This is a genomic window from Rossellomorea vietnamensis (genome assembly GCF_008180615.1).
Lineage (GTDB): Bacteria > Bacillota > Bacilli > Bacillales > Bacillaceae_B > Rossellomorea > Rossellomorea vietnamensis_D.
The window spans coordinates 288358-346028 of the sequence record NZ_VTEH01000002.1; the positions used below are offsets into that span (position 1 = coordinate 288358).

The 57671-nt window shown below is 42.9% G+C and carries 48 protein-coding genes and 1 other annotated feature (1 of these 49 running past the window's edge); of the genes, 13 read left to right on the forward strand and 35 right to left on the reverse strand.

Translation table 11 applies throughout. The features are described 5' to 3' along the window. Both megL and FZC79_RS04675 read right to left on the reverse strand, forming a co-directional pair. Positions 1-871, reverse strand: partial view of a methionine gamma-lyase gene (megL, locus tag FZC79_RS04670; RefSeq protein ID WP_148945678.1) — the 5' portion only. 317 nt of this gene lie to the left of the window's left edge; the window shows 871 of its 1188 coding nt (coding positions 1-871); its start codon is at positions 869-871; the stop codon falls past the left edge of the window. Between the two features lie 241 nt (positions 872-1112). After that, the gene (locus FZC79_RS04675; protein ID WP_148945679.1) at positions 1113-3020 is read right to left on the reverse strand and encodes a sensor domain-containing diguanylate cyclase; all 1908 of its coding nucleotides are present in this window, start codon (positions 3018-3020) and stop codon (positions 1113-1115) included. A gap of 661 nt (positions 3021-3681) precedes the next feature. Between FZC79_RS04675 and rpsD the strand changes: the two genes are divergently transcribed. Then, positions 3682-4284 carry a 30S ribosomal protein S4 gene (gene rpsD, locus FZC79_RS04680; RefSeq protein WP_148937966.1) on the forward strand — a complete coding sequence of 201 codons (603 nt, stop codon included), beginning with the start codon at positions 3682-3684 and terminating at the stop codon, positions 4282-4284. A gap of 171 nt (positions 4285-4455) precedes the next feature. Here rpsD and FZC79_RS04685 read toward each other — a convergent pair whose 3' ends face one another. From FZC79_RS04685 to tyrS, 4 genes are all read right to left on the reverse strand, one after another. Beyond that, positions 4456-4722: a hypothetical protein gene (locus FZC79_RS04685; RefSeq protein ID WP_148945680.1), complete on the reverse strand. Its 267-nt coding sequence runs from the start codon at positions 4720-4722 to the stop codon at positions 4456-4458. A gap of 861 nt (positions 4723-5583) precedes the next feature. Further along, on the reverse strand, positions 5584-6234 hold the full coding sequence (locus tag FZC79_RS04690) for a permease prefix domain 1-containing protein (protein WP_148945681.1): 651 nt from the start codon (positions 6232-6234) through the stop codon (positions 5584-5586). Continuing rightward, positions 6231-6557, reverse strand: coding sequence for a PadR family transcriptional regulator (locus FZC79_RS04695; RefSeq protein WP_148945682.1), 327 nt, complete (start codon positions 6555-6557; stop codon positions 6231-6233). The genes FZC79_RS04690 and FZC79_RS04695 overlap by 4 nt, the downstream gene beginning before the upstream one ends. A 479-nt stretch (positions 6558-7036) precedes the next feature. Next, positions 7037-8299: a tyrosine--tRNA ligase gene (tyrS, locus tag FZC79_RS04700; RefSeq protein ID WP_148945683.1), complete on the reverse strand. Its 1263-nt coding sequence runs from the start codon at positions 8297-8299 to the stop codon at positions 7037-7039. A 66-nt stretch (positions 8300-8365) separates the two neighbouring features. After that, positions 8366-8586, reverse strand: a binding site (T-box leader). A gap of 268 nt (positions 8587-8854) precedes the next feature. Between tyrS and FZC79_RS04705 the strand changes: the two genes are divergently transcribed. Continuing rightward, complete coding sequence (locus tag FZC79_RS04705; RefSeq protein WP_148945684.1) at positions 8855-11818, forward strand: transglycosylase domain-containing protein; 2964 nt, start codon at positions 8855-8857, stop codon at positions 11816-11818. A 724-nt stretch (positions 11819-12542) separates the two neighbouring features. Here FZC79_RS04705 and acsA read toward each other — a convergent pair. Beyond that, on the reverse strand, positions 12543-14261 hold the full coding sequence (acsA, locus tag FZC79_RS04710) for an acetate--CoA ligase (protein WP_148945685.1): 1719 nt from the start codon (positions 14259-14261) through the stop codon (positions 12543-12545). Positions 14262-14495: 234 nt separating this feature from the next. Between acsA and FZC79_RS04715 the strand changes: the two genes are divergently transcribed. From FZC79_RS04715 to FZC79_RS04725, 3 genes are read left to right on the forward strand one after another with little or no spacing between them, the layout of a single operon-like run. Further along, complete coding sequence (locus FZC79_RS04715; RefSeq protein ID WP_148937972.1) at positions 14496-15128, forward strand: GNAT family N-acetyltransferase; 633 nt, start codon at positions 14496-14498, stop codon at positions 15126-15128. Between the two features lie 27 nt (positions 15129-15155). Beyond that, positions 15156-15803, forward strand: a complete 648-nt coding sequence (locus tag FZC79_RS04720; RefSeq protein ID WP_148945686.1) for an acetoin utilization AcuB family protein — start codon at positions 15156-15158, stop codon at positions 15801-15803. Then, entirely contained in the window at positions 15800-16981 is a 1182-nt protein-coding gene (locus tag FZC79_RS04725; RefSeq protein WP_148945687.1) for an acetoin utilization protein AcuC, read from the forward strand. Before FZC79_RS04720 ends, FZC79_RS04725 begins: the two co-directional genes overlap by 4 nt. A 1092-nt stretch (positions 16982-18073) precedes the next feature. On the opposite strand, the gene ccpA is transcribed toward FZC79_RS04725, so the two are convergent. Then, positions 18074-19072 (reverse strand): catabolite control protein A, encoded by a 999-nt coding sequence (gene ccpA / locus FZC79_RS04735; RefSeq protein ID WP_148945689.1) that lies wholly within the window; start codon positions 19070-19072, stop codon positions 18074-18076. Between the two features lie 333 nt (positions 19073-19405). Further along, positions 19406-20470 carry a bifunctional 3-deoxy-7-phosphoheptulonate synthase/chorismate mutase gene (locus tag FZC79_RS04740; protein ID WP_148945690.1) on the reverse strand — a complete coding sequence of 355 codons (1065 nt, stop codon included), beginning with the start codon at positions 20468-20470 and terminating at the stop codon, positions 19406-19408. Between the two features lie 424 nt (positions 20471-20894). Between FZC79_RS04740 and FZC79_RS04745 the strand changes: the two genes are divergently transcribed. Further along, positions 20895-23045, forward strand: a complete 2151-nt coding sequence (locus FZC79_RS04745) for a cell division protein FtsA (RefSeq protein ID WP_148945691.1) — start codon at positions 20895-20897, stop codon at positions 23043-23045. A 43-nt stretch (positions 23046-23088) separates the two neighbouring features. Here the strand turns inward: FZC79_RS04745 and ytxJ are convergent, their stop codons facing one another. The 3 genes from ytxJ to FZC79_RS04760 are packed head-to-tail and all read right to left on the reverse strand — an operon-like array spanning position 23089 to position 24508. Beyond that, on the reverse strand, positions 23089-23403 hold the full coding sequence (gene ytxJ / locus FZC79_RS04750) for a bacillithiol system redox-active protein YtxJ (protein ID WP_252183244.1): 315 nt from the start codon (positions 23401-23403) through the stop codon (positions 23089-23091). Between the two features lie 59 nt (positions 23404-23462). Next, entirely contained in the window at positions 23463-23969 is a 507-nt protein-coding gene (locus FZC79_RS04755; RefSeq protein ID WP_148945693.1) for a YtxH domain-containing protein, read from the reverse strand. A gap of 26 nt (positions 23970-23995) precedes the next feature. Then, positions 23996-24508, reverse strand: coding sequence for a DUF948 domain-containing protein (locus FZC79_RS04760; protein WP_148937980.1), 513 nt, complete (start codon positions 24506-24508; stop codon positions 23996-23998). A gap of 281 nt (positions 24509-24789) precedes the next feature. Here FZC79_RS04760 and FZC79_RS04765 point away from each other — a divergent pair, with 281 nt between their 5' ends. Further along, entirely contained in the window at positions 24790-25905 is a 1116-nt protein-coding gene (locus FZC79_RS04765) for an aminopeptidase (RefSeq protein ID WP_148945694.1), read from the forward strand. Between the two features lie 78 nt (positions 25906-25983). Here the strand turns inward: FZC79_RS04765 and FZC79_RS04770 are convergent, their stop codons facing one another. The 12 genes from FZC79_RS04770 to FZC79_RS04825 form a co-directional block, all read right to left on the reverse strand. Beyond that, a complete protein-coding gene (locus FZC79_RS04770) occupies positions 25984-26499 on the reverse strand; it encodes a YobA family protein (protein ID WP_148945695.1) in 516 nt (171 codons plus the stop codon). Between the two features lie 152 nt (positions 26500-26651). Continuing rightward, positions 26652-27665, reverse strand: a complete 1014-nt coding sequence (locus tag FZC79_RS04775) for a hypothetical protein (protein WP_148945696.1) — start codon at positions 27663-27665, stop codon at positions 26652-26654. After that, positions 27658-28209, reverse strand: a complete 552-nt coding sequence (locus FZC79_RS04780) for a sigma-70 family RNA polymerase sigma factor (protein WP_252183245.1) — start codon at positions 28207-28209, stop codon at positions 27658-27660. The genes FZC79_RS04775 and FZC79_RS04780 overlap by 8 nt, the downstream gene beginning before the upstream one ends. Positions 28210-28403: 194 nt before the next feature. Continuing rightward, positions 28404-29714 (reverse strand): UDP-N-acetylmuramate--L-alanine ligase, encoded by a 1311-nt coding sequence (murC, locus tag FZC79_RS04785; protein ID WP_148945697.1) that lies wholly within the window; start codon positions 29712-29714, stop codon positions 28404-28406. Between the two features lie 194 nt (positions 29715-29908). Then, positions 29909-30574: a hypothetical protein gene (locus FZC79_RS04790; RefSeq protein ID WP_148945698.1), complete on the reverse strand. Its 666-nt coding sequence runs from the start codon at positions 30572-30574 to the stop codon at positions 29909-29911. 12 nt (positions 30575-30586) lie between these two features. After that, on the reverse strand, positions 30587-31690 hold the full coding sequence (locus tag FZC79_RS04795) for a nicotinate phosphoribosyltransferase (protein ID WP_148945699.1): 1104 nt from the start codon (positions 31688-31690) through the stop codon (positions 30587-30589). 204 nt (positions 31691-31894) lie between these two features. After that, positions 31895-35200: a DNA translocase FtsK gene (locus FZC79_RS23540; protein WP_252183246.1), complete on the reverse strand. Its 3306-nt coding sequence runs from the start codon at positions 35198-35200 to the stop codon at positions 31895-31897. Between the two features lie 261 nt (positions 35201-35461). After that, a complete protein-coding gene (ytpR, locus tag FZC79_RS04805; protein ID WP_148945700.1) occupies positions 35462-36067 on the reverse strand; it encodes a YtpR family tRNA-binding protein in 606 nt (201 codons plus the stop codon). A gap of 2 nt (positions 36068-36069) precedes the next feature. Next, entirely contained in the window at positions 36070-36876 is an 807-nt protein-coding gene (locus tag FZC79_RS04810; protein ID WP_148945701.1) for a DUF1444 domain-containing protein, read from the reverse strand. A gap of 431 nt (positions 36877-37307) precedes the next feature. Beyond that, a complete protein-coding gene (locus FZC79_RS04815; protein WP_148937989.1) occupies positions 37308-37619 on the reverse strand; it encodes a thioredoxin family protein in 312 nt (103 codons plus the stop codon). A gap of 1 nt (position 37620) precedes the next feature. Beyond that, positions 37621-38637, reverse strand: coding sequence for a PTS transporter subunit IIC (locus FZC79_RS04820; protein ID WP_148945702.1), 1017 nt, complete (start codon positions 38635-38637; stop codon positions 37621-37623). A gap of 226 nt (positions 38638-38863) precedes the next feature. Further along, positions 38864-39376 (reverse strand): hypothetical protein, encoded by a 513-nt coding sequence (locus FZC79_RS04825; protein WP_148945703.1) that lies wholly within the window; start codon positions 39374-39376, stop codon positions 38864-38866. Between the two features lie 178 nt (positions 39377-39554). Between FZC79_RS04825 and FZC79_RS04830 the strand changes: the two genes are divergently transcribed. Then, the gene (locus tag FZC79_RS04830) at positions 39555-40001 is read left to right on the forward strand and encodes a YtoQ family protein (RefSeq protein ID WP_148945704.1); all 447 of its coding nucleotides are present in this window, start codon (positions 39555-39557) and stop codon (positions 39999-40001) included. Between the two features lie 965 nt (positions 40002-40966). On the opposite strand, the gene FZC79_RS04835 is transcribed toward FZC79_RS04830, so the two are convergent. Further along, complete coding sequence (locus tag FZC79_RS04835) at positions 40967-41500, reverse strand: DUF84 family protein (RefSeq protein WP_148945705.1); 534 nt, start codon at positions 41498-41500, stop codon at positions 40967-40969. Between the two features lie 72 nt (positions 41501-41572). Continuing rightward, the gene (locus tag FZC79_RS04840) at positions 41573-42646 is read right to left on the reverse strand and encodes a M42 family metallopeptidase (RefSeq protein WP_148945706.1); all 1074 of its coding nucleotides are present in this window, start codon (positions 42644-42646) and stop codon (positions 41573-41575) included. Between the two features lie 170 nt (positions 42647-42816). On the opposite strand from FZC79_RS04840, the gene FZC79_RS04845 reads away from it, so the two are divergent. Further along, positions 42817-43131: a hypothetical protein gene (locus FZC79_RS04845; protein ID WP_148945707.1), complete on the forward strand. Its 315-nt coding sequence runs from the start codon at positions 42817-42819 to the stop codon at positions 43129-43131. 39 nt (positions 43132-43170) lie between these two features. Here FZC79_RS04845 and FZC79_RS04850 read toward each other — a convergent pair whose 3' ends face one another. Next, complete coding sequence (locus FZC79_RS04850; RefSeq protein WP_148945708.1) at positions 43171-44013, reverse strand: YtnP family quorum-quenching lactonase; 843 nt, start codon at positions 44011-44013, stop codon at positions 43171-43173. A 212-nt stretch (positions 44014-44225) separates the two neighbouring features. Continuing rightward, on the reverse strand, positions 44226-44870 hold the full coding sequence (gene trmB / locus FZC79_RS04855) for a tRNA (guanosine(46)-N7)-methyltransferase TrmB (RefSeq protein WP_148945709.1): 645 nt from the start codon (positions 44868-44870) through the stop codon (positions 44226-44228). Between the two features lie 596 nt (positions 44871-45466). Here trmB and FZC79_RS23785 point away from each other — a divergent pair. Both FZC79_RS23785 and FZC79_RS04860 read left to right on the forward strand, forming a co-directional pair. Continuing rightward, positions 45467-45592 carry a hypothetical protein gene (locus tag FZC79_RS23785; protein ID WP_262371021.1) on the forward strand — a complete coding sequence of 42 codons (126 nt, stop codon included), beginning with the start codon at positions 45467-45469 and terminating at the stop codon, positions 45590-45592. A gap of 218 nt (positions 45593-45810) precedes the next feature. Beyond that, positions 45811-46089, forward strand: coding sequence for a YtzH-like family protein (locus tag FZC79_RS04860; protein WP_148945710.1), 279 nt, complete (start codon positions 45811-45813; stop codon positions 46087-46089). Between the two features lie 3 nt (positions 46090-46092). On the opposite strand, the gene FZC79_RS04865 is transcribed toward FZC79_RS04860, so the two are convergent. The 5 genes from FZC79_RS04865 to thpR form a co-directional block, all read right to left on the reverse strand. Beyond that, on the reverse strand, positions 46093-46866 hold the full coding sequence (locus FZC79_RS04865) for a phosphotransferase family protein (RefSeq protein ID WP_148945711.1): 774 nt from the start codon (positions 46864-46866) through the stop codon (positions 46093-46095). Between the two features lie 333 nt (positions 46867-47199). Next, the gene (gene pulA, locus FZC79_RS04870; protein WP_148945712.1) at positions 47200-49347 is read right to left on the reverse strand and encodes a type I pullulanase; all 2148 of its coding nucleotides are present in this window, start codon (positions 49345-49347) and stop codon (positions 47200-47202) included. 23 nt (positions 49348-49370) lie between these two features. Beyond that, positions 49371-50318: a diacylglycerol/lipid kinase family protein gene (locus FZC79_RS04875; protein WP_148945713.1), complete on the reverse strand. Its 948-nt coding sequence runs from the start codon at positions 50316-50318 to the stop codon at positions 49371-49373. After that, positions 50315-51298, reverse strand: a complete 984-nt coding sequence (locus tag FZC79_RS04880) for an NERD domain-containing protein (RefSeq protein WP_148945714.1) — start codon at positions 51296-51298, stop codon at positions 50315-50317. The genes FZC79_RS04875 and FZC79_RS04880 overlap by 4 nt, the downstream gene beginning before the upstream one ends. Positions 51299-51359: 61 nt before the next feature. Continuing rightward, positions 51360-51920, reverse strand: a complete 561-nt coding sequence (gene thpR, locus FZC79_RS04885) for an RNA 2',3'-cyclic phosphodiesterase (protein WP_148945715.1) — start codon at positions 51918-51920, stop codon at positions 51360-51362. 292 nt (positions 51921-52212) lie between these two features. On the opposite strand from thpR, the gene cysK reads away from it, so the two are divergent. Beyond that, complete coding sequence (gene cysK / locus FZC79_RS04890) at positions 52213-53142, forward strand: cysteine synthase A (RefSeq protein ID WP_148945716.1); 930 nt, start codon at positions 52213-52215, stop codon at positions 53140-53142. 204 nt (positions 53143-53346) lie between these two features. Here the strand turns inward: cysK and FZC79_RS04895 are convergent, their stop codons facing one another. Together FZC79_RS04895 and FZC79_RS04900 are read right to left on the reverse strand one after the other, a co-directional pair. Beyond that, a complete protein-coding gene (locus FZC79_RS04895; protein ID WP_148945717.1) occupies positions 53347-54087 on the reverse strand; it encodes an ABC transporter permease in 741 nt (246 codons plus the stop codon). Next, positions 54084-54998 (reverse strand): ABC transporter ATP-binding protein, encoded by a 915-nt coding sequence (locus FZC79_RS04900; protein ID WP_148945718.1) that lies wholly within the window; start codon positions 54996-54998, stop codon positions 54084-54086. The genes FZC79_RS04895 and FZC79_RS04900 overlap by 4 nt, the downstream gene beginning before the upstream one ends. Positions 54999-56213: 1215 nt before the next feature. Here FZC79_RS04900 and FZC79_RS04905 point away from each other — a divergent pair. Then, positions 56214-57191, forward strand: coding sequence for a glycoside hydrolase family 43 protein (locus tag FZC79_RS04905; RefSeq protein WP_148945719.1), 978 nt, complete (start codon positions 56214-56216; stop codon positions 57189-57191). Positions 57192-57671 lie beyond the last annotated feature (480 nt).

Here is a 57671-nt window from a genome sequence, read left to right on the forward strand (position 1 = left end):
CTCCCGGGTAATAAAGTTTATCCACTCCAGGCTGCTCTTTTAAGAAAGCGGCAATCTTTTCAGCATTCTCACAATGACGGTCCATCCTTACCGGCAGGGTTTTCAATCCTCTAAGCAGCAGCCAGGCATCGAACGGGGAGATGACTCCTCCGATATCTTTTTGGGTAGTCATTCGGATGTGGTCCATTAAATCCTTCTTTCCTGCCACAATTCCAGCTATGACGTCGCCATGGCCGCAAATGTATTTGGTGGCACTGTGAATGATAATGTCACAGCCTAAATCAAGAGGCTTTTGCAGATAAGGCGATGAGAAAGTATTATCCACTATGACTGGTATTCCCTTTTCTTTTGCAATGGCAGCGACCATTTCTAGGTCAATCAACTTCATTGTTGGGTTGATTGGTGTTTCGACATAAATACAAACCGTTTCAGGCTTAATACTGTTTCTGATTTCTTCCGCGCTCTCCATTGCAGAGAAATCATGTGTAATATTATATTTCTCTTCCATCAAATTCAACAAACCAAATGTACAGCCATAAACCCCTTGAGAGCAGAGGATATGGTCATTTGCTTTTGTTAGTGATAATAAAACAGCTGATACTGCAGCCATACCGGATCCGAATGCCAGAGCACCTTCTGCATTTTCCAGTGCAGCCATCCTCTCTTCTAGTATAGAAACGGTAGGATTTCCAAGGCGGGAATAAATATATCCGGCCTCTTCCCCGGCAAACCTTCTTTCCCCCTGCTGAGCATCCTTAAATGTGAAAGTGGAAGTTTGATAGAGCGGCGGTGCCAAACTATCTTGATAGTCAACTGAATTGTACCCTTCATGTATCACTTTTGTTTCAAATCTATCATAATTCTTTGCCAATTTTACTCCCCCTGATCTGTAGTTCGTGTTCTTGATCTGTGTATGCTTTCTCTATCCCTTTGTACAGGGTCTATCCGGCGGAAATGAACCGTCCGGCCTATTAATCTCATACGAATTCATTAATAGCATATGACATTTCTTTGGAAAAAGAAAGCGTTTACAACAATGTTTTTTATGCTTCCTTATAAAAATTTCATAAAAAAAAGACCAGAAAACTTACCTGTTTTCAAGGTCTTCACTTCTATTTTATAATGTTGGCCACTTGATTTTTTCCATTATTCTTGGCGTAGTACATGGAAGCGTCCGCTCTTTTGACCAGGTCCTTCACGTGATCCTCCTGCCCCCTCTTCCACGAGGAGACCCCGCAGGATACTGTCACTGAAGGCTTGGTACCTCTGGGAATCTGTTCCACAATCCGGGAACCTATGCTAATACCTGATTTCAAATCTATGTGCGGAAGATAAACAGCGAGTTCTTCCCCGCCCCATCTTGCCGCAAAGCCTGCTCCTTTTGATTCTTCCATCAGGACCTTGGCAACCTGGATAAGGACTTCATCGCCGATTTGGTGGCCATATGTATCATTGATTTTCTTAAAATTATCTATATCTAAAAGCAGAAGTGCTCCCTGTTCATCCCTCTTCATCGCCCTGTCCATTTCTTCATCCAGGTAGTTCCTTGAATAAAGCTGGGTCAAATGATCCGTTATGACCAGCTCTTCCAATTTTTCACGAAGCATCGAGTTGGTCAGGGCAAGCGTGGAATGATGGATAAACGACTGCAGGAGCTTATACATATCAAATGAAAAAGAGTAAGGTTCCTTATGAAGCACGATACAAAAGCCGATAATAGAGCCATTCTGAACCATAGGAACGGCCATCAGAGAAAGATAAGATAATTCCTTGCCGAACTTGCCGCTGAGATCGCCAATAAATATTGCTTCTTTATCAGTAAAGATCTTGCGTTTCACATAGTTGATACATGTAGTTCCTTCAATACCATGAAAAAAGGAAGAACTTTCTGTTAGAACCTTGTATTCACCCCTTTTATCAATAAAAACAAATCCGATGGAAGAAGCCTGGAAGGAACGCTTTATTTGTTTTTTTAAGAATGCGAGAGTTTCCGCCATCCTTAAATTTGAATTTAACCTGTGCGATGTCTCGTTGATTAACTGCAGATCTGAAATCAACCTTCTTGACTGCTGGTAAAGTTTGGCGTTTTCAAGAGCGCTGCCCGCTGTATAGGCGAGGAGGCGTACGAACTCTCTTTGATTTTCTGGAAACTTGAATGGAAGGCCTGTTACAACTTCCAGTACACCATAAACACCCTGCTTTCCTTTCAACGGGGCGTATAACGTCAGCTTCTGCTCTGTATGATGATGTTCTGTTTCGATTGTTCCATTGACAAACGCCTCCATGGCAGCAGTGTTGGCACTGTCATAATCAAAATCTTTGATAGGGAGATCTCCATGATTTTTATCATTATCATTAGAAAGAAGGAGATGAAAATGATAGTCCGGAAACACCCTGGTCAATGTACTGATGATCTGCCCCAGCAATATGTTAATATCCATAGAAGAATGGAAAGCTTCATTCACCTTGAAAAGTTCCCGGTAACGATGTTCGTCTTCTATAACTTGAAGAAACAGATTCATTTTCTTCAAAAAAGCGCAGCTGGAAACAGAGAACTTTTCCAGGACATCTTTAGACAGGGTGAGAACATCATGGGACACAATCCCGGAAGCTAAGAGAACACCACAAGAACCATGCTGATCATCCATCATCCGAAAGGCATAATCAAAGGAAGCAAAGTCAGTATGACTGTCTGCCCCTTTAACGCAAACCTCATGGCTGTCCTTGAAAATAGCTTCCAGGACATCAGGAAAAACAGATACTGGGTGATTTTCCGTTGTTATTGCCTCTGTAAGCTGATAGCAGTTCTCCATCCGCTGGTAAAAAAGGACTGTTTCAGCCTGCAGTGTTTCGCGTACTGCTTTCATCCAGCTGAAAAGACACTGACTGGCATTATCGTCTTCTTCATTGAATTCTTCATTCACTAAGTCAAACAATTGGGCTTTATAGCCATTCAGGAAGGTTTCATCCTTACGTCCCATCCCGATCACCTGCATGTCCACACAATCATTCTTTTCCATAGCATGTCCCTCATATCCTAGCTTTCCTGTTATTTATCCTTTGGCCTGCCTGCTTACCAATAAATCAATACCATCTATCACTATGTATAACCCATTTAAGGACTTTCATCATTATCGGTAAGCCCAAGAGTCTTGGATGCACCGATAATCATGAAAAACACCATATTGACTATGAATCTAATCAACAAAATTATATCATAAAGATTTAGATGATTCCTATGTAATATTCTAAATTAACTACTTTTCATCAGGTCAAATTTTTCTTCTTTCTTAAGGGACGTACTTCTACACTTCATTAATATTAGCATCCTGTACTGCTATTTAATAAGTAGTTAATTTTTACTGCAAGTGCACCACTCCGGAGGGCATGAAAGTCCAGGAAATAAAACCGCCATTTAGCAGGAAAAATAAATAGACAACAAATCAAAACGAGAATTCCCCCTTGACTTCCTCTGTTTAAAATTATATAATATTCTTTGTGTAAAATAAATGCAGCCTTTGTGATGTCCTTTATGCTGTATTTTGTTCCTCGTGAATGAGGTGTATCTTGTAACTCTCTGCTGCTGGAGCGAAGGTACATGAAAACATAATACTCATGATTGTTAATTCACACACGGTTTTTATTTTACAACTAAATAAAAACACGAAGGAGGAGTCTTCAATGGCTCGTTATACTGGCCCTAGCTGGAAATTATCCCGCCGTCTTGGAATCTCTCTAAGCGGAACAGGTAAAGAATTAGAAAAGCGTCCTTACGCTCCTGGACAACATGGTCCTAACCAACGCAAGAAAATCTCTGAATATGGTTTACAATTACAAGAGAAGCAAAAGCTTCGTCATATGTATGGAGTGACTGAGCGTCAATTCCGTAATCTATTCGACAGAGCAGGAAAAATGCAAGGTAAACACGGTGAAAACTTCATGGCACTTCTTGAAGCACGCCTTGATAACGTTGTTTATCGTCTTGGTTTGGCTCGTACTCGCCGCCAAGCACGCCAGCTTGTTAACCACGGACACGTTACAGTTGATGGATCTCGCGTAGATATCCCATCTTACCGTCTGTCTGCTGGACAAACAATCTCAGTTCGTGAAAAATCACGCAACCTTAACATCGTTAAAGAAGCTCTTGAAGTGAACAGCTTTGTTCCTGACTTCTTGACTTTCGATGCTGACAAGCTTGAAGGATCTTTCACTCGCTTACCAGAGCGTTCTGAACTTCCTGCTGAAATTAACGAAGCTCTTATCGTTGAGTTCTACTCTCGTTAATCTTTGTAATCTGTATGATCAAAAAACCCTTGATATTTCACAATATCAAGGGTTTTTTATTTTTCCATAATAGCATGTGAAAACAGATGAAAGAAACCCGAGTGGGGCCATCTCTAAATAAACGGCGGTTTACGGATATCCCCTGTTCCCCCGGGTCCTTTCCCTGCTTTCTTACGCATCAAAAAATAAACCAACAAAAAGAATGATTATACCGTTTACAAACGTTATTCCTCCAAAAGTAAAACCAGCAACACTCGCTCCTATTCCAGCTCCTGCAGCTGAAGCAATAGATATCATCGTTATAACTAATACAAGAGGGGTACAAAGGAACATTACCAATAGGGCGGATATAATAATTCGTTTCTTGTCATACTTTGATACCAATGCAACCACGGTATTCAACAAAATTATAAGAACAAAAAATAAGAAGAATGACATACTCCCACTCCTTGCTATTTTTCAGTTTTAAAGCTGCGTCCACCATTGGGGAATCAGACAACTTAAAGGCAATACCTGTTTTTTCTGTTACAAAACTCCGGTCATCCAAATATATTCAACGTAAACTTAATCAGATAATGGTCCTTAATGAGTCCTGATTTCTATGCTTATTTAAACAACCATCTCCCTCACAAATCATAAAAACTCCCTTTTTATACAGGAAGAAGGTTATCAATTTACTACTCCTCAATTTATTAATGGTCCTCAAAAAGATTATTAATATAATGGAAATCAATACTACTTTCTTCATCATGGTAAAAGAAGCCATTAAATCTAATCCATTGATCATTATTTATAATGAGTTCTTTATATTCATTTCCCTTACTATCATAAAAGGCTACTCTGAATTTAACCAGAGTAGCCAATCCCCGGCTTTTCTTTATTAAAGGCTGTTTTCGCATAGATTGTGGCTGTTTAAAAGGAACGGATTTCCGCTCCAATCCTTCTACATAAAAATGGGGAGGAGGATAAAATAGCATTAAATAGCAATAATCTCTTAAAAAAGAGCCTTATTAAAAGTGATTTTGTTGAGATTGCTAATAATATGGTCCTTTTGATTTAAATTAGTTACAGTCAATCCTTCCCCCCTGTTTCCATCAAAAATTTTACTCTTGGAAACTATTTGGAGGTTTATATGCTGCAACGTATATCCCTAAAAAAATGGTAACCATCATGCCATCCCAGGCATAATTTTGCAGGCCTTCATGTTTTCCATAATTGAACTTTGCATGAAATAGATTTGAAGGGCAGCAGCAGGTAGAATAGTATCTGTTATCCCTGGAGAAGAAAAATTTAGTCTCTTCAATTGACCGTGTTTCTCTTATGATTATTATTTTTATTTTTCAGAAAAATCACATTGAACAGCTGCCTGGAAATAATATATGCAGCTGCACCAATCGGGAAGGCATACAAGTCCAGCCATAAGCTGTCTTGATACTGCTCTGGATGCTGATATAGCAGCACCGTTTGAATTGCTCCATATAACAAAGTTGGAACTAAGAAGAACAGCCAAGGATTTAACAGCCATTTCGAATTATACTGACTAATAAGAGCCTCATATATACCCTCAGCAGTTCCCGCTATAAGGGTTATGAGGAACATTCCCGCTACCACGCTGTAGAGCGGCAGACCATTATCGAATTCCGGGTGATAATATTCCATGGCAGAATAAGAGACGAGACCTGCAAAAGCAGTTACAAAAAGGACACTCCACACAAACCTGATTGGTTTATAAAACGGGAAAAAGGTCCTTTTTAAATCCCGATTCAGCTTATCCTGATTTCCAAATGAACCAATCGCAAGATGAATTGCTTCTTCTTCAGAATGTCCTTTGATTAATAGCTCATTAATATGGTCCTGAAGGTGTCCAAAAATTTCTTCCCTTAATTCCTCTTTTTCATCTTCAGGCAGATCCATCGTTATCTCATGCACATACCGTTCGAGCTTTTTCATGATAATCCCTCCTCTGTATTTTTGAATAACATATTGATCCTCTTCCAATCCTTAGGTTTTTTTGCCAATACAGTCTGACCTGTGCGGGTAATTGAATAATACTTCCTCCGCCCTCCCACTGATTCCTGACTCCAATAAGACGACACACATTCCTTTTTTTCAAGTCTTAACAATGAAGGGTACAGTGTTCCTTCGTTCATATGGAAGGCATTATGGTTTAAAGTCCGTAATTTTCGTATCATTTCATAACCAGAGCAGTCTCCTTCCGCTAATAATGAAAGCAATAAGATATCAATACCGCCCTTTAGAAGCTCTCTGTCCATAGAAGTCGCCTCCTAATATTTGTATTTCCATTGTAAATCTATTTACATCGTATAGCAAGGTACCTTTTAAAATTTTGACTGTTCAAGCAAAAATTATGACTATTTTAATAGCAGCTGAATTAGCTCCAATCCTCCAGCCTTAAGGGGAGGGGAGAGGATAGTAAAATAGCATTCAAAAGCACCAATCCATTAGAAAAAAGCCTGAAAATTTCACAATTGATTAAGATGTGCCCTCTTTCAACGCTGCAGAAGGATTTATGCTGATTGAAGCCATAGCAAAAAAACTGATCCCATTTTTAACAAGGAATCAGGATAATAATCTTTCATGTAGGGGATAGTTAGGTTGCTGGAAATAGGATCTTCTATACAATAAAAAAGGAGTGCCAAAATCAAAGCGATTTAGCACTCCTTTTTCTGCTATTTAGCGTTTTTTACTCTATATTCCTCCAAGTCAGCTGTCTCTCCTGCCTTAGAAAATTTTAAGAGTATTGAATCATAAAATATTTTTTCTTCCCTCTTCTAATGATGGTGAACTGGTCATCAATTCGGTCTGATTCAGACATGACGTGCTGAAGATCGGTTGTACGGTCGCCGTTGATATAAATAGCTCCGTTTCCGATATCTTCTCTTGCCTGTCTTTTGGATGAAGCAATTTTTGTATTAACAAGAAGGTCCACGAGGTTGATTTCCTCGTCCTTGGCCTGTGTGAATGATGGAACATCCTTGAAGCCCTGCTTGATTTCTGCAGAAGAGAGTTCTTTGATGTTCCCGCTGAACAATGCTTCTGTAATTTTGATGGCCTGGGCCAAAGCTTCTTCTCCGTGAATCAGCTTTGTCATTTCTTCTGCCAGCGTCTTCTGAGCCTTGCGCAGATGAGGTTCTGTTTCGACTGCTTGTGCCAATCCTTCGATTTCTTCATGTGTCAGGAACGTGAAATACTTAAGATATTTGATGACATCCGCATCTGCTGTATTAATCCAGAACTGATAGAATTCGTAAGGAGAGGTTTTTTCTGGATCCAGCCAGATAGCGCCGCTTTCTGTTTTCCCAAACTTGGTTCCGTCAGCTTTGGTTACAAGAGGAATGGTGAATCCGAATGCTTTGGATTCTTCTTCTCTCGTACGTCTGATCAGTTCCAACCCTGTAGTGATATTCCCCCACTGATCGCTGCCGCCGATTTGCAGCTTGCAGTTATAGTTTTCATACAAGTGGTTGAAGTCCATCGCCTGCAGGATGGTGTACGTGAATTCTGTGTAGGAAATACCCGTTTCCAGACGGGATGAAATCGTGTCTTTTGCAAGCATATAATTGACACCGATATGCTTTCCGAAATCGCGAAGGAATGTCACCATGTCCATCGGTCCGATCCAGTCGAAGTTGTTGACCATTACCGCGCCATTTTCACCTTGGAAATCAAAAATGCTTTTCAGCTGTTCCTTAATACTTTCCACATTGTGCTGAATCGATTCCACTGTCTGCAGTTTTCTCTCTTCACTTTTACCGCTCGGATCTCCAATCAGTCCAGTTGCTCCTCCGACAAGCACAAGTGGACGATGGCCATGATTTTGAAAACGTCTCAATGTTAAAAATGGAAGCAGATGGCCAATGTGCATGCTGTCTGCTGTAGGATCGATTCCACAGTAGATAGAGATTTTTTCTTTGTCTAAAAGGGTTTTTAATCCTTTTTCATCTGTCTGCTGATAAGTTATTCCGCGCCACTCTAAATCTTTTAATAAATCCAATTCAATCTTCCTCCTGTATTTACTTATTTTTCGTAAATTTCGCCACAAAAAAAACGCCTCTGCCAATGCAGGGACGTTTATCACGCGGTGCCACCCAACTTAAGGACACAAGTATCCTTCACTCAACAAAATAACGGTTATCCCGTTTGCCGCTAATGGACTTCTTTCGTCTTTCACAGCAAAAGCTCGAGGAGGTAATTCATCACGTTATATATGTCAGTTTCCACCTGCCACTGACTCTCTGAGATAGGGATAACGGGACTACTTGTTCCTGTCTAAGCCATTTCATTATGAAACTTTTTCAGATACCCCTTTTTTATCATAGTTATATCCTCTTTGTCAATTTCGCTGTTGAAATTCCTTTTGGGAGCCTTCAATTTTATTACTCAAAGCTGATTGAATTATTCCTGTTTATTTATACAGGGAAAATATACCACGTTTACTGCTCCATTGATTTTTCATGGTTCGCGGCCAGCCTCCCTATAAATTCCTAATTAAGGTCTTCACACGGTCGAAATATGCTATAATATAGTTGATTTTAGGAGGAGTGAATATATGAAGGAAAAATTTCAATCTTTACTGCAGCGATCTCAACCTGTCATCAAGTTTTTTACTAACAATAGATTTTTAAAACGCGCCAGAATTACATACGGTGTACTTTGGAATTTATTATTGATTTTTATTATTTTCGCTGTTCTTGGTACAGCATTCGCAGGCGGTGTCGGTGCTGGATATTTTGCCTCTCTGGTAAAAGAAGAGCCCATCAGGCCATACGACAACATGAAGAAGGATATCTACAACTACGAAGAAACGTCCCAGCTCTATTTTTCCAATGATGTATATCTCGGGAAAATGAGAACCGACCTGGAACGGGAAGAAGTCAGCATAGATGAAGTTTCCGATCACTTGGTGAATGCCCTGATCGCAACCGAGGATGAATACTTTAAAGAGCATAATGGAGTAGTTCCGAAAGCGATCCTTCGGGCAATTGTACAGGAGTTCACGAATTCTGCCTCTCAAACTGGCGGAAGCACCCTGACACAACAGCTGATCAAGAACCAGATTCTTACGAATGAGGTGTCTTTTGACCGAAAAGCAAAAGAAATCCTTTTGGCAATGAGGCTGGAGCGTTTTTTTGAAAAAGAAGAAATCCTTGAAGCTTATTTAAATGTCGCAACACTGGGCCGGAACTCTTCCGGAAGAAATATTGCAGGAGTTAAATCTGCTGCAAAAGGGATATTCGGTGTCGAACCTAAGGATCTTTCTCTAGCTCAGGCGGCGTTCATCGCAGGCCTTCCTCAGGCTCCTTTCTCCTATACTCCTTTTACCAATGGAGGAGAGGTTAAAGAAAACCTGGAGCCAGGAATTGCAAGGATGCAGACGGTGCTGTACAGGATGTTTGAAGAAGGCTATATTACGGAGGAAGAATACGATACAGCCGCCAATCACGATATCACCAAAGACTTCATCGGTCCTCTGCCTTCTGTGAATGATAACTATCCATGGCTGACTGTAGAACTTGAAAGCCGTGCACAGGACATCATTTCAGTCATTCTGGCTGAACAAGATGGCTATTCAAAGGACGACCTGGATAATAACGATGAATTATTTGAAAAGTACACAACCCTTGCTGACCGCGAAATGAGGCAGCGCGGCTATCAAATACACTCTACGATCAATAAAGAAATCTATGACAGCATGCAAAAAACTAAAGATGCTTATGAAATGTATGGACAAGAACTTACCAGGACGAAAATTGATCCTGAAACTGGGGAAGAAGTAGAACTGCCAAATCCTGTACAGGTCGGCGCCATCATGATTGAAAACAAAACAGGAAAAATCATCAGTTTTGTGGGCGGAAGGGATTTTGAACTCGAGCAGTCCAACCATGCTACCTATACCATCCGCCAGAATGGTTCAACCATGAAGCCGCTGCTTGTATATGCACCTGCATTGGAATTCGGAGAAATCGGAGCGGGATCCCCCCTTCCGGACGTTGATATGACAATCATGGGTGGAAACGGAGTTCCTTGGAATCCGCAGAACTATTCATTTGATTACAATGGGCTAATCCCGGCAAGATATGCGTTGGCTGAATCTTTGAATATTCCTGCAGCACGTCTGTATACAAGAATTTTCAATAAACAGCCGATACAATTTCTTGAAAAAATGGGCTTCTCCACTTTGACCAGCGACGAAAAAGAGAACTATTCACTTTCACTTGGCGGTATGGAACAAGGAGTTACCCTTGAAGAAAATACAAATGCCTATACGACGTTTGCTAATGGCGGAAAATTCGTTGATGCCTACATGATTGATAAAATCGTAGACAAAGACGGTAACACGATCTTTCAACATGAAGGTGAATCTGTGGATGTTTTCAGTCCTGAGACAGCTTACATGACCATCGATATGATGCGTGATACCTTTGATCACTACGCCGGAACGGGACGGTATGCCAAGACCTTCCTTAACTTCTCATCCGACTGGGCAGGAAAATCAGGAACGACACAGGATTACAAGGATCACTGGTTCATTGCTTCCAATCCAAACATCACGTTCGGAACATGGCTTGGATATGATGATCCGCAATCGATGTACAGAGCCATGGAAACTTACGGACACTACGGGCTGAGGAACATCCGATTATGGTCTTACCTGCTGAATGATGCACGTGATTTTGCACCGGAATTGATTGATCCTGAAGGGTCCTTCCAAGCACCAAATGGAGTCATAACCAGATCCTTCTGCGGCATCTCCGGGCTCGCTCCATCCGAAGCATGCAGCCAGGCCGGACTTGTCAGAAGCGACTTGTTCAATGCTCAATATGCACCGAGCAAGACAGATGACAGCCTTCTGAAAAGCCGCTACGTTATGGCTAATGGCAAGAAATATCTCGCGCTTGAGTCCACTCCGGAAGAGTTTTCACAACCAGGGGTTATCTTGAATCCTGACTTTGTGGAAAGCATCCTGAATGGCATTAACGCGGATCCGCGTCAATTGATTCCAGCGGACGATGAAAAATACAAGAACATTCTCGTAGCAGAAAACAAGATCGAAGATGACGGAGCTGCACCGGGAACAGTTAACGCCACTGCTTCCGGAAACAAGATTACCTGGACGGCTTCAGCAAGCAATGATGTTGTCGGGTATAGAGTCTTCACCGTCAGCGGACAAAAAGTAGCAAGTGTTAAATCTGATTCCGACCTGGTTACATCTGTGGGCAACGGAGAGTATTACGTTGTAGCAGTAGATGTTGCCGGAAAGCAATCAGGAAAATCAAACACCGTAAGAATCGGTCAAGAAAAAGAAGAACCAAAGCCTCCTAAAGAGGAAAAGCCAAAGCCTGAAAAACCTGAAGAGCCTAAACCAGAACCTGGCAATACTGGCGGTAATTCAGGAGATGAAGACGGCGGCTCAGACTCTGGCAATGAGGGCGGAGGCAGCGATTCCGGATCAGATTCCGGTGATAGCTCAGGCTCTGACTCAGGAGAAAACGAAAGCAGCACCCAAGGATAAAAAATAACAAGAAACCGGATCCGCAATTACTGCGGATCCGGTTTTTTTACTGTAATAGCGTTTTACCGGGACGAATAGGGATTCGTGCATTCACCTGTTAAATGCCTTAGTAACACCGTGAGGGTTTCGCTACAATGCTGCTAGGTCTGGATACACATTTCCTCTTAAAACCCTCTACTCATGTTTCCACTCGCCTCGCTGGCTACATGTCTTTGTCTTTGTGAGCCTACTCATGTACCCATCTTCCTCTTCTGGGTACATATCTCCTCTCCAAACCCTTCACTTATGTATCCACCTTTCCCTTCTGGATACATATCTCTGCCTCTAACCTCTCACTCATGTACCCACACGACACCTCTGGATACATGTCTTTGCCTTTTTGACCCAACTCATGTACCCACTCTCGATCTCTGGATACATGTCTTTGTCTTTTTGACCCAACTCATGTACCCACCTTCCTCTGCTGGGTACCTATCTCCTCTCCAAACCCTTCACTCATGTATCCACCTTTCTCTTCTGGATACATATCTGCGCACAAATCCCTTCATTCATGTATCTACCTTGACCTTCTGGATACATATCTCTGCTTCAAACCTTTTACCCAAGTACCGGCAGTTACCCTTCTTTATTTCCAACACAAAGCAGCTCTATATGGAGGCCTCCTGGTCATTTTAAAAAATATAAAACCGCCCAGATTAAAACTCTGAGCGGTTTCCTTATAAGTCTACTCTTCCATTGTGGAAAGATCTCCTGTCGGCAGATCCAATTCCCATGCTTTAAGTACGCGTCTCATGATTTTTCCGCTGCGTGTTTTTGGCAGTTTGTCTTTGAACTCGATTTCTCTTGGAGCGGCATGAGCAGCCAGCCCTCTTTTTACAAACTGTCGGATATCTTCTTTCAGTTCGTCTGTCACTTCATATCCTTCACGCAATGCCACGAAGGCTTTGATGATTTCACCCCGAACCGGGTCAGGTTTACCGATGACACCCGCTTCAGCGACGGCAGGATGTTCAACCAGTTTGCTTTCGACTTCAAACGGTCCTACCCTTTCACCTGAAGTCATGATGACATCGTCAATCCGGCCCTGGAACCAGAAGTAGCCGTCTTCATCCATGTACGCCGAATCCCCGGATACATACCAGTCTCCAGGCATGAAGTAGGAATCATACTTTTGCTCATTTTTCCAGATGGCATTCATCATGGACGGCCAGCCGCGTTTGATAGCAAGGTTCCCCATACGATAAGGCGGCAGTTCATTTCCTTGATCGTCCACAATGGCTGCTTTGATGCCCGGGATCGGTTTCCCCATCGACCCTGGCTTGATTTCCATGCAAGGGTAATTACAGATGACCTGTCCGCCAGTTTCTGTCATCCACCATGTATCATGGATGCGGAGATGAAAGACCTTCATTCCCCAGCGGATTACTTCAGGATTTAATGGTTCGCCGACGCTCAGGATATGCCTTAGGCTGCTTAAGTCGAAGCGTTTCACAACCTCATCTCCTGCTCCCATCAGCATTCTGAAAGCTGTAGGAGCGCTGTACCACACAGTGACTCCGTATTTTTGTATCGTATTGTACCATTTTTCCGGTTTGAACCTTCCGCCGGCAATAATGTTGGAAGCTCCAGTCAGCCATGGACCAAAGATCCCATAGGAAGTTCCTGTTACCCAGCCTGGATCAGCTGTACACCAGTAAACATCGTCTTCCTGCAGATCCAGGACCCACTTGGCCGTCTGGTAATGCTGAAGCATCGCATTATGGACATGAAGGACTCCCTTCGGCTTTCCGGTGGAACCGGACGTATAGTGCAGGATCATTCCATCCGTCAAGTCGACCCATTCGATATCCAGCTTATCGCTGGCTTCATCAAATCGTGTAAAGAAGTCCGTATACTTCCCTTTCTCCTCAACACCTTCTCCAACGAGGATTACATGCTCTAAGGCAGGCAGTTCATCCACCGGAACCCTCTCGAGCAATTCAGGGGTAGTCACAAGGACTTTCGCTTCACTGTCTTCAAGACGGTCCCTGACAGCACCCTCCATGAATGCTTCAAACAGCGGCCCGACAATCGCTCCCAATTTTATTGCACCCAGGACGGTAAAGTACAATTCCGGTGACCTTGGCATAAAGATGAACACTCTATCGCCTTTTTCCACATCACCATAAGTCTTCAGGACATTTCCTGCTTTATTGGTCAGATTTTTCATTTCTCTGTAGGTATACTTTTCATCTCTCGTGTCGTCGTTGTAGTAAAGAGCCACTTTATTTTTCCTGAATGACTCTGCATGCCGGTCGATCGCTTCATATGCAATATTCACACGGCCTGTTTCATTCCAGGAAAAATTCTTTTTCGTTTCGTTCCAATCAAAGTCCTTGTACGTATCTTCATAACTAGAAAGATTGTAGTTTCCTTGAGTTACTGGCAGCGCTTCCAACTTCATTGTAGCGATTCCTCCTTATGTAAGAAATTACTATATTATTATAGTACAAAAATCTATTTTTCTCAATTTTAAAAATTGTTCGATTTTTATTTTTTGTTATACTATTGGTATGTAAGGTTCTCCTCTTATATGAAATTTTCATTAAAAAGACTATTCTAGAGCCTTATGGCTGCTATGTAGTCTGCCTGATTTATGTAATAATAATTATATATATTATTTTGAGGCGGTGACAAAATGAACCACCAAAAAACGTATAACGCAATGGAACTGAAAACTCCAAAAGGCAACTTGATCATTGAAGGACCTGTTCCTGTCAGTGAATTGATAGATTTGGAGTTTCATGAAGACCTGACAGCTTTCCGCACCCCGGAAAAACAGCACAAGGCAATCGTTGAAATAGCGGGGCTGCCGGAGGGAAGAATCATTATAGCCAGGGAAGACAACATCATTGTCGGTTATGTTACATACCTGTATCCGGACCCTTTGGAACGCTGGTCGCAAGGGAAAATGGAAGAACTGATTGAACTTGGTGCTATTGAAGTCATTCCGAAATTCAGGGGAGCTTCGGTAGGAAAGAATCTCCTCAGGGTTTCAATGATGGATGATGCAATGGAAGATTACATCATCATCACAACTGAATATTACTGGCACTGGGATCTGAAAGGCACTGGCCTCAATGTTTGGGAATACCGGAAGATCATGGAGAAAATGATGAATGCGGGTGGATTGGAATATTACGCTACGGATGATCCGGAAATCAGCTCGCATCCTGCCAACTGCCTTATGGCCAGAATCGGAAAAAGAATTGAAAGCGAATCGGTCCAGAGTTTTGACAGATTGAGATTCATGAACCGCTATATGTATTAACGACTCTCTCAAAGGGGATGGAAAACCATGATAGTAGAAGAAATCATGATAACAACAGTAGAGACGCTAAGAGCAGATGATACAATAGAGCAGGCCATCAAGACCATGCGCGAGAAAAAAATCAGGCATATTCCCATTGTCGATGACAAAATGGCGGTAATCGGCATTGTCAGTGACAGGGACGTGAAAGACGGAACCCCCTCAATTTTCCAAAAAGACAAAGCAGCAGAAGAGCTTAAAAACCCATTGAGGCTGATTATGAAAACAAATGTTATTACTGGACACCCTCTCGACTTTGTTGAAGAAGCTGCTGCCCTCTTTTACGAACACCAAATCGGGTGCCTTCCGATCGTGAAAGAAAATAAGCTGGCCGGCATCATAACCGAGACTGACCTCCTTTATACCCTGATTCAATTGACGGGAGCCCACCAGCCCGGATCACAAATTGAAGTTAAAGTGGAAAACCGGTCCGGCGTGTTATACGAAGTGGCAGGCATCATTCGCAAACATAATGCCAACATCCACAGTGTCCTGGTCTACCCGGACCGCCACGACGAAAAGTACAAGATTCTGGTATTCAGAGTACGGACAATCAATCCTATGGCTGTCATTGATGATTTAAAGAAAGAAGGGTATGAGGTTCCCTGGCCGAACATGCCCGGTATGCCATCATGACAAAGGAGGCTTTGTTTGTCTATTCTGATAAGCTTTTAGAATACCGTTTTTCCGAAAATCACCCGTTTAATCAATTCAGGCTGAAACTGACCATCGATTTGCTCCAAGAAGCGGGAGCCCTGAATCACGATGACATTATAGAGCCGAGAATGGCCACAGATGAAGAGCTCCATCTGGTTCATGACCCTTCTTTCGTAAGCGCTGTCAAAGCTGCTGGCAATGGTACCCTTTCTCCTGAAAAAGCAGAGAGCTATGGAATCGGTACAGAGGATACGCCCATCTTCAAAGGCATGCATGAAGCCAGTGCGCTCTTAGTCGGTGGCACGCTGACAGCCGTCGATTGTGTTCTTGGCGGGGTTTCTAAGCATGCTGCTCACTTAGGCGGCGGGCTGCATCACGGATTCAAAGGAAAGGCTTCGGGATTCTGCATTTATAACGACAGTTCGGTTGCAATCAAGTATATGCAGGAAAAGTATAATGCCAGGGTCTTATATGTAGATACAGATGCTCACCACGGGGATGGTGTTCAATGGTCCTTTTATGATGACCCGGATGTCTGCACCCTGTCCATCCATGAAACAGGCAGATATCTGTTCCCCGGTACAGGAAATATTAATGAACGCGGCCACGGTAAGGGTTATGGCTATTCTTTCAACATTCCGCTTGATGCTTTTACTGAAGATGAATCCTGGCTTCAGGCTTACGAAACTTCTTTTAAAGAGGTCATTAAGTTTTTCAAGCCTGATGTCATTCTGACTCAGAACGGAGCGGATGCCCATTATTACGATCCGCTGACTCACTTGTCTTCTACTATGAATATTTATCAGAAGATTCCTCAAATTGCCCACGAACTCGCCCATCAGTATTGCGATGGCCGATGGATAGCAGTCGGAGGCGGCGGGTATGACATTTGGCGTGTCGTCCCCCGGGCATGGAGCCTTGTGTGGATGGAAATGGCGCAGCGAAAGGAAGGCATGAAGCAGTTTCCGGAGCAGTGGACGAAACGCTGGCAGGAGGAAGCACCCGTTCCGTTGCCAGTAAGCTGGGAGGATCCTCCTGGGATTTACCCTAGTATTCCGAGGAAGCCCGAAATTACAGAAAAGAACTTTCAAACAGTTGAAAAAGCTCTATATCAATTGAGACAGCAGCAGGGCTCTAATAAGACTTCTGCTCAGTGATTTATAATTCGCTCCCTTGTTGGATGCTGCCCCTCAATTTACTTAACTTTCTCGGACTTCATGCATTCAGGCGATTGCTTATCTGACTGCATGGAGTTTTTTTTGGGGGGATTGGTGCCCTCATTGGCGCTTCTGATGGCATCGTTTTTTTGGATGTTCCTTGCAGTTTGGGAGGGTTTCTGGCTGTAACGATTTCTAATTTTAGGGGTTCGATGCCGTTAAGACCCGTTTTCTACATCATTATCTTTAGGTTTTGAAACTTTCTTGCCGTATAAACTCATCTTTTACATCATCAGCTTTGGATTTTAAGATTTACAATCTGTTTAAACCCTTCTTTTACATCATCATCTTTGAGTTTTGAGATTTACATGCCTTATAAACCCTTCTTTTACATCATCATCTTTGGATTTTAAGATTTACATGCTGTTTAAACCTTTCTTTTACATCATCATCTTTGAGTTTTGAGATTTACATGCCTTATAAACCCTTCTTTTACATCATCATCTTTGATTTTTGAGATTTACATGCTGAATAAACTCATCTTTTACATCATCTTCTTTGAACTTTTAAGTTTACATGCTGTATAATCCCATCTTTACATCATTATCTTCGGGTTTTGAGATTTACATGCTGTATAAACCCATCTTTTACATCATCATCTTTTGGTTTTGAGATTTACATGCCGTATAAACCCATCTTTTACATCATCATCTTTTGGTTTTGAGATTTACATGCCGTATAAACCCTTCTTTTACATCATCATCTTTGATTTTTGAGATGTACATGCTGTATAAACCCATCTTTTACATCATCATCTTTAAGTTTTGAGATTTACATGCCGTATAAACCCTTCTTTTACATCATCTTCTTTGGGGTTTAAGATTTACATGCTGTTTAAATCCATCTTTTACATCATCATTTTTGGATTTTAAGATTTACATGCCGTATAAATACATTTTCAGAAACACCGCTTTCTCAATCTTACGCTTACCATCTGCCCCGCCAAGCACAATCCCCATCAAACTAGCCCCCATTAACAAACCAAACAAAAAACGCACCTTCCCAAAAGGAAAGGCACGTTTTACAGCATTTTTATTTAGTAGAATCTCTCTCTTCAATTCTATGCGGAAGAACAACAATATTCTCATCGACTTTTTCTTTATTCATATACTTTGTCAGAAGGCGCATGGATACTGCACCGATATCATATAGGGGCTGGACAATTGATGTCAGCTGCGGGCGGACCATCAACGCCAGCCTGGTGTTATCGAAGCTGATGACTTCTGCTTCTTCCGGAATGTTGACGCCTTCATCCTGTGCTCCGTGGACCACACCAAGTGCCATCTCGTCATTCCCGACAAACACAGCTGTCGGTTTGTCAGTCAATTCACGCAGCTTCTGCCATGCTTCAAGTCCGGAATCATAGGTGTAGTCACCTTCCACAACAAGTTCTTCATTGAACTCGATTCCTGCTTCTTCCAAAGCTTTTTTATAACCAGGGAGCTTTGCCTCATTATTGACTTTGTCATGGAATGGACCGCTGACATAGGCAACTCGCTTGTGCCCTTTAGCAATCAATTCTTTGACAGCGTCATATGCTGCCTCCTGATAATCAATATTGACAGAAGGAATTTTGCCGGAGTCCTCAACTGTTCCTGCCAATACGATCGGCACTGGTGAAAGTTCAAATTCCCTGACATGTTCTTCAGTGATATTTCCACCCATGAATACAATTCCATCCACCTGTTTGCCGAGCATGGTGTTCAACAGATGCAGTTCTTTCTCTGTATTTTGGTCGGAATTGCTCAGAATGATGTTGTATTTGTACATCGTCGCGATATCTTCAATTCCTCTTGCAAGTTCAGCAAAGAAAATATTGGAGATATCCGGGATGACTACACCCACAGTCGTGGTTTTTTTGCTGGCCAGGCCCCTTGCGACAGCGTTCGGCCTGTAGCCCAGCCTGTCGATTACCTCTACCACTTTTTTTCTTGTTGCGGGTTTTACATTCGGATTCCCATTAACTACGCGGGAAACCGTCGCCATGGATACATTTGCTTCCCTGGCTACATCATATATCGTTACATTCATGGATTCCACTCCTTCAATTTCGTTTTAGCTTATCCCTTATCTTACACTAATTTACCATCTTTAATAAATCCGGTGAAAAATTCAACTCGTCCCCATTATTATATAGCTATATCATACTTGACTGCGGGCGTATCTGCAATCAATCCACACTTAATCCCTACCCGAATAGACGTTCTTTAAAAATATTTTCCGTTATCAAAGCAGCCATTTAAAAAGAATTCTAAGAAACACTCTGGATAACTGCCATGGCGTCCCACTTACACGAATGCTTCCAATGTGTCCAACAAACTTATACTAAAAAATGGCCATCATATAGATGACCACTTTGCCTGGCTATTTAACCGCCGTTAACTCTCTATAGAAATGATCAAACTGCTCCAGGTTCATTTGCTGTGCAGCATCCGACAGTGCAACAGCCGGATCTGGATGAACCTCTGCCATCACACCGTCAGCTCCTATTGCAAGTGCAGCTTTGGCCGCAGGCAGCAATAAATCACGCCGGCCGGTTGAATGGGTGACATCGACAAAAACAGGAAGATGCGTTTCCTGTTTTAAAATAGGCACCGCGGAGATATCAAGGGTGTTCCTTGTAGCCCGTTCATACGTCCGGATTCCTCGTTCGCAAAGAATGATATCTCCGTTTCCTTGGGAAATGATATATTCTGCTGCATTCATGAATTCCTCAAGAGTTGCCGATAGTCCCCTTTTCAAAAGAACAGGCTTCCTTGCAGATCCAGCAGCTTTCAGTAATTCAAAGTTTTGCATATTGCGGGCACCGATTTGAATGATATCCACGTATTCACATGCCGCCTCAATATCGGCTGGATTGACAATTTCACTGACCACTGCAAGATTGTACTCGTCAGCCGCTTTTCTCAAAATTTTCAATCCTTCCATACCCAGCCCTTGGAAATCATAAGGAGAAGTACGTGGTTTAAAGGCTCCTCCGCGGATAAGGTTCAGCCCTTTCCCCTTGATCGCGCTTGCAACCTCAGCGACCTGGTCATACGATTCAACTGCACAAGGCCCGAAAATGAAATGTGGATTTCCATCACCAATTTCCTCACCCTTAACTTTGACAATCGTGTCTGAAGGCTTTTTCTTCCTGGAAACCAACAGTTCTTTTCGATGGTTGTCCTGAAGCAGGTCAAGTCCGGCTTTGAAAACCTCTTTAAAAATATGTTCGATCGTCGTGTTGTCAAAAGGTCCTTGATTTTGGTCAATGATATAGTTGAGCATATCCCTTTCACGAACAGGGTCAAAACGGTTCATACCCTGTCTTTCTTTTACCCTTCCAATCTCCTGGACAAGGCGGGCGCGTTCATTGATATTTTCCAACAGTTTTAAGTTTATATCATCAACCTGGCTTCTCAGCTGATCGAGTTCTTTATTACTCACAACCCAACATCCTCTCTGCACTGGCTTCCTATTTATTTCAATTTGCCGTTTTCGTTTAGATTGTTGCTTTCGGGATAACCCTTGGGTTCTCTTTTCCCTTCTTAAATGCAATTCATTCTTGCTTAAATATTTGAAGCTAATGATGGTGGCATGTTGCTTCCGAATGAAGAAGCAGAAAAGTTTAAGAAAAGAATTTTAAATTCCCACACTTCGTACTTTTTTCTTAAAAGTATGATACATTTTTTATAATAGGATTTATTATAATGGAATGTAAAGTAAAAGTCACGGAAAACACTTTATCCTTTCAACGCATTCACGCGTTAAAGTGTTATTTAGTGTTTTTTTGATAGTGTAAAATACATCAGCCAAGAAGCTGAGAGCAAAATAGGAACTCATTGAAATAGATTAAAGTGGGTGTTGTAATATGCCGGATGAAAAGAAAATATTCGCATTGGATATCGGTACAAGGTCCGTAGTGGGCATCATCCTGATTGAAAATGAAAACAAACAATTTGAGGTCATTGATATTCTTTCACAAGAACATAAAGAGCGTGCGATGCTCGATGGGCAGATTCATGATGTACCTGCTGTTGCTTCTGTCATTTCTTCTATAAAAGCAGAAATGGAGAAAAAGCACGGCCCTCTTCAGAAAGTGTGTGTAGCTGCAGCGGGGCGGGCTTTAAAAACCGAGACTGCCAGTGCTTCCATCACTATATCAGGAAAACCTCTCTTGACGCAGGAAGACGTACTTCATTTAGAGCTTAGCGCTGTACAGCAGGCCCAGGCAATAGCCGCGCACGACGAAGACCAGACATATCATTACTATTGTGTTGGCTACTCTGTTCTCTATTATAAGCTCGATGGTGAGGAAATTGGCAGCCTTGTCGATCAGCAAGGTGATCAAGCCTCAGTGGAAATCATTTCTACCTTCCTGCCTAAAGTAGTGGTTGAATCCCTCCTGGCCGCATTGAACAGGGCCGGATTGGAAATGGAAGCTTTGACGCTCGAGCCCATTGCTGCCATTAATGTCCTCATTCCCCCATCCATGCGAAGGTTGAATGTCGCACTTGTCGATATCGGGGCGGGGACATCAGACATCGCTTTGACGGATATGGGAACGATTATCGCATTTGGAATGGTTCCAACTGCCGGAGATGAAATCACAGAAGCAATCAGTGATGCCCTTCTCCTGGACTTTCCTCTTGCCGAAGAGGCAAAGAGAGAACTAATTAGCCAGAAATCCATAACAGTCTCTGATATTCTTGGGTTTGAAACAGAGATTTCCCGTGAAGAAGTCGTTTCTCAGATTTCCCCAGCCATCGATCATCTGGCTCAGCAAATCAAAACGGAAATTCTTAGACTTAATAATGGAAAACCGCCTAAAGCAGTTATGCTGGTCGGCGGCGGAAGCTTGACACCCCAACTTCCTGAGAGGTTGGCTTCTGCCCTTGAGCTTCCCCTTAACCGGGTGGCAGTGCGTGGAACTGACGCTATTCAGGACTTGCAAATCATCGACAAAGTGTCAAACGGCCCTGAACTTGTCACCCCTATTGGAATTGCGATAGCTGCCAAAAAAGCTCCTGTCCAATACGTGACCGCCTATGTGAATGAACAGCCGATACGATTGTTCGAAGTAAAAGAACTGACCATCGGAGACTGCCTGCTTGCAGCTGGTTTAAAAATAAATAAATTGTACGGAAAGCCGGGAATGGCCATGATTGTCTCTGTAAACGGACAGTCCATTACACTTCCGGGAAAACACGGAAAAGCCCCTGCCCTATTGAAAAACGGAAAAAAAAGCAGCATTGACTCCCCTATTCAAAACGGAGACAGAATTACCGTGATTAAGGGCGAAAATGGAGAAGAGCCAGCCATTAAAATCAATGATTTAATAGAGACACAGCCTGAAATTACTGTAACCATTAATCAAAAGGTTTTCTCATTCCCAATGAATCTGATGGTCAATGGTAAGCCATCTTCGTTGGATAATTTAGTTCAGGACAGAGACACAATTGATGTAGAACCGCTTCCTTCAGCAGAGTCGGTTTTGAAACGGACTGGACACGAAGAGCTTACCAGGCATCTTAGGACATTCCATGTTACCATCAATGAGAAAGAAACCTTCATTCCCGCTTATTCCGGCAGGCTGACAGTTAACGGAAGGGATGCACGACTATCGGCAATCATCAAAAACGGGGATGTCATTGAAGTATCAAAACCTGAATTACCAACTTTAAAAATGATCACAGAGAAAAAACAATTGAACCTTAGTCATAGGATTACCGTATTCTTTAATGATAAAGAACTGGAACTTTCCAAAGAAGCTGCCGAAGTGTTCCGTAATGGAGAAAAGCTTGAAGAGGAAACTTTGATTTACACAGGGGACAAACTGACGTCCATTATAAAAGAAACAGGATCATTTATCTTTCAGGATCTCTTCAGACATATTGAAATCGAGATGCCTTCCAACGCTGGAGGAAAATTTCTTCTAATAAAAAACGGAGAAGAAACCACTTTTTATGAAAGCATACAGACCGGTGATAAACTTGAAATCCGCTGGCCGTTATCTGTTTAATAACAAAAAAGACTGAAGGTTATGTCCTTCAGTCTTTTTTGGATTATACACTTGCCAATTCCTTGCTGGTAATTTTCCAATGCGATTCGTTCCAAACCGGCTTACCGTTTTTAAACAGGAAAGCCTGCGGAGATTCATGTTTAATAGCAAATGTCTCAGCAATATGGTTAGATAAATCCCTTGATTCCTGAACAGCTAAATAATAGGCTTCCTGTTCACCTGTTTCTTTTGCAAACTTTTGGTATTCATCAAATGCACTGCCGCTGATCGGACAGGTTAAGCTGTGTTTCAGAAAAAAGAACTTATCTTTCTCTTCTAGAAGCTGGTTGAATTCTTCAATGGTTTCAATCTTTTTCACTATTCCCGCTCCTTTCAAAAGAAGGCGGTGAGGCTGTTTCGCCTGCACCGCCATCCATCTTATTGTTTGATTGTCTGCTCTGTATCATCAAATGCTTTTTTCGTTTCTTCCAGCTTTTGATTAAGCTCTTGGGCATCATTTTGCTCAGTTTCAACAGGAAGCTGTTCTTCACCTGTCACTTCGCTGCTATCTTCATTCTTACCTGATTTCACTTTATTAACCAGGTTAGTGGACTGTTCTTGTACAGTCTTTGTAATTCCTGAAGTTTTTTCTTTTGCTGCTGAAGCAAGTTCATTGCCCCGCTCCATAGCTGTCTCTCTCCACTGGCCGCTTTTTTCTTTTAACGTGCCGGCATGTGTGTTTAGATCATCACGAAGTTCTTTTCCGGATTTCGGAGCAAGGAATAGAGCTGTTGCTGCTCCTACAATTCCGCCAATCAAGGAACCAATCAAGAAATCCTTGGCATTGATGCTCCCTTCGTGAGTAGCGTTATTATTATTATTTGTTCCGCCGTTTGGGTGGCCATGGCTCACCTGGTTTTTGTAAACATCATTTTGTTGAGTCATCTTAACATCCTCCCCTGAATTAAATATTAGTTCTGTCTTGCTCTGCGAATCATTTGTTCGCGTCTGTCAACCTCTGCAGATGCTCTCGCTTCTTCAGCTGCATAAGCATTCCTGGTGCCTTGATAAGGTTTTTCCTTCGTCTTCCACTTATCGCGAAGCTCCATTGCTGCTTTTCCCCATTGAACAACCTGGGAGATTCTTTCTTGATTCTTCTCTAAATTTGTGGAAATTGAAGTGGTAACCTTTTTAACAGATGAATTTAACCCTTGAATCGAACTTCCAACATCTTTCACAGCATATACAACTGTGTTCAATTCTTCTGACTTCTGCTGGATGTCCTCTGCAAGCCTGTTGGTCTTATGTAGAAGATCAGCAGATTCCTTTGTTACTCCCTGCAGCTGTGTTTCCAAACCATCGAGGGTATGGGAGACACTATCTAAAGTCGTTTGTACCGACTTAAGGGTTTTTGTCAAACTAATGACTAATACTAAGAATGCAATGGCAATCACTGCGACACTCAAATATAAAATAATCTCCATTTCATCAGCACCTCCTGTTTATAGAAATTCTTTACCCGGCACTGAGCGTCCTTAAACACTAGTTTCTCCACGGGAACATGAATATCCTGCTAATTTCACAGATTATTATTTCCCGTTTTAGTTTTTCTAGTTATTTTGTTTCGGGAATATGTCCGGATATTTGATACCGGCACAGAATAATTTTTAAAAAATATATACTTTATCGGTTACAATATGAATAGGCTTTACACATCCTTAGCCTAACAAGGCATAAGGAATATTTATTTAGGAGGAATACATATATGAAAGACCCTAGAATTGAAAAGCTGGCCAAAAATTTGATTCAGTACTCTGTCCAGTTACAAATAGGTGAAAAAGTATTAATTGAAAATTTCGGCCTGCAGCGTGAACTGGTAACCGCTTTAGTAAAGGAAGCTTATGCCGCAGGAGGATATCCTTTCGTGTCGCTGAAAGATCATGCAGTCGACCGCTCTCTATTGATGGGCGCCCAAGAGGAACAGTATGAGATGATGGCTGAGTTTGAGGCCGGCGTAATGGATAAGATGGATGCCTATATCGGGCTTCGTTCTGGAGACAATATCAATGAACATGCCGATGTTCCGGATGAAAAGATGAAAATCCAGGGAAGCACTGTCGGTAAGAAGGTTCACCGCGAAATTCGTGTTCCCAAGAAAAAGTGGGTGGTGCTGAGATACCCGAATGCATCAATGGCCCAGCTGGCGAAAATGAGCACAGAAGCATTTGAGGACTTCTACTTTGATGTGTGCAACCTTGATTATGCGAAAATGGACAAAGCGATGGACGGCCTGGTTGAATTGATGAACAAGACAGATAAAGTCCGTATTACAGGTGAAGGAACTGAACTTACTTTTTCTATCAAAGACATTCCAGCTGTTAAGTGTGCGGGCCGATTGAACATCCCGGACGGAGAAGTATACACTGCTCCTGTAAAAGATTCAGTGAACGGTACCATTACTTATAACACACCGTCTCCTTATCACGGCTTCACTTACGAAAACGTGAAACTGACTTTCGAAAACGGAAAGATTGTATCCGCTGAAGCCAATGATACGGAAAGAATCAATAAAATCTTTGATACGGACGAAGGCGCACGTTTCATAGGTGAATTTGCCATCGGGGTCAACCCTTATATCCTTCATCCAATGCAGGACATCCTGTTTGATGAAAAAATTGACGGCAGCTTCCACTTCACACCAGGAGAGTGCTATGAGCAGGCTTATAACGGCAACCACTCTAATATCCATTGGGATATGGTCATGATCCAAAGACCTGAGTACGGCGGAGGAGAAATCTATTTCGATGATGTGCTGATCCGCAAAGATGGCCGCTTCACTCTTCCTGAGCTGGAGCAGCTAAATCCGGAAAACCTGAAATAGGAGAGTAAAAACTAAGAGGGACTGCAAACAATAGTGCAGTCCCTCTTAGTTTTTCATCAAAGCCTTTACAAGATTATTTCACTTATCCTCCACGTTAACCGTATATTCCTTATAACTGTCAGTGTTCTTCAAAATAATAGACCATTGATCTTCATCGGAATTATAAGAAATGGACTGTGCAGTTAAAATTTCATTTTCAAGAACAGTCTTAGATAATGCTCTATTTAAGGCCTCAGCTTCGGAAAGCGTGGCACCTTCTGGAGAATAGCTTCGCATCACTTCTACCTTCCCAGCAGCCGCTTGACCTGGATAGGAGGTGTCCATTCCGCCATCAAACCATATCTTCACTTGTTCTCCTACTTTAACCTCTGCAGGTGCTTCACTTGCCCATACAGCATCATAGAATTCTTCTATACCGCCATTTTCACTGTAGTCTTTAGCTTCTGTACTGACAACTAAAATCTGTTGTCCTTCCTTATCCATTACATATCCAGTTATCCCTGGTTCTCCGCCATCAGTATTACCAGTTTCATTACTGCATCCACCTAATATAAAAAGCATAAACACCGTTGAATAAACGAATATCTTTCCCATTTGCAGCCCTCTCCTCCCATGTGACGTATTGAGCTGCTAGTAGTTTCAATAACGGTTAGCGGCTCAACACCCTGTCTTTACTAGATTACCAGCGTCAGTTCTTATCTGAAATATCTATTTAATAAACCCTGAAAGTAAGAGATATATTCGGTTTATTCCTCAATCTCATACACCAGTACATCAAACAGCTCATCTCCATCGTACAACAGGAAAGCCCATTTGCCTGGTTTTGGTATGGTGACTGCGCAAGGTACATGGGCATCAGCTCCATTTACCGCACTGCCTAGCTGCATGGTCCATTTCCACCCATTATCCAAGATAGGGTAAGCAGTTTGTGAACTTTCATGAAACCCCACCACCGTTAAATCTGAAGTTTTATTTCCCCAAAGATGCCAAATCCATTTTTGCGGTGTCAAACTCGGCATATCGATACCTATGACACCTGATTTATTCTCATTTCCAATAATTCCCCCGTTAAAGTTGACCGCTTTCCTATTCCAGTCAATTTCTTCAAAGTCCTGCTGCTCTACAAAACCTGGGATATTTTCCGGCAGCTTTATTCCTTGTGGTTCATTAACAGACAAAATGACATCTCCATAAAATTTCCCATCTAGCAGGACCTCGTATTTCCATAGGCCCCCATAAGGGATTTCAAAACTGGCTGTATAACGCTGCAGTGAACTGTAACCAGGGGACGGTTTCCTTATTTTTTCTGAAGCTGCTGCAATAATTTTTTCCCCGGTCTCTTTGTTGTGAGCATTAATTGTTAACTCCTTTCCTTGATAGGTCTCGAAGGGCTCCTGGAAGCTGAAGAGATATCCGGAAGGTTTTCCAGCTGTCAGCCCCGGTTCGGAAATGATGCTGAATTTTTCATTATCGTTTTGACCATATTCATCGCGAATTGCCCAGTCTTCCACCGCTTCAAGGTGAGAACTCTGATTACCTTCTGAATTCGGCATTGAGTGAGTGGATAATAGAACTAGCATAATTGCCACAGTTGCTGCTGATAAGGAGAATATCATAAAACGGTTAGGCTTCTTTTCAATGGTTCTTGTCTCTGAATGGATGGCTGCTTTCACCCTTTGTTTGTGGGTTTCTGTAAAATGGGACCCCTTATGGGTTGTGGCGTCCATCGCTTTCTTAAGGTTTTCAAGTTTGTCATTCATGTCTTTTCCCCCTCTCCAATACATTTTTGAGCTGGGTTCTTCCTCTTTTCAATCTTGTTTTTACCGTGTTGGAGTTCATGTTTAAAATATCGCCGATTTTGGCAATTGACAGCTCTTCATAATAATAAAGAATAATGACTTCACGGTATTTTACCGGCAGCTCCAATACACTCTTGGAAAGTGTCTCTTCCTCGCTGCGTTCAATTAACAACATATCAGGCGGAGGATCGTTGGATTTAAAGATGGTGAGAAGACTTGACTGAACAACTGTTTTTCGATAAGAAGCGCTTTTTAACATGTCCTTAGATTTATTAATGGTGATTCTGTATATCCATGGTTTAAAGTCAAGGATTTCATAGAGCTTGTCGTACTGATGGCAGCAGACGACAAATACATCCTGAACAATATCTTCTGCTAATTTCCAGTCTTTAACGTAGTTATAAGCCATCTTTGTCAAATTTTCACCGTACCTATCCATAATAGCCTCAAGCCAAGCATCTTTTCTGGCAGGAAAATCAGACTCATTTTCTGTGAGACTGGTCAAAAGGTTCTCACCCCATTTTCTTCTTTACTGCTAAGACGATTCAGTTGCCAGAAGGTTTCATAATTTCATAAGAATTTTCTTTATCGCTTTACAGCACGAAGAGGGACTGTCCCTATTTACGCTTTAAAGCGTAAAAGCACTAACACTAAAAAAGCCGCCAGCCCTTATGCAGGGCTGGCAGCTTAAAAAGATCTCTATTCTACGTGGTTTCTAAGTGTTTCTTCATAGGCTTCCTGGAATTTTTGGACATCCCCGGCCCCCATGAATATTAGGACACCATTTTCGTGAGCCATTAATGGCTTGGTATTATGTTCATCGATCATTTTAGCATTCTCGATTTTGCCCCTAAGGTCATCGATGGAAAGTTTTCCATGATTCTCACGTGCAGAACCAAAGATTTCGCATAGATACACCTGGTCGGCTTCCGATAAGCTGTCGGCAAATTCATTCAGGAATGTCTGAGTCCTTGTGAATGTATGAGGCTGGAAGACAGCTATGATTTCTCTGTCTGGATACTTCTGCCTTGCCGCTTCAATCGTCACCTTGATTTCAGTTGGGTGATGAGCATAATCATCAATCAGAATCTGTTCGCCGATTTTCTTCTCGGAGAATCTTCTTTTTACCCCTTGGAAGGAAGCTAATCTTTCCTGCACAATCTCTGTATCAAGATCCTCGTAATGACAAAGGGCGATGACAGACAGGGCATTCAGGATGCTGTGGTCTCCATATCCAGGAATTGAGAACGAAGCGAAAAATTCATTTCTCACAAAGACATCGAAAGTTGTTCCATCCGGATTCTTATTGACATTTCTTGCCTGGAAGTCATTTTCTTCGGCAAATCCATAGAAAAGGACAGGAACCTTTGCTTGTATCTTTTGCAGGTGTTCATCATCCCCGCAGGCAATGATCCCTTTCTTAACTTGCATCGCCATCTCCTGGAATGCCTGGAAGACGTCATCGACATTCGCAAAATAATCAGGGTGGTCAAAATCGATGTTCGTCATGATGGCATAGTCTGGATGGTACGACAAAAAGTGCCTTCTGTATTCACATGCTTCGAACACAAAGTACTCCGCATCTTTTTCACCTTTGCCCGTTCCATCTCCGATCAGATAGGAAGTAGGCTTTGCGCCTCTGATGACATGTGCGAGAAGACCGGTAGTTGATGTCTTTCCATGTGCACCTGTAACGGCAACAGAAGTGAACTCCTGCATGAAATCACCCAGGAAACTGTGGTATCTCGTCACCGGGAGGCCTTGTTCCACTGCCTCTTCAATTTCTTCATGTGTATCTGGGAATGCATTACCCGCTATAACACTCATGTCCGGCCCTATATTTTCCTTTTGAAAAGGCAGGATTTTTATTTGAGAATCTTCAAGAGACTTCTGTGTGAAAAAATACTTTTCGACATCTGAGCCCTGTACTTCATACTCCATATCGTGAAGCACCTGGGCAAGCGCGCTCATTCCAGATCCCTTAATTCCAACGAAATGGTATATAGTCATATTAGAACCTCCAACAATCATCTATCTGTAAGCAGTATATGACATTAATCCATTTTTGCCAGCAGGCAAATCTTGACCAGCATGCAAAAATGTAATTGCTTAATGAACAACAACCCGCTTCAGTATCGACCGTATTATAATGAAAAGATTATATCATCTTTTTATGCCAGTGGCTATGAACGACAAGTATGACTTTATAGTGACATAGCAATGAACCGGGCAGCATTTTCCTTCAAAAAGCCCCGCCACGCAATGCCCCTATCCATGCTTCTATTTTCATAATGGTCCAATAGGCCTCTGAATATTTCTCCATCCTTTACCCTGAAAGCAGGCCCGATTAACATTCCTTTTGAAAGTAAAGGGATTTTTCTTATAAAAGCCAAATCCCCGGATTTCAGTGTCCCTTCATGAGTAAAAGGGCTTACAACCACTTCTTTGTGCTTATGTAGGATATTCTGTACAATTGTTGAATTTTCATAGCAATCAATTTCCAGCACTTCCACGGGTTCCCATGCGACGGTCAAAAACAGGGCGCCGAGCATCCTGTCTGTTTCCGTCATCCCATCTGCTTTTACCTGGAGAAACTGATGAAATACAGTCTTGTTTGCTGCTGTCTTATAATCAAATAGAAGCCATTGCCTGAAGAGCGTATCCAAAGCAGAACCTGATTCAGCTGGTTCAAGAGATAAGGAGAATTTTTTGGAGAAAATGAATTTTGCTCTTACCTTCTCACGAATATTGGTCTCTCTTTCCAAGTACAGCAGGCTCTGGGTATACAACTCTTCTGTATGCCTTTCAGCCTGCTGCTGCTTTTTGTCCTTATAAGATGCTAAATTGATCAGTGGTTCTTTTTCCTTCACATTAAATCACACCTATTGCCATTCGACTTTCTCTAAACGTTCATTCCACCTGAATTTTCTTCCGGTTTTTGCCTGCGGTTTCCCGTCCAGGATGACATTATCGCCGGTGAAGCCGATATGGACCTTTAAAAGACTGCCCCCGACACCATACATATCCACCGGTATCTCATTTTCCTCAAAAGAGCGGATACGTTCTTCTGTAAAACCGCCTGATACGACAATTTTGACATGGTTGAAGCCTTCCGCATCCAATTCCTCACGCAGGGCAAGTATCAATTCCGCATTGACGCCTCTTGGATCGAACGTCCCAAGCAAGTGCTGATTTCTTACGAAGTATTTGTCAATCATCGTGCGTGAGGTATCAACGCGAACGCCTTTCAATTCAGAACCAAAAGCCCTCGCCACTTTAAGCGCATCATCGATGACATCATTATTATAATCCACAAGCGCAATCAATTCGTCCTCCGGAAACGTTTCCTTGTATGCCTGCGCAGCAGCTACAATGTCTCCATTGAAGAGCTGTATGAGGGCATGCGGCATCGTACCCATCCCCTGCTTGCCCCACCATTCATTCATGGCGTGGGTCGCCTGGGCGGTAGATCCGCCGATAAAGGCTGCGTAACCATCCCCAGCCTGCTGGGTATAATGGTCATCACGGTCTCCCATGAAAATGACCGGTTTTTTCTTTCCTGACAGAGACGCCGCTTTCATCAATTTGTAGACATTTGTTGCGACCGATGTTCTCCGCCCAAGGATACCATCGATGATTCCTTCGAGATAACCAAAGTCCTGATAACGTCCGGTAATGGTCAGTACTGTTTCGAATGGAGCAATCTTGTCTCCATCCTTCAGTGAATGAATTTCGAGGTCTTCCGGATTATCAGCGAAAGTATGCAGTAGAGCAATGACCTCATCTGTACCGCAGAGAACAGCATGTTCCTTTTGGAAGAATTGCATTGTGACTGTGCTCTCTGATTTATATTTCCTTGCTATTTCTCTTGTTTTTAAAAAATAAACAGCCGAGAACCAGCCTTCCTTGACCCTCTCATCAAACTTGAAAGTGTCGTTGGTCAATCTATTCAGTTTCCCTTGAAGTTTCAATTGAATTTCCTTCATCCTAAAAGCTCCTTACCATCAACTGTACACATCTATTGATTGTCATTGACTGAGTAATAAAGGAACACCAACCACAAAAATAGTTCCTTAAAAGTTAACGAAACAAAAAAGCGAAGAACGAACTGGGTACATCCTTCACTTTTTTGCTATTAGGTTACTTGTATTCATTTTATTATAGTTTCATTCTTTTAAGAATACCACTTCTTAGATCATTGTACTAGTGTCTTGAAGCTCTTCAAGTTCCCTAGAAGAAATTAACACATCTCTCGGTTTGCTTCCTTTTGCTTCTGACACAATGCCGTGGCTTTCCATCATGTCCACAAGCCTCGCCGCACGGTTATATCCAACACGGAAATGCCTCTGGATGAGCGAAGTGGAAGCTCCGCCCTGGTTGACTACAAACTCACACGCTTCTAGGAACAACTCATCTTCCTGTTCATCCACCTGAGCCTTTTTCAGCAACTCATCCTGCTGGAACAAGTAATTCGGCTCTCCCTGTTCTCTGACATGATGGACGATTTCATCAATTTCATCGTCAGAGACGAAAGTACCCTGAAGCCTAACCGGCTTGGACGATCCGTTTTCAAGGAACAGCATATCACCCTTCCCAAGCAGCTTTTCCGCTCCACTTCCATCAATAATGGTCCTGGAATCCACTCCTGAAGAGACGGAGAAAGCAATCCGTGTCGGAACATTCGCCTTGATCAAGCCTGTGATGACATCCACAGATGGACGCTGAGTAGCAATGATCAGGTGAATTCCACATGCCCTTGCTTTTTGAGCGATTCGGCAGATGGCTTCTTCTACATCAGCAGGAGACATCATCATCAGGTCTGCCAGCTCATCGATGACAATTACCAGATACGGCAGCTTTTGGCTCTTCTCGCCGTTTCTTTCTGCTTTAAGGTTGTAGCGGGTGATATCCCTGACTCCTGTATGAGCAAACAATTCGTAACGTCTTTCCATCTCCTCTACTGCCCATTTAAGAGCGGCGGTCGCAGCTTTAACATCTGTGATTACCGGGCTCACCAGATGAGGCATGCGGTTATAAGGAGCCAGCTCTACCATTTTTGGGTCAATTAGCAATAACTTCAGATCCTGCGGAGATGCTTTGTACAACAGGCTCACCAGAATGGAATTGATGCAGACACTTTTTCCTGATCCCGTTGCACCCGCAATCAGTCCATGGGGCATCTTGTTCAGGTCCGTGACAATTGGCTCTCCTGATATATCAAGGCCCAATGCCGCTGTCAGAGGTGAAGAGCTGTCCTGGAATGGGCTGCTAGAAATGATCTCACTTAGTGAAACCGGACGGCTCTGCTGATTCGGGACCTCGATTCCGATGGTGTGCTTGCCGGGAATAGGAGCTTCAATCCGGATATCTCTTGCAGCTAAACTCAATTTGATATCATCAGCCAAATTCGTGATTTTGTTCACTTTCACGCCAGGTTCAGGCTGAACTTCAAATCTCGTTACGGCAGGTCCTTCTGTTACATTCACGACACGCGCCCTGACATTGAAGTTCACCAGCGTATCATTCAGCAGCTCTCTTTGAGCTTCAAGCCACTCACCACTCGATTCCTTCACAATCGGCGGAGCAAGAAAGTTCAGCTGAGGAAATTCATAGCCTTCTTCCTCTGTGGGCTCGTCCGCCAACTCTTCATATTTTTTCAAGGTAGTATCATCCTGAATTTTCTCTTCAGCAGCCGGCTTAGTCACGGAGGCTGGTTCTGACTTTGGCGGATGAACCATCTTCCTTTTATCCTGCTTCAGCATTAATACATTGAAGGGCAGGTGTGACCGTTTAGAAGGACTTTCTGATGGTTCTGGCTGGCTGCTTGATTTCTCTTCCGCAGCAGCAGGCTCAATACGTTTCTCCTCTTCACTTTGAGAAAGAACAGGTTCCGGGTCATTTTCTGAAGACTCTAGTTCCTCATCGAAAGCAGATTCCTCAGGATTTTCTTCTGGATATTCTTTAGCCTCTACCGCAACAGGGCTTTCGTATTGCAAATCATCTTGTTCCGGTTGATCTTCTTCATTATGACTTTGCAATGGAGCCTCATCTGGCGCCGCCTCCGCTGCCTTGACCACTGCTTGGTCAACTTCAGCCTCATTTACTGGTGTTTCCATTTCATGGTCTTCGGGCTGTTCAGCATTCACGGCGTTATCTGCCTTCATCTCTTCGAATCGTTTTTTTCGATCCATCATCCGCTTATCCTGCTTCAGCATCAAAACATTGAAAGGCAGATGCGAGCGCTTGGAAGCCGGCTGAGGTGATTGTTCGGGTTGATCCTGCGTGACTTCCTGGTCTTCCACTGATTCTGCACCGTCTATAAACGGCTCTGCTTCCATTGCTTCACTCTTTAAGGCCACGTCTTCAAAAGCTTCACTAGGCTCTTCAGCCGTTTCGGTCAAAGATTCCTCCACATCCGGCAATCCAGGTAAGGAGTCTGGAACTTCCTCCGTTTCAACAGGCTTGGTGATCTCAAAATCCTGCTGTTCTTCTGTTTCAATAGCTGTGTCTACTGCAAAATTCTCTTTAACTGGAGGCTCTTCAGGGGTTTCAACTGTCACTTCGGTTTCATCTGGCTGAAAATCAGAAGATTCTTCAACGTGTACGTCATTCGCCTCTACAGGCTCTTCAGCCGTTTCAGTTAAAGCTCTCTCATTTTCAGGCAGGAAAGGGAATGAGTCTGAACCAGTCTCCGTTTTAACAGGTTTGGTATCCTCAAGAACTTGCTGAGCTTTAGTTTCAATAACGGCTTCAACTTCAGAGTCACCTTTAACTAAATGAGCTTCAAGGAGTTCCTCCGGTATTTCTGCTTCAGCAGACACAAGTTTAGATGATTCTTCAGCAGGTACGTCACTATGTAATCTCTCTGGCTTGGTTTCTTCCATGAATTGCAATGGCTCGAATTCATCTATTAAAACTTTTTCTTCCTTACCCATATTATTAAGATCTTTGTTTTCGTTAGAAGGACCTGTATAGTCTTCTGAGCGTAAATCCTCTGAAATCCGACTCTGTGGTTGAGACGGATCAACAGCCTTTTCGGATTCTCTCCACAATCTTGGTTCATGGCTTTTCAGCTCAAATTGAATCGGATCCTTTTGTGCCGGTTTACTGAAGCCGTAAATAGGCGAGGGAATTTCCGTTGGACGGAAAGGACGTTTAAAGGGATCTCCCTTTTTTTCAGAAGCCTTCTCTTTCTTCGGGCTGCCTTTTTGGATCTTGGCTTCTTCCTCAGATTGTTTCTCTTTCTCTTGAGAAGGGCTGCGCCTCTGCCTTCTCTGCTCTGATCGATTCTCTCTCTCTTCTCTTCGTGCTCTCCCTTGATCCGGGATGACCGGAAACCTGAATTCTCCTTTAGGATATTGATAGGAGATCCTCGCTTCAATGTCTTTGTTTTTTTCATTAGGTGCATCTATATTTCGCTCTTCTTTATAAGAGGCTTCATCTGATTGAATAGGTTCATCTTTTAATCTGTTAAAAACTTTTTTAAGCCAACTCAAATGTTATCACTCTCTCTACTGTAATCATCTCTTTATTGTAACAGTTAAAAGAAAAAATTCGAGTAAAATCACCAGAATGGGAGATTTTGTCCATAATTGGTTTCCCAAGCCATCTATTTTTGTGTGACATGCTGCTCAGGTTGTCCGTACCTCTGCACTATACTTTCCTACAAAAAAATTGACCCTCCGGAATGAACTTCCCTCTGAGTCAATTTTTTGTTGAATTATTATCAAATAGCAGCAAAGTTTACGAAAAGCCTTTTAAACAGAAAACGGCTTTCCGACTTGTGCATCATCTTCAAGAACCAGTATGCCCTTTTCTTGAGGGGCATCCGGAAGATCCAGCTCCTTCGCAGAACAGATCATGCCTGATGAAGCAACGCCTCTCAACTCGGCATCCTTTATAAGCATCCCGCTAGGCATAACAGCTCCTACTTTCGCAACAACCACTTTCTGTCCACTGTCGATATTCGGGGCACCGCAGACAATCTGCAGCGTTTCTTCCCCAACATCCACTTTGCAGACACTCAATTTGTCTGCATTCGGATGCTTTTCTTTTTCCTGCACATACCCTACAACAAACTTAGGAGAGAAGTCAGCCTGAAGCTCTTCTTCAAAACCATTCTTTTGGATGGCTTCATTGATTTCCTTCAGCTTGTCCTGATTCATTTCCACTTGCCCATTGCTGTCAATCTTCATATAAGAAGAAGCATTGAACAAATTAAATCCGATCGTTTCGCCGGAGTTTTCATCAAAGATTCTTACCGCGTCACCTTTTTTGTCAAAGGACTTCTCACCTTGAAAGCCAGGAACCATTGAAATGATTAAAGTGTCCCCAATGCCTTCCAAATTATAAAATACGTTCATTCTTATTTCTCCCTTCCAGATTTACGGTCTTGAGCCAATATAAAAATCGGTTCCAATTCGTTATCTTCATAAAGAAAAGATAAAGAAGTAATCGGAACTTTTCCGTTTGTAAAAAAGCTCATAGTCAATTCAGCAAGAATATCATACCCTGTTTCATTTCTGATGTCACCAATAATCAGGACATCCTGATGAGGAACGGAGATCGTCATTTCTCCTTCAGTTTTCTCCTTCATTTCCTTAAGGAATGAAGCATTTAGAATCCGGCTCGCATCATAGCCGTCATTCGTGTTCAAGAAATGAAATACATTACCGGCAAGAGTATCCTGCTTCAGCTTAACTGGAAGTGAACGGAGGTTGAATCGTGCGGCTTCCTTCACTTTCTCCGCTGTCCATTTCTCTGCCTGCAGCAACTTCTCGTCAATCATGCGGTATGTAGAACCAAGATCCACCGCATAATAAATCCGTGTTTCCGCCGTATGATCTTCCGTTATAAAAGGCACATCCTCGTGTGTATCGGCCGGAAATGAGGTTGAGCGGATAACCGGAAAGATCTTCTTCTCTTTATCCGTCAGCGTATGTTCGTACCCCATCACATCCAGGGCCTCTTCCACATAGTAAACTACCTCATCGACGGCTTTCTCTTCCGAAACTTCCCACTTTGCAACAATCGGTGCCAGCGTGACACTGATTCCTTTTCCAGTATTGATATTTTCTATTCGCAAGACCTCTTTCTCTCTGTCAAAAAGAAACTTGCGGTCAGGTGAAGAAAGCCTCTCTTCAAGCTTCTTCCTCATTTTCTTAGCATCCATTCAATTTGTCCTCCTTTTCGTCAGGAGCATACTTTAATCGTTCTTATTGTACAATAAACAGCCTGTTATACAAAATGAAAGGGATAGATATGCAGGGCTTCATTGTTAGTGGTGTATGGGATGGGGATTTTCTCTTTAATTTAGCCGGGGCTTAATCACCATGCTTGAATCCTCAATTCCTTCTGAAGCAGGGTGTTTTCCGCCTAATCACCATGCTAGAACTTCAAATCCCTCCTGAAGCAAAGTGTTTAACGTTTTAATCACTTTTTAAAACTCGGGATTCCTACAGTGGAGCAGTGTTTAAGATTCTATCGCCAAACGAACATCATTCTAATCCATCGACAAATTTCGGGGCGTGACTGTCACGCACGCATGCATACTTCCATGCATAAAAAAACAGAGGAACACGGGTGCTCCTCTGTTCAAGACTATTACAGCCCTTGAATGAACTCTTCGATCTGCTCTTTCGTTTTTCTGTCTTTGCTGACGTACCGTCCTAGTTCTTTGCCGTTATCGAATGCAACGAAGCTTGGGATTCCGAATACGCCCAGGTCGGCACACAGATCGATGAATTCATCTCTGTCAACGTATACGAATGTGTACTGAGAGTTATTCTCCTCGATTTCCGGAAGAACCGGATCGATCACACGGCAGTCAGGGCACCAGTCTGCTGAAAACATGAATATGTGCTTTCCTTCGCTTTTCATAGAGTTGAATTCTTCCATGCTGGATAGTTTTTTCATCTTATTTCCCTCCTGTACTGATGTACAGCTGGTCTGATTTGATCCAGCCGATTTTTCTCATATAAAAAGATATTACCAGCGTAAGCAAGGCAGGTCCAACAATATGCAGCACCAAAATCTGTATCCAAACCTGACCGGAGAAGCCCATCGTTTTCAGCGTCATGATTTGCCCAACAAAACCACTCGTTCCCATGCCGGCACCTGCTGCATTGTTCTCCATGACCCATATCGTCGTCCCGATTGGAGCAAGGATCATTCCGGCTAACGTCGGTGGAATAAGAATCCGCGGATTCCGGACGATATTCGGCACCTGAAGCATGGACGTCCCGATCCCTTGTGCAAGCAGGCCGCCGAATTTATTTTCACGGTAACTCATGACCGCAAAGCCGACCATCTGGGCACTGCACCCTATCGTTGCTGCCCCTGCAGCCACTCCGCTGAGGTCAAGCATCAGGGCGATGGCTGCTGATGAAATCGGTGCTGTCAGTGCCAACCCCATCAGAGCCGCTACCAGAATTCCCATAATAATTGGCCTCTGTTCTGTTCCCCATTCAATCCAGCTGCCGAAAAGAACCATAAATTCTCCAATCCACGGTCCTATCAAAGCTGCCGCCGTATAACCCGCCGTAATGGTTACAAGGGGAGTGACAATGATGTCCACCTTCGTCGTTTTACTGACTATCTTTCCAATTTCCGTTGAAAGCACAGCCGCTACATAAGCACCAGCCGGACCTCCCAGCGCTGCTCCTGCTGCTCCCGTAACGACGGCTGCAAAAAGAACAAGCGGAGGTGCGCCAAGTCCATAGGCAATCGCTGCCCCAATTGCTGGCCCCATAAGGCTGATGGCCAGGTCCCCCATCTCGATAAGAAAATTGAAATTCAATTGTTGTCCAATCGTTTTTATAATGAGTCCTATAATCAAGGATGAGAACAAACCGAGAGCCATAAAGGACAAAGCATCAATAAAGTATACCTTTGCTGAAGGCTTGACTCCTTGTCTTTCCAAAAATTCTTTCATGTTGGCCTCCTTTTACGCGTTATCAAACAGAATCATTTACTAGTGTAAAGACACATGTCACAAAAGTCCACTATATTATTTCCTCTTAGCCTTTGTTTTCCCTTAAATCTACAGAGTATGAGTTATTTTCTCGCTATCACAACTTACTTATCGCCAAGAGAGCAATAGGAAAAAGAGCAAAACAAAAACGCCTGATTGACTAACCAGGCGTAATAGATAATAAGCTTTATTTATTTTTAACAGAAGAGACGACTTCCATCATGAACTCACTATCGTTCACCAAATCATCTTTAACAGATTGGGTTGTCATTTTAGTACCGCCGATTCCAGCAGTCAATTCAAATTGTTCCTCTTCCACTTCCCGAATCAAAAAATAACCGAATCGGTCATCGTCCCTGAAAGTCTCCTGTTTTACTATGCTGGCTTCATCCTGTACTGAAAGTTCATAAAGCTGCTCACTATCAGAAGAAACATTCTGATTATAAAATAAAATATAAGTATGATTTCCATTCTCTATAATAACGTTATTAGCATTTTTCTCTTTGATGGTTGATCCAGATGGGAGATTAAAATGAAAGTTCTCTGTTTCCTCAGATGCTTCTTCAATAGGGCTTTCAAACGTTTCTTTTACAGCTTCCACCGCTTCTTCCTGACTTTCCTCCAGTGTTGCACTACTGCAGCCTGCTGTCAGCATAAGCAAAAAAATGACAGAAAACTTGAATATGATTGATTTTGACACCCATATCACTCCTTATCCAGCACTCGTTCTTTTCTATCATACCCCTCAAAAAGGCCTATTGACAACCCTCTTTTTATTAAGATTCCCCATCTTTCGACAATTTATGAGAACCTTTACATTCGTTTCCCTTTTTCATTCATGGTAAAATAAAACAAAATCATCATAAGGAGGCTTTTTTATGGAACTGACAGTCTATTTAGCAGGAGAAATACATAGTGATTGGAGAAGCGAAATCAAAGAAAAAGCTAAAGCACTACAGCTTCCCCTTTCATTCGTGGGACCCATGGAAAACCATGAACGCTCAGATAATATCGGGGAGGAAATACAGGGAGCACAACCAGGAGCTGTCTTTAAAGATGACGCGGCATCAGATCTCAACAATTTACGCACAGAAATTCTAATGTCTAAAGCAGATTTGGTCATTGCCTTATTCGGAGAAAAGTATAAACAATGGAACACGGCTATGGACGCAAGCGCCGCCATCGCTAAAGGCAAACCCCTGATCCTCGTCCGTCCGCAAGAACTGCATCACCCGCTTAAAGAACTGTCCAATAAAGCAAATGTGACGGTTGAAACAGTCAACCAAGCCATCAAAGCTCTTTCTTATATTTTCGAGACAGAGTAAACAGGACGGATCAATTTTTTTGAAGAGGCTGGGACAAAACCATAATAAAAAGCTCTCTTCGCAAAGATTGTGGCTGAGTAAAAAGAATGGATTTCCGCTCCAGGTGCACGACTCCGCGGGGCGGGCGGTGAGCCTCCTCGGCTTTGCCTGTGGGGTCTCACCTGTCCCGCTAGTCCCGCAGGAGGTCGCACACCTTCCGCTCCAATCCGTCTACGTTCAGGAAAAATCGATAAATAACCTTAAAAGCAACATCTTTCAAATAGAGCCAATTAAAATGAAAGAACCGCATGAAATCAAGTATATTATTATGCAGCCCGCTCAGCTTTCGAGGGACATCATCTTGAGAAATTCCTCTTTTGATGTACCTCGCTCCGCCAGCGAAGTACATTATCTTGTGAATTTCCCCTTTTGATGTGCCTCGCTCCGCCAGCGAAGTACATTATCTTAAGAAATTCCTCTTTTGATGTACCTCGCTCTGCCAGCGAAGTACATCACCTTGAGAATTTCCTCTTTTGATGTACCTCGCTTCGCCAGCGAGGGACATTATCTTGAGAATTTCCCCTTTTGATGTACCTCGCTCCGCCAGCTAAGTACATTATCTTGAGAAATTCCTCTTTTGATGTCCCTCGCTCCCCCAGCGAAGTACATTATCTTAAGAAATTTCTCTTTTGATGTACCTCGCTCCGCCAGCGAAGTACATTATCTTGTGAATTTCCCCTTGTGATGTACCCCGCTTCGCCAGGGAAGTACATCATTTTGAGAAATTCCTCTTTTGATGTACCTCGCTCCACCAGCGAAGTACATTATCTTAAGAAATTCCCCTTGTGATGTACCTCGCTCCGCCAGCAAAGTACATTATCTTGAGAAATTTCTCTTTTGATGTACCTCGCTCTGCCAGCGAGGGACATCGTATCGAAAAATCCTTAAATGATGTACCCTGCGCACTCTCAAAGAAAGACCTCAGATTACCCCAGCTCTGAATCCGCTCTCCTGAAATTCCACTGCCCAACAAGGAGCTTTACCGTATGCTTAAACATCTCATCCCTGTTCACGGCTCCCTTTGTGAAGATACCCATGGCTCCTTCATGCTGGCGGATTCCTTCACTCTGACAGTAATCATCCATGACCGGTCCCAGTTCTTCACCGCTCAGCACTCTTTTTGCAATGATTTCCGGCAGCAGGATTCTGGCACCGCCTGCGATGATGGGTTCCTCTCCCCTTTCAGCCAGCGCTCCCCAGTTACATAGAAACAAACCGTACTCAGTTTCCACCACGCCTCCCTCCAATCCGATTCCGAGATCTCCTCCGGACATTTCAAGGACAGCTGCTCCACGGTTAATTGCTCCCCGAATGGTTTCTTCATCAGAGAAAGGCTGTTCCCTGACACCCGATTCTGTTATAAAACTTTCAAAATGCAGCTCTTCGGTGAGAATCTCAGCAAACCCTCCTTTGACTGCCTCGATCTTGGCTTTATTTTTCGTACCGATGCCTATAATCATCGTGTTTCCTCCTATTTTTATAAATTTTCCCAAAAAGAAAGAGAGGTTAGCCCTCTCTCCCTTGATAGCCTATTAAGAATTTTGGCGGATGCTTTCGATTGTTGAGCGGTCGCACTCTTTAACAAGCTTTGTGATCAATTCTTTTGCCGCAGCATAGTCGTCCACATGAATCATGGATGCCGCTGTGTGGATGTAGCGGGAACAGATTCCGATTACTGCACTTGGAACACCCTCATTTGAGATATGGACGCGTCCTGCATCCGTTCCGCCTTGAGAAACAAAGTATTGATACGGAATGTCATTTGATTCCGCTGTATCGAGGATGAACTCCCTCATGCCTCTGTGAGTGACCATTGAACGGTCAAGAATGCGGAGAAGAGCACCTTTTCCAAGATGGCCGAACTCTTTCTTGCTGCCTGACATGTCATTCGCCGGACTTGCATCAAGCGCAAAGAAAATATCCGGATTGATCATGTTCGCAGCTGTCTGGGCACCACGAAGGCCTACTTCTTCCTGCACAGTAGCACCGGAATAAAGTGTATTGGGAAGGTCGACACCTTTCAATTCTTTAAGCAGTTCTACTGAAAGTCCGCAGCCGTAGCGGTTATCCCAAGCTTTCGCAAGGACTTTTTTCTCGTTTGCCATTGGCGTGAACGGACAAATCGGCACAATCTGCTGACCTGGCTTGATGCCGATTTTCTTCGCATCTTCTTTATCATCCGCACCGATATCAATCAGCATATTTTTGATCGCCATTGGCTTGCTTCGCTGTGATTCATCCAGCAGGTGTGGAGGAATCGAACCGATGACGCCTGTAACCGGACCGTTGTCTGTGATGACCTGAACACGCTGGGCCAGCAAGACCTGGCTCCACCATCCTCCAAGCGTCTGGAAGCGGATCATTCCATTATCCGTTACAGAAGTAACCATGAATCCTACTTCATCCATATGGCCGGCTACCATTACTTTCGGGCTGTTTTCCAGACCCTTCCTTACGCCGAATATCCCGCCAAGGCCGTCCTGGATGACCTCATCAGAGTATTTTGTCAGTTCTTCCTTCATAAATTTACGTACAGCATGCTCATTGCCAGGCGCGCCAGGCAATTCAGTCAGCGTACGGAATAATTCCATTGTCTCTTGATTCATAATGGCTAAAACCCCTTTATGTATATAATGATAATCTCCATTCCTATTTTACAGAACTTTCAAGCGACTTTCCACAAATCTTGCTTAAAAGTGATCTACCCTTTAAGATGTACCTTCCTGGAAAGTTTAGTATAATGGAATCAGAAATATTCGTGCTAGGAGGAAAAGTAATGAATTGGAAATCGTTTTTACTCGGTGCAGGAGTTGGAATTGCCGGAGGATACTTACTGAAAGAAACGCTTGATACACAAACATTGCATTCTCCTGAAAAAGTTCTGCAAACCATGAAAACTGCATTTAAAAAAGAAGGGCCGATCAATGGATCTTGGATAGGCATGGTGCCGGAAAGCTATGAAGTGTATCCGATTAAAACCAAAGTCTATCGCGGCGGCATCTCCCGTCATAAAGATGGAGCCCTTCAGCAATATGAATTTATTGCCGATTCTAAAACAGGGACGATTCTGAACATCCAGCAGCTGTCCTGACACCAAAAACGGAAAGGCCCTTTGAGCCTTTCCGTTTTTTTATTTCTGCCTATCCACAGACTGTTCGATTTCACCCTCTGAATTCCATCTAAGCGCGCGATACACAGCGTCATGGTAAAACAAGAACCAGTATCCTTCATCCATGGCTTTTCTAATCCATTTTTCTTTTGCGTGAATAGATGTCATCGGATAATCATCATAAGCCAATACCCATAAGGGATTTTTATGCGCATGTGTCGGCATCAAATCCGCCATATGAATGAGTTTATCCTCTCCTCTTTCGATAAAAATGATAGAGTGGCCATCGCTATGGCCTCCAGTGTGAACCATCTTTACTCCATCCAGCACTTCTATTTCATCCTTGAAAGGCCTCACCTGATGGGCGATGCTTTCCCAGTTTTCTTTCCAATATGTATTCTTGGAACGGATATTCGGATTTCTCATTTCATCCCATTCTGTTTGAGATGTGTAGATGACCGCGTTTGGAAATACGGACACAAGTTCATCGCTTTCATATCTGGTCAGTCCGCATGCATGGTCAAAATGCATATGAGTCATCAATATGATATCGATGTCAGCCGGTGTCAGCCCCAGTGATTGCAGCGATTCCGCTATGGAGGATTCTTCTGACACTCCATAATTACGCTTTTGTTTATCCGTAAGTTTTCCTTTTCCAATTCCAGATTCAATCAATATATTCTTACCATCCAGCTGAAAAAAGATTGGATCCGTTCTTAACTCAATCTGATTCAGGTCATTAACTTCGTACTTTCTGGACCATAATGGCTTTGGCACAACACCGAACATCGCACCGCCATCCATCCTGGTCACCCCGCCGTCAAGCCATCTGAAACTTAAGTCTTGCAGCTCCAATGATTCCATATTCCATCTCCCCTTTCATTCTTCATATTATCAGAAAATTTATCCGTATTAAAACTTCAACCACCAGGAAGGTCGTGATTTAACACTCTAAAGCACTAAAAGGGACAGTCCCTATTCGCACGGCAACGCGTTAATGCAGCACAATCCTGCCTTCCCTAAACTCACTACAACAAAAAAACAGCCCACCTCTGTGAGCTGTCATTTCCTTACGACTATTTTTTGGGATACTTTACTTCACTCCGGTAGATTCTTTGACCGCGGGAAGAAAATTTTTCTTCATACTCTGTCATGATGTTTCCTTCAAAATCACTGTTATGAAGATCCAGGCTGAGGAAATTCAACAGAAGACCATAATGTGAAAAGCTCTGGAGCGAATACTCAAACAGCCCTTGGTTATCAGTCTTGAAATGTATTTCACCTTCATCCACGAGGATATCCTCATACAATTTCAAGAAGCTTTCGAAGGTAAGGCGTCTCTTTTCGTGGCGGTTTTTTGGCCAAGGATCTGAAAAGTTGAGATACACCCTGTCTACATCATTTTTCTCAAAGTATTCTTTAAGGTTTTTGGCGTCAACATTCAACAGCTTGACGTTCGGTATGTCCGCCTCGATGATTCTGTCCAGGGCCGAAACGATGACACTCTCGTACAACTCAATTCCAATATAGTTAATGTCAGGATTGGCTTTAGCCATTTCCGTCACAAATTGTCCTTTGCCGGTCCCGACTTCAATATGAAGGGGGTTATTATTGCCGAATTCCTCACTCCACTTACCCTTTTTTTCTTCTGGCTGGGCAACAACATATTGAGGATACTCATTAAGCTTCTCGCTTGCCCATGGTTTATTTCTTAAACGCATATAGACACCTCTTTTTCTTGAGCTCTTTTTAAAATGCATGCTCTTTTCTCAAAGATTCTGGTTGTTGAAAAGTAGTGGATTTCCGCTTCAGTCGTACGACTCCGCCGGGCGGGCGTTGAGCCTCCTCGGCTTCGCCTGCGGGGTCTCACCTGTCCCGCTAGTCCCGCAGGAGGTCGCACGCCTTCCGCTCCAATCCCTGCGTAAAAGGGGGAAGGATGGTAAAATAGCGACCAAAAACATCAATCTATCTTTAAGAATAGAGCCTTAAAAAAGTATAGTTTTCATAAACAAGACTTTTAAAAAGAGTAAAAATAGAATTTCTCATCGTCAAAACAATACCATGACATCCCTTTCTCTGCAAGTCATGTCGGGATTTATCAGGATTTGAGGAGTGTTTTTATAATCTGAAGTATTCACGAGGATATACCTGTATTACTATAAATCAGGGTACTGTATGCGTTTACATATTAGATCAGCATTGATAAGGGGTCTATAAGGATCCTTATGCCAATTTGGATAGAGATGATGTTCTGTTAAGGTTATAAATGTAGCTTATTTGCACGGTTTTGAAAAAAAAGAAAAGGGGATGGATATAAATGAGTAAATTAGTAAATATCGCTGCTGAGGTTTCAGTTTTGGCTGGAATGGCTGTTATGTTCGTGGGATACAGCTTGGCTGTGTATCCTGTAGAGAAGTTGACTCAGCGTTCGTTTTCAATATAAGTAAAACAGGGAAAGCCGCCACAATAAATTGTGGCGGCTTTCTTTGTTCTGAATGAACGGCCAGCTCTTTATCGATTTGCGCCGAAAAAAACAAACTATCTCCGAATTTCACATCAGACGTCTTTCCATCCTTCATCCCTATCCATGCATAAACAAAAAAAGAATCCACAAACTACATGTGAATTCTTTTCTATATCTCAACCGGAAAGGGTGTTATTATGCCACTCGGACATCATGATCAAATGAACTTATTAAAGGATATATTAATTAATCACTCTGATGACTGCTGCGGTTCGGTAGCAGAGTGTGAACAGCTGGAACGCCTGGTTAAATCACTTATGGTTAACACGAACATCGGTGCAGGAATCAAGCCGATTCTTCAGGAAGTTTACAACTACAGCCAAAATGGAATCAATTCTTCCGACCTCGATCACCATATCACTTCCCAGAAACAGAACCTTTCCCAATGGGTCCAAGACATGGACACTTTGTCTTAGAGCTTAGACGATGGTATGAAGGTATTCAATCCAATGGTTCATTTCGTGGAATCTCGCCTTCCCTTTGTGCCATTGAATGGATAAAAGGGTTTGTGAGACCACATACCATTTCATTCGAAGCTTAAGGCTGTCTGTCATTGGGACACCATATTGCGAAAGCCATGTTTCCCAGTTCTCCTCAGGTATATACCAATAAAGGAGAAGGCCGATATCAATAGCCGGATCGGCAATCATGGCTCCATCCCAGTCAATCAGGTACAACTGGTTGTTATCCGAAAGCAGCCAGTTGTTGTGGTTGACATCTCCATGGCAGACAACATATTCGTCATGAGAGATATTAGGCAGATCCGTTTGGAGAAATTGAAGAGCTTCTCTCACCTTGGGATGTGACAGCAGCTCAAAATCGAGCCCGGTCTCCAGTTCCGCCAGCATATGTTCAGGCTGAAAACGCTCTTTTCCCAGTCTTTCCAGCATCGTTAATAACGGTCTGGAAGAATGGATTTTCTTTAAGAGCTTTGCTGCCCTTTCCTCTTCCATTTCTACAGGATCTAGTTCTCTCCCGTTCAGCCAATGCTGCGCTGTTATAACATCACCATTCTCTATTCTTTTAGTCCAGACAAGTTTGGGGACAATCCCTTCAGCTGACAGCACAGCCAAAAAAGGAGAAGAGTTCCTTTTCAGAAAAAGCTTTTGCTCCTGATATCGGGCAAAAAATGCTTCTCCTGTTGCTCCTCCCGCCGATACGATTTCCCAATCCTGATCAAATAAGTGTTCCAATAATAATCACCCTCTATTGGTTCGCTTCATTTATATTAAAATAGTATCTTTTAAATATCGTATTTGTTTTTATATAAAATAATTGCGGCTGATTATAGTGATAGGTTTCCATTCCATTACTATAAAATCGCCTGGAAAATAAAAAAGACAGCTATTGGGCAAAAAGTGCAATAGCCATCTTTATCAATAGTATCGTCTCTTGCCCCATTCCGTCAAGTCCTATCGAAAGCGGGGCATTGCAGAGCCGTTACTGTATCAAAACTATCCTTATCTAACTTCATGGCTGAGATATACCAACCAATACTGAGCGCAGAGCATTTCATGTAATGAGGACTAACGGCAGCAAACATAACAGCTGACAGGATCAGCCTTCAATGTGTTTTCATTCAATATATCCAGCGTCTCCAGTCCTGCACGCTTCCCGTCAGCTATCAGTTTCCACGGTGCTTCGCCTTCCGGAAGATGGACAGACGATCCAGACTCACCTGCGTGAAATAGAATAAACATCTCATTCCAAGGGCCATATGCCTTGATATTGCGCAAGTGCAACTTGACCATTCCCGGCACACTGTAATCAGCCTTTATATGCTTCCGGATCAACTGAGATGTGCTGAATCTTAAAGCCCCGTGGGATTTGCGGATGGCGATCAGCCCTTTTATATATTCAACCTTATCCTGATATAACGTTCGCCTATGCCAATCAAGCTGATTGATTTTGTCCGGAGATTTGTAACTGTTTTCGACTCCCTCCTTGGTACGGAGAAATTCCTGTCCCGCATGCAGAAATGAAATCCCTTGGGAAAGAAGGACCATTGACGTAGCAAGCATGTGTCTCTCTTCCCTCTCTGCTTTATCTGGACAGCATGCCGAAATCTTATCCCACAAGGTATGATTGTCATGTGATTCAACATAGTTAACCGTCTGGGCAGGATGCAGAAACAGCCCGGATTCTTCTGTTAACCCAATGCTGCCAGTAAGCACTTCGGCCGCTCTTTTTTCGAGACCGCTGTGTCCAAGTGCAAAGCCCCTGTCATACAAGTTAAAGGTGCTCCCTTTGATGCCGTCTCGAAATGAGTCATTAAACTGGCTGACTCCATGCATCTTTCCGGCATTGCGGATAGCAGCCTTCCTGCTCTGAGGCAGCGGGGTATTTAAATCCCACCCTTCACCGATGATCAATGCATTAGGCAGTATCTTCTCCACTTCCTTATGAACATCATTCATGGTTTCCACGTCCAGGATTCCCATCAGATCAAAACGGAATCCGTCCACTCTATATTCCTTCAGCCAGTAACGAACCGAATCCACAATGAATTTCCGTACCATCCTTCTTTCCGAGGCCATGTCATTTCCTACTCCGGTGCCATTGGAAGGCATGCCATTCTCGTCATATCGAAAATAATAGCCTGGAACAATTTTTTCAAAAGAAGATTCCTCTTTTATATAAACATGATTGTACACAACATCTAAAATGACCCGGATTCCCCTGCTGTGAAGGGAGTGGATTACCTCTTTCAACTCATTGATCCTGGTGTATGGGTTCTGTGGACGGGTCGAGTAGCTTCCTTCAGGAGCATTAAAGTTCAGCGGATTGTAGCCCCAGTTATATCTTTCATCGTCCCGGAGATCCGATACTCCCTCAAAATCATTGACGGGCAGCAGTTCCACATGGGTTATCCCGAGTTCATCCAAATAATCCAATCCTGTTGAAAGTCCGTTTGACGTTTTCGTTCCGGCTTCCGTGAATGCCCGGTAGACGCCCTTATTCTTCATACCGCTTTCCTCATGCATGGAAAAATCCCGGACATGAAGTTCATAGATAATGCTGTCTGTCTTGGAGTCCAAAGCCGGGAGGGACTCGATGACCGGAACCGTTTTACCCATGTCAACGACAGCGCCCCACTCACTGTTGAGTGATACAGATTTAGCATAGGGATCCACCGCTTCCTGCCAATGCAGATTAATGCAGGTCAGGTAAGTATAAAAACATCCTTCTGCATTTTCCTCCAGAGTAAAGGTCCAAACTCCTTTTTCTCCTCTTGTCATGTCGTGCTGCTGGATCCAACTCATATCGGGGTCAGTGATTTTCACTTTGACCTTCGTGGCAGTCGGCGCCCAAACTTTAAAGGTGGTTCTGCCGGCATCAAGGCTCACACCCAAATCATTTCCTTCATAAAAATACTTTTCATCGAATTCCAGCGTCCTTATCACTGCTCCAACCTGCAGATCCGTTTCATTACCATGCTCATCTTCAATATGATAAGTCCTGTCCAACTGAGGTTCAAAATCAATGGAACATATATATTTATTCTGTTCCTGCAGAGAGTGTCTTTCTCTAATCGTAAGAGGAAGCTTTTCTTTGTTCTCTTCTTTTATATAAAAAGCTGAAGACTTTCCCTCAAAATAGGAGTGGGGAAGCAGGACTGTTACCGTTTTCATTTCATCTAAATAGGCAAAGAATTTTCTTTGTATGATCAGCAAAAATATACACCTCCCCTATGGACTCAGCTATTCATATCCGCTGTCTTCCAATTATGATGCTGTACTTCGATATGCAGCTTTTTATTTTCTTCAATGAGACCGATATAATCACCATCCACTTGAACAGGTACGGGTTCAGGCGATGTAATCAGAATTTCTTTTACCCTATAGGTTTCTACCTCTTTGAATGTGGTATGCTTGCCGAAAAACACGGACAGAAAGACCACTAGAAGCTTCAGTCTGGACAGGTTCTGGACAACCGTGAGATCCAGCATGCCATCAGCAGAATCAGCCTTGGGAGAGATTTTCATTCCTCCTCCAAAATATTGCTGATTCGAAATCGTAATAAACCATGTGTGCTGGAAGCTTTTCTTTTCCCCATCGATTTCCGCTTCCAGAACCAGTGGTTTGAATTTCATTGCTTCTGAAAAAACCAGAACAGCATAAATAAGTTTTCCCAGAGAAAGTCTATTCAGCCATTTCTTAATGGGGGAATGCTGTGCTCTCATCGTGACTTTTGCATCAAATCCTGCTCCCATACTATTCACAAAGTACCCTTTGCGATACCCATTCAACACATACAAACCAGTATCGTGGAATTTTTCCGGCAGCCGATCTTCTTGGAACAGCCTGATGACTTTAGCTCCCTGATCAATTTTTGCCGGCCACAGATAACCTTTCGCAAAATCATTTCCGCTTCCGGCTGGGAAATGGCCGACTGTTACATTGTCATAGCCAATACATTGATTAATCAGGGCGCTGATGGTACCATCCCCGCCTACTCCGACAATAAATAATTTCTCGTCAGGGGCTGCCTCCACAATATTCCGGACGGCCGCCCTCATCTCATCAACCGAATGGGTGAAGCAGAGATCATCTTGATGAACCATTAACTGCTTCTGCAATTTCTCCCAGACAGGAACCGAATAACTGTTTTTAGCATTGATATTTATAATATAAATTGTTCTCATATTTCTTCTTCATCTTCTCGTAAAGGATGGTTATCATCTGACTGCCACCCCAATCTCTTGAAGGAAGTGCTTTGACAGAAATCAAGTAGCCCCTTAGCCAGTTTCAATTGAACGTTCTTAATAGGGGAATGGGATGCCCTCATTTTTCCGAACCACTCTGCATGCGCTCTCTTGTCGATGAGATTCAGATTGTGCGGGGCCATCCCATAATCGATATATCCATTTCGGCTGATGATGCCCTTCTTAATGGGAAGATCCACCTCTAAATGCTTCATGAGGGTGGAAATCACCGATTCCATCCTATTAAGGGAGATCAATGGATTAAGAACCTTCGAAGCCCTATTTCCTGACTTCTTCAGCCAGAATCGTTCCTGAGAGCCTATATAAGCGGCTTCATCTTCTTCTTCCATAAAGGTTAAGCACCAGATCTCTGTGGGGGTCAGTAAAAGAATATCCATTTCCATTGGAGCATTTTTGAACTTAAAGACAGGAAAATACATCAGAAAAATATTATCTGGGAACCTTTTCAAAAAGTACATAAGCCGCTCGTCAGAGGTATAACTTTTATCAACGTAGGATTTTTCCATTATGGTAGAACTCGCCCACCTTAACTGAAAGTGAAACAACTGGTCGAGGAACAGGTGCTTCAGTTCCTCTTCGGTGGAAGGAAGTTCTGTAAAATTCAAATTCATTTCTGAATCTTCTTCTGAAGGCGTGGCCAGTATTTCAAGTTCCTGCCATTCCGCCTCCTCTTTTTCCCGTTTCTTGAACAATCCTCCAAATCTGGACATCAAACTTGTTTTCTCTGAGATATCCTCTGCTTCTTCAGGTTCTTCCTGAAATAGCAGCTCTCCCTGGTCCCAGCTTTCCTTCCATTTTGCCCATTGCTGTTTTTTTAACCGGACAAATTGGGAAGGATAACGATAAGTATCCAATTCATACCGAGAAATATAGTCTTGCAGCTTAATTAGTTGCGCCATAAGTTTTTCCCCTCTTGCATTATATGTTTGTATTTTTATGTTTCTTACTAATAAATTTCAATCAAAGGATCAACGTGAACTTCTCCACTTCTTCATACTTAGGTGTCCGGTCGAGATGCGTCCGGTAGAGTACAAATTCCTCTATCCGGAAAACCAAAGGTTCTTTCAGTGAAAAAGGGGTAAGCAGGCTGCCGGCGAATCTTTCATCTCCACTCCACTTCCTTGCTATCGTAATGTGTGGATTGAAAGGCCTTTTGTCTAGTTCATATCCTTCCTGCAGGCATTTCGAGTACACAGCATCTCTTAAAGTGGACAAGGAAGAAGAAGGACTTACATCACTCCAGAGAATCCGGGGTGATGACGGATTCCCGAATGTTCCAAGATTTTGAACGGTTAATGAAAAAGAGGATAACTCTTTCTTCACCGCATGGATTCTGTCAATAGATTTTCTCAGACGTTCTTCTTCGGTGCTCCCCAAAAAAGCCAAAGTAATGTGGTAGTCCTGTGGATGTACCCATCGTTGAAACGGCAAAGCAGCTTTTACCCTTGACGACCAATCATCCATGCTTTTTTTCGTATCCTGCGGCAGCGGGACCGCATAAAAATAATGGTGTTGTTTCATCCTGCACACCTTTCCGTATTTTCATTAACTTTTATTTTATCAGACTAAGCATGCTACAGATATCTAAATCCGTAATTGCATGCAGGATTTCATCACAATTATTGCCATCTTTAATAGCCTTTACGCCTGGTAATTAAACATTTCAGTGAAGAGATAGATGGGAACGACATCATGTTGTAATCAATTAAATCTTATATATTTGATAAGATTTGTTAGAATTAGTAACATAATAATATAATTACTGGACTTATAACGAAGAACTCATTGACTTTAAATGAAAGGGCGTATTGATATGAAAGTCGTTCAAAATATAGCAGATTTAATCGGAGATACACCGCTGGTCAAGTTGAATCGCCTGAAACCGGAAGGCGGAGCGGAGATTTATGTAAAACTGGAATTCTACAACCCGAGCAAAAGTGTTAAAGACCGTGCTGCCTATCAAATGATTGTGGAGGCTGAGAACGCGGGGCTTTTAAAAGCAGGCTCCACCATCATTGAGCCCACAAGCGGAAACACCGGAATCGGGCTTGCGATGAATGCAGCAGCAAGAGGATATAAAGCAATCCTTGTCATGCCGGATACGATGACACAGGAAAGAATCAACCTGCTGAAAGCCTATGGAGCGGAAGTGGTACTCACTCCGGGAGATGAAAAAATGCCGGGAGCGATTCAAAAGGCGAAAGACCTTACAAAGGAAATCGAGAACAGCTTCATGCCGATGCAGTTTGAAAATGAATCTAACCCTAATGCGCACCGCAAAACAACAGCGGTGGAAATTGTCGAGGCAATGGAGGAACTGGGTAAACCTCTATCCGCATTCGTTGCCACAGCTGGTACCGGCGGAACGATCACAGGAACCGGGGAAGTATTAAGAGAACACTACAAGGATCTTGAAGTTCATGTAGTCGAGCCTGCGGGTTCACCTGTCCTTTCAGGCGGACAGCCGGGCAAACATAAATTGGTCGGTACAAGCCCTGGTTTCATCCCAGAAATTTTGAATCAAGATGTATACGATGAAATCCATAAAATAGAGGATGAAGATGCATATGATATCGCAAGGCGCATGGCCAGCGAAGAGGGGATTCTGGTCGGCCCATCTTCAGGCGCAGCCTGCTACGCCGCAATCCAGGTAGCCAAAAAGCTATCACCTGATGATATCGTGATATGCATCGCTTGTGATACAGGAGAAAGATACCTGTCCAGCGATTTGTTTCGATTCTAATCAAGACTAACAAGGCGTGAGTTCTTCCTGAGGAGGACCTCACGCCTTTAATTTATGCATGCACAAAAGCGTAAGCGCCTTGTCCAGCCCCGACAGGCAAATGTTCCTCTGAGAACAAAAGGCGATCTTTCCTTTTATTCCCAGAGGGTTATTTGACCCCGAGGGGCTGGGCGCTGAAGCACCCTTCATGTATACTCACTCAGTCTATTTATCACTCCAGCGAAAGAAGCGGGATGCAAGGTATGTGGAAACGACAGCAATGCCGAGCAGGACACCAACTTCAAGCCCGTATTCTGTAATTGGTGCTTCACTCCATGTCCCGCGAAGCATTTGGATCACATAATACAAAGGAAGGATTTTTGCTGTATATTGAAGCACAGTAGGCATCATTTCAAGCGGAAAAGTCGCTCCAGATAAAAACAGCATCAGGTTCAGGAACAAAGAGCTGATGGCAGCCGCGCTTTGTGTGTTCTTGGCTAGCGATGTCAGAAAGAGTGCGAAAGGAAAAAAGGCAAGGATGCTGATCAAAAGAGCCAAGAGCGTACTGCCAATATAAGCTGGCATGGACAGGTCATACATCAGCATGCCAAACACCATCAACAGGACAGCAGAGATTGCAAAAATGACAGTCCCCTGGAAGGTATGAGCGGCAAGGATTTTCCACGGCTGAAGCGGAGTTGATTGGTATCTCCTCAGTACACCTGTTTCACGGTAACCGGTTAATACCGTTCCCAAGGTAAAGAAAGAGGTGGTGACAATATTGACGCCAATCCAGGCAGGAACGAACATTTCAGCAAACATTCTCTCATCCAATTCCTGCCCGACAAACATGGATCCAAACAGCCAAATCATGGCCACTGGGAATAAAAAGGTCCAAAACACACTGAGGCGGTCTCTGAAGAACATTCTCGTTTCTAAAGTAGCAAGCTTTGTAATAGCCGTCATCCTGCAGCCTCCTCCTTTTCAAGATAATGAACAAACAGGTCATCAAGAGAGCCTTTTTCAAATCTAAAATCAGAAAGTACAATCCCATGATCATGGCAGTATGTAAAAATACGATAAGCTGTCTCCTGCTGATTCTCACTGAAAACCTTAAATACTTTATCCTCTTTTTCCACCCTGACCACTTCAGGCAGTGCCTCTAAAAATCGCTGATCAACCTGGTTGCTTTCAAATGCAATATACTGTCCTGATGGGTTGTCTAGTAACTCTTCAGGTGTATTCAATGCTTTCAGCTCACCGCTGTAAATCATCGCTACACGATCACAAAGCTTTTCTGCTTCCTCCATATAATGGGTCGTGACGACAATCGTACATCCCTCATCCCTTAACATTCTGATCATCGACCACATTTCCCTCCGCGCATGCGGATCCAACCCCATACTCGGTTCATCAAGAAACACAATTTCAGGGCTGTGCAGCGTCGCGAGTGCAAGGGTCACCCTTTGCTTCCAGCCGCCGGACAAATCCTCAAAACGCACATTCATTTTCTCATCCAGATTCAACAAGTCGATCAGATACTCTTTCTTTGTGGTATTACTATAAAACGAGGCAAACAGGTCCATCGCCTCCTTCACCTTCATTTTTCTCTGAATCGAGGTAGCTTGAAACTGTACACCTATCCGTTTATTCAACTCTCTCAGCTGCTGGCTGGGAACCAGCCCCAGTACATCTATCGTTCCTTGGGTCGGCTTACTGATTCCCTCAAGCATTTCAAGTGTCGTCGTCTTCCCCGCTCCATTCGGTCCAATGATCCCGAAGATTTCTCCTCTTCTTACTGAAAAAGAAATATTTTTCACCGCTTGGACGCTGCCAAAGTTTTTAGACAAATTTTCAACTGTAATAACTTTCTCCATTATTCTCTCCCCCTTATACTTTAATTTCTCTGATTTACAAACCCCTCTACCAGACTATGAAGCAAGTCATATGATTAGGGGTTTTTTATGTAAAATTTTTTTGAATTCCCTTCTGTTCTTCCTTTTTTAAAAATTTGATTCCTTATATACCTCATCTTCCAGCACTTCAATTCTTCTTTTCAACATGGAGTTCTCTTTTTTCACTTCATATGAGTTATAAAACGCCCCCGCAGCAAGGGAAAAGACAAACCAGTCTCAGAGCGAATGCACCTCCTGCCCATGCCCACATAGCTTGTAGACATACTGAGACTTCGTTGACAAACTATCCCAATCCATTCAATCTGGGCTACTATATATACGGCAGATAAGTATTTAGGTTTCATAAAATTCAGATAATACTATGGATGATTATGTTTTTCTTCAGGAGAATTCATCTTGAGTTGGTTTCTGTTCTTGAAAACAATTAATTGGACAAGAATCTTGGTTCATCCAGTCTTCAAACTTCATTTCCTGTAATGATAGAAGGGCTGCTTAACAAGAACATTTATGTATTGGGGGAATTAACTTAGGTAGAATTTTGCAAGATTTGCTTTGACAGCGCGTTTTAAGCCGTACCGTACCATTACCTTAAGAAAATCTGATTTAATGGTACGTTTTACACTGAATCATACCTTTATCCAAGTAAGATTCATTTTAAACGGCACGTTTTGCGTTGAATCATACCATTTCCAAAGGAGAATCTGTTTTTAATGGTACGTTTTACGCTGAATCATACCATTATCCAAGTAAGAATCATTTTTAACGGCACGTTTTGCGTTGAATCATACCATTTTCCAAGTAAGATTCGCTTTTAACGGCACGTTATGCGTTGAATCATACCATTGTCCAAGTAAGATTCATTTTTAACGGCACGGTTTGCGTTGAAACATACCAATGTCCAAGTAAGATTCATTTTTAACGGCACGGTTTGCGTTGAATCATACCATTGTCGAAGGAGAATCTGTTTTTTAATGGTACGTTTACCATCTACTGTAATACCTAATGCACTGGCTTACACCCCCGCCTTTTCAACCGCATATTAAACCATAAAATTCCTGCTAAATCATTACAATTTGACACAATTAAAACAACTTAGTTTTTTCGATATACAAAGTATTAAAACTCCGTTATACTAGTCATGTAAGCACTTAAATTTTTTTAATGGGGAGATTAATTATGAGCAAAAACTCAAAACAAAATGAACCATTAGTTACGCATATTTTCACAGCCGACCCTTCTGCACATGTTTTTGAAGGAAAGCTTTATATCTATCCTTCTCATGATCTTGACCATAATGGACCGACCAATGATAATGGTGACCAATATGCCATGGAAGATTACCATGTCTTGTCGATGGAAGATGAAAACGCGCCATGTGTGGATCATGGAGAAGCACTTCATCTAAAAGATGTACCTTGGGCCAGCCAGCAGCTTTGGGCGCCGGATGCGGCATTCAAGAATGATCAATATTACTTATACTTCCCTGCGAGGGATAAGGACGGAATCTTCAGAATCGGTGTGGCCACAAGTTCTAATCCTGCAGGACCTTTTACTCCTCAGGAAAATTACATACCGGGAAGCTACAGTATCGATCCGGCCGTTTTTGTTGATGAAGATGACAAAGCGTATATGTACTTTGGAGGATTATGGGGAGGACAGCTTGAGAAGTGGCAGACGGAGACTTTTACAGCTGACGCAGAAGGTCCCGCTTCAAGCGCTCCTGCAATAGGACCGCGAGTAGCAGAGCTGAACGATGACATGCTGACCTTTAAAAATGACCCGGCAGAAATCTCAATTGTCGATGAAGACGGCAATCCGATTACAGCTGGAGATGAAGACCGAAGATATTTTGAAGGTCCTTGGATGCACAAATATAATGGTCTTTATTATTTGTCTTATTCAACCGGAACCACTCACAAAATCGTCTACGCGGTCAGCGAAAACCCTCAGGGGCCTTTCGTCTTTAAAGGAACGATTCTGACTCCTGTCAGCGGCTGGACCACGCATCATTCCATAGTCCAGTTCAAAGAGAAGTGGTATTTATTTTATCATGACTGCTCCCTGTCAGGCGGAGTGGATCATAAGCGTTCGGTCAAATTCACTGAGCTGAAATATAACGAAGATGGAAGCATACAGACGATTGATCCTAAGTGATCGATTCGATTGACCAACAGCCGGCTCTCTTTTGAGGGCCGGCTTTTTTTGGCCTTTTGGATTGCTGCTTTTGTACAATAGGGTGTTTTGCGGCTAATCACCATACTATAAAGCAGTTTACCGTTTTTAGCAGGGTGTTTTCGAGCTAATCACCCTACTATAGAGCTCTTTTTCGATTTTAATAGGATGTTTTCGGGCTAATCACCCTACTATAGAGCTCTTTTCCGTTTTTAGTAGGGTGTTTAGAGCCTAATCACCATGCTATAAGGCTCTTTTTCGATTTAAATAGGGTGTTTAGAGGCTAATCACCCTACTATAGAGCTCTTTTCCGTTTTTAGTAGGGTGTTTAGAGCCTAATCACCATGCTATAAGGCTCTTTTTCGATTTTAATAGGGTGTTTTCCCGCTAATCACCATGCTATAAAGCTCTTTCCTGATTTTAATAGGGTGTTTTCCCGCTAATCACCATGCTATAAAGCTC

Bases quoted from the DNA above. Each gene is read 5' to 3' on its own strand.
- FZC79_RS04675 (WP_148945679.1), bottom strand. From the start codon at position 3,020: ATGGAAAAGAATGATTGTGTGGACATGCAGGTGATCGGGATGGGACGT.
- rpsD (WP_148937966.1), top strand. From the start codon at position 3,682: ATGGCTCGTTATACTGGCCCTAGCTGGAAATTATCCCGCCGTCTTGGA.
- FZC79_RS04685 (WP_148945680.1), bottom strand. From the start codon at position 4,722: ATGTCATTCTTCTTATTTTTTGTTCTTATAATTTTGTTGAATACCGTG.
- FZC79_RS04690 (WP_148945681.1), bottom strand. From the start codon at position 6,234: ATGAAAAAGCTCGAACGGTATGTGCATGAGATAACGATGGATCTGCCT.
- FZC79_RS04695 (WP_148945682.1), bottom strand. From the start codon at position 6,557: ATGGACAGAGAGCTTCTAAAGGGCGGTATTGATATCTTATTGCTTTCA.
- FZC79_RS04705 (WP_148945684.1), top strand. From the start codon at position 8,855: ATGAAGGAAAAATTTCAATCTTTACTGCAGCGATCTCAACCTGTCATC.
- acsA (WP_148945685.1), bottom strand. From the start codon at position 14,261: ATGAAGTTGGAAGCGCTGCCAGTAACTCAAGGAAACTACAATCTTTCT.
- FZC79_RS04715 (WP_148937972.1), top strand. From the start codon at position 14,496: ATGAACCACCAAAAAACGTATAACGCAATGGAACTGAAAACTCCAAAA.
- FZC79_RS04720 (WP_148945686.1), top strand. From the start codon at position 15,156: ATGATAGTAGAAGAAATCATGATAACAACAGTAGAGACGCTAAGAGCA.
- FZC79_RS04725 (WP_148945687.1), top strand. From the start codon at position 15,800: ATGACAAAGGAGGCTTTGTTTGTCTATTCTGATAAGCTTTTAGAATAC.
- ccpA (WP_148945689.1), bottom strand. From the start codon at position 19,072: ATGAATGTAACGATATATGATGTAGCCAGGGAAGCAAATGTATCCATG.
- FZC79_RS04745 (WP_148945691.1), top strand. From the start codon at position 20,895: ATGCCGGATGAAAAGAAAATATTCGCATTGGATATCGGTACAAGGTCC.
- FZC79_RS04755 (WP_148945693.1), bottom strand. From the start codon at position 23,969: ATGACTCAACAAAATGATGTTTACAAAAACCAGGTGAGCCATGGCCAC.
- FZC79_RS04760 (WP_148937980.1), bottom strand. From the start codon at position 24,508: ATGGAGATTATTTTATATTTGAGTGTCGCAGTGATTGCCATTGCATTC.
- FZC79_RS04765 (WP_148945694.1), top strand. From the start codon at position 24,790: ATGAAAGACCCTAGAATTGAAAAGCTGGCCAAAAATTTGATTCAGTAC.
- FZC79_RS04770 (WP_148945695.1), bottom strand. From the start codon at position 26,499: ATGGGAAAGATATTCGTTTATTCAACGGTGTTTATGCTTTTTATATTA.
- FZC79_RS04775 (WP_148945696.1), bottom strand. From the start codon at position 27,665: ATGAATGACAAACTTGAAAACCTTAAGAAAGCGATGGACGCCACAACC.
- murC (WP_148945697.1), bottom strand. From the start codon at position 29,714: ATGACTATATACCATTTCGTTGGAATTAAGGGATCTGGAATGAGCGCG.
- FZC79_RS04795 (WP_148945699.1), bottom strand. From the start codon at position 31,690: ATGAAGGAAATTCAATTGAAACTTCAAGGGAAACTGAATAGATTGACC.
- ytpR (WP_148945700.1), bottom strand. From the start codon at position 36,067: ATGAACGTATTTTATAATTTGGAAGGCATTGGGGACACTTTAATCATT.
- FZC79_RS04810 (WP_148945701.1), bottom strand. From the start codon at position 36,876: ATGGATGCTAAGAAAATGAGGAAGAAGCTTGAAGAGAGGCTTTCTTCA.
- FZC79_RS04815 (WP_148937989.1), bottom strand. From the start codon at position 37,619: ATGAAAAAACTATCCAGCATGGAAGAATTCAACTCTATGAAAAGCGAA.
- FZC79_RS04820 (WP_148945702.1), bottom strand. From the start codon at position 38,637: ATGAAAGAATTTTTGGAAAGACAAGGAGTCAAGCCTTCAGCAAAGGTA.
- FZC79_RS04830 (WP_148945704.1), top strand. From the start codon at position 39,555: ATGGAACTGACAGTCTATTTAGCAGGAGAAATACATAGTGATTGGAGA.
- FZC79_RS04835 (WP_148945705.1), bottom strand. From the start codon at position 41,500: ATGATTATAGGCATCGGTACGAAAAATAAAGCCAAGATCGAGGCAGTC.
- FZC79_RS04840 (WP_148945706.1), bottom strand. From the start codon at position 42,646: ATGAATCAAGAGACAATGGAATTATTCCGTACGCTGACTGAATTGCCT.
- FZC79_RS04845 (WP_148945707.1), top strand. From the start codon at position 42,817: ATGAATTGGAAATCGTTTTTACTCGGTGCAGGAGTTGGAATTGCCGGA.
- FZC79_RS04850 (WP_148945708.1), bottom strand. From the start codon at position 44,013: ATGGAATCATTGGAGCTGCAAGACTTAAGTTTCAGATGGCTTGACGGC.
- trmB (WP_148945709.1), bottom strand. From the start codon at position 44,870: ATGCGTTTAAGAAATAAACCATGGGCAAGCGAGAAGCTTAATGAGTAT.
- FZC79_RS23785 (WP_262371021.1), top strand. From the start codon at position 45,467: ATGAGTAAATTAGTAAATATCGCTGCTGAGGTTTCAGTTTTGGCTGGA.
- FZC79_RS04860 (WP_148945710.1), top strand. From the start codon at position 45,811: ATGCCACTCGGACATCATGATCAAATGAACTTATTAAAGGATATATTA.
- FZC79_RS04875 (WP_148945713.1), bottom strand. From the start codon at position 50,318: ATGAGAACAATTTATATTATAAATATCAATGCTAAAAACAGTTATTCG.
- FZC79_RS04880 (WP_148945714.1), bottom strand. From the start codon at position 51,298: ATGGCGCAACTAATTAAGCTGCAAGACTATATTTCTCGGTATGAATTG.
- thpR (WP_148945715.1), bottom strand. From the start codon at position 51,920: ATGAAACAACACCATTATTTTTATGCGGTCCCGCTGCCGCAGGATACG.
- cysK (WP_148945716.1), top strand. From the start codon at position 52,213: ATGAAAGTCGTTCAAAATATAGCAGATTTAATCGGAGATACACCGCTG.
- FZC79_RS04895 (WP_148945717.1), bottom strand. From the start codon at position 54,087: ATGACGGCTATTACAAAGCTTGCTACTTTAGAAACGAGAATGTTCTTC.
- FZC79_RS04900 (WP_148945718.1), bottom strand. From the start codon at position 54,998: ATGGAGAAAGTTATTACAGTTGAAAATTTGTCTAAAAACTTTGGCAGC.
- FZC79_RS04905 (WP_148945719.1), top strand. From the start codon at position 56,214: ATGAGCAAAAACTCAAAACAAAATGAACCATTAGTTACGCATATTTTC.